The following is a 54,013-nucleotide window of genomic DNA, read 5'->3' as shown; positions in this document are numbered from 1 at the left end:
CAGCCGGGCCGGCGGCTGCGCCGGGTCCAGCGGCAGGTAGGCGGCCCCGGACTTCCACACCCCGAGCAGCGCGACGACCAGGTCGGCGCCGCGTTCCAGGCCGACCCCGACGACGGAGTCCGGCCCGGCCCCCAGCCCCCGCAGGAAGTGCCCCATGCGGTTCGCCGCGCGGTCCAGCTCCGCGTACGTCACCGTGCGCGCGCCGTCGACGACGGCGACGGCGTGCGGCGTGCGCAGGGCCTGGGCGGCGAACCTCTCGTGCAGAAGAGGGGTGCCTCCGGCCGCCGACGGCCGGGGACGGATGTCGGGGACGTCACCCGACCGCTGTTCGGCGTTCACGGGATCTCCTGTTCCGAATCGCGAAAGAGAGAAGGTGCGGAGGAAGGGTGTGGGGGCGGGGCGGGGGCGGGTCAGGCCGCGTCGGCCTCCATGCGCTCACGCAGGCTGCGCGGGCGCATGTCCGTCCAGACCTCGGCGATCCGGGCGAGGCACTGCTCGCGGGTGCCCTCGGTGCCCTCGGCGCTCCAGCCGGCGGGCAGGTCGCGCTCGGCCCACCAGATCGAGTACTGGTCCTCGTCGTTGCGGACGACGCGGTAGGTGCGGTCGTCGGTCGGCTCGGTCGCCATGTCTGCTCCTCATGAGGGTGGTCGGGCGGTCGCCCGGTGGTGGGTGGTGCGTGGGTGTGGTCAGGCGGCGGGCGGCGGCAGGAAGCCGTCGACCCGTACCCCAAGGCCCTTGGCGGCCGCCGTGTCGTACACGGCGGCGGCGAGGGCCAGGTCGAGGACCCCGAGCCCGAACGGCGAGAAGACCGTCGTCCGGCCCGGGACGCGGACGAACTCCCGCTCGCCGTTGAGCAGCTCGCCGATCGAGGCGTCGATGAAGTCCCGGTCGCCGGTGAGCTGTTCGGCCAGGTGCGGCGAGGTGCGCTCGCGGCACACGTGGTCGGCGTCGTCGACGATGTTGTGGGCGCCGAGCAGCGCCTCGGGGTGCAGGTCGCGCAGCGAGACGTGCAGCACCAGCGAGCCCGGCCGCACCGCGTCGAGGCCGGTGTGCGGCACTCCCGCCGTGGTCGCGAAGGAGATCAGCGGGTGCGCGCCGAGTGCCTCGTCGAGCGAGTCGGCGTACGCGACGCGCAGTCCGGGCGCGTCGGCGGCGAGCCGGCCGGCGAACTCCTCGGCGCGGGGCCGCGCCCGGTCGAACAGCGTGACCTCGGACAGCTCCGGGAGCACCGCGCGCAGATGGCGCAGGATCTCCTGGTTGATGACGCCGCAGCCGACCAGCGCGACACCGGTCGGGCGGGCGTCGCGGGTCAGCAGCTCGGCGGCGAGCGCGGCACTGGCCGCGGTGCGCATGGCGGAGATCACCGAGCCCTCGACCAGCGCCTCGGGGTGGCCCGTGGCCAGCGAGTTGAGCAGGATCGCGGCACTGGCGCGCTGCAGCCCCGACTCGATGTTCGCCGGGAACGACGAGATCCACTTCATTCCGGCCACCGGACGGTCGCCGCCGCGGTAGGCCGGCAGGCCGATGATGCGGTCCCGGTCGTGCCCGGGGAAGCGCAGGAAGACGGAGTGCGGGACCGCGGTCTGCCCGGAGGCGTGCAGCCGGTATGCCTCGGCGACGGTACGGACGTTGTCCGCCTCGCGGCCGTTGAGGATGCTCTCCACATCGGCGTGCCGGATGACAATCATGGGAAGTCAGTCCTTCCAGAGATGGGAGACCTCGCCGAAATTGCGGTGCACCCAGTCGTCGGAGTAGATGGTGTCGAGGTAGCGGTCGCCGCCGTCCGGGAAAATGAGCACGCAATTCGACCCGTCCGGAATGTGTTCCGCGTATTTCCGCAGGGCCGCGACCGTCGCCCCGGACGAGCCGCCGGCCAGGATCGCCTCGCGGGCGACGAGCCTGCGGCAGGCGGCGACGCATTCGAGGTCGGAGATGTGGACCACCTCGTCGGCGGCCTGGGGGTCCATCAGCGGCGGCACCACGGAGGCGCCGTGCCCGGGGATGAGCCGTACCGTCGACTCCAGTCCGAAGATCGCGCTGCCCAGGGCGTCGACGGCGACGACCGTGGTGCCGAGACCCGCGTCGCGGATGTGGTCGGCGCAGCCCTTGAGGGTGCCGAAGGTCGAGACCGAGGCGAAGAGGTAGTCGACCCGGCCGTCCAGGGCCCGGGCTATCTCCCGCATGGTGACCTCGTGGGCGCGCGGGTTCAGGGGGTTGGCGTACTGGTTGGGCCAGAACGCGTGGGCGGTGCTCGCGACCAGCTCGCGCACCCTGCGCAGGCGGGACGGCAGATACTCGCCGGTGGCCGCGTCGCGCTCGGTGACGACCTCGATCTCGGCGCCGAAGGCTTTGAGGATGGCGAGGTTCTGCGTGGTGGTCTTGCCGTCGACCACGCAGATGAAGCGCAGTCCCAAGTAGCGGCAGATCTGTGCGAGTCCGACCGCGAGATTGCCGGAACTGGACTCGACGACGACGGACTCGCCCGGCCGCAGTCCGCCACTGCGCACTGCGTCGACGAGCATTCTCAGCGCCGACCGGTCCTTGATGCTGCCGCCCGGGTTGAAGCGCTCGACCTTGGCGTAGACCTGGGACCCGAAGCCGGGCAGCAGGTTTTCCATGTGGACCAGAGGGGTGTTCCCGATGGTCGACAGAATTCCTGAGTACGGTTTCTCGGGCACGGTTGTCCCTTCGTGGCAGGCACTGTTGAAAACCTCTGACCTGACCCTCGAATTCTGTGCGGGACCGCTATACAGCCCCTATACGGCGCGGGTCGGCACGCGAAAGGAGCCGGGGTACGCCGGTCGTGGCGTATCCCGGCTCCTTCAGGTGCCGGATGTGTGCGGCTCTTGCGGACTCCTGCGGGCTCTTCCGAGGAGGGAGGGGCCGTCAGCGCGTGGCGGCCGTCTGTCCGGCCGGCTCCTGGAGGGGAGCCGTCGGCAGCGGCTCGGCGTCCGGGGCGGCCGCCGGCGCGGGGGCGGGGACGGGATCGTCGTCGCTGCCCTCCAGGCTGACGCCGGGCAGCCAGCGCAGGGCGCGCGGCATCTTCCAGGTCGCGCTCGTGGAACCCAGGCCCGCACCGATCGCGATGATGAGGACAACCAGACCCAGCCAGCCGAAGGCTGCCCGTTTCCGGTTTCGGACACTCCAGTGGGTGATCCGTTCGACCAACGGCCGTCGGCCGGCCCCGGTTGCCTGATTCATGATGGTGACCTCGTCGGTAGGGGTGGTGGGTTCACGCTGGCACCGCCTTCTCATAAACGGCCTATATCCCGAGGCCCCGGGGGGTGGGGGGTGCCGCGCTCACCAGTCGTCGTACTGGCCGTCGCCCAGGCTCAGCAGTTCCGCGAGCTGGTCGCCCGCGGTCAGCGGAATGCGCGAGACGACCGCCGTGGGCTCGTCCACCGCCGCCTCGATCATGCGGGTGCACACCGCGGCGAACCGCTCGACGGTCTCCCGGTCGAACAGCTCGTCGGCGTAGCGCAGGACGACCGTCAGCCCGTCCGCGCTGCTGCGCAGTTCGACGTTGACGTCGAACTGGCCCTCCATGTGCGGGAGATCGATGAGCGACAGCCGCAGTCCCCCGTAGGTGGTCGGTTCCGCCGCGCCGACCAGTCCGGGGACCGGCAGCCGGTCGGTCGCGAGCAGTGTCACGGCCATCGCGAACCTGGGTACGGGAACGGGGTGACGCAGCCGCCCGAGACCGGCGAGCAGACCCAGGTGGGCCTCGCTCACGGTGTCGCCGATGGTGGTGTCGGCGGCGAAGCGGGCGCGCAGGGCGAGGGAGCTGACGAGATAGCCGACCATGTCGGCGGTGCCCTTGCCGATCCTGCTGGACGCGGGGCAGCCGATGAGGAAGTCGTCGAGCCCGGTGGAGCGGTGCACGGCGGCCTGGAAGGCGCCGAGCAGCAGCGCGAAGGGGGTCACCCCGGCGTGCGCGGCCGCGTCGGGCAGCCGGGCGGCGAGATCCGGGGCGAGCGGGTGGACGTAGGTCGTGCCGCGCAGCGCCGCGGGTCCGGTGGCGGGCCGGTCGGGGGTCAGGGTAGCGGCGGTGGTGCCCTGGCCGAGCCCGGCCCAGTACCGCTCGGCGCGGGCGCGGGCGGGGCTGCCGGCGAGCGCCCGTTCCTGGTCGACGTACCGGCTGTACGGAACGGTGGGGGCGGGCAGCGGCCCGCCGCCGAGGGCGTACGCGTCGAGGAGGTCGCGCAGCATCAGCCACTGGCTGGTGGCGTCGCTCGCGATGTGGTGGGCGGCGACCACGAGCGCCGCGTCGGCGGGTCCGCGGCGCAGCAGTACGACCCGGAACGGCCAGGCGTCGCGGAGCGCGAAGGGCCGGGCGCCGGCCTCGCGGGCGAGCGCGGTCACTTCCTCGTCCGTGCCGCCGGGCACCTCGCGCACCTCGAACGGCACGGGCAGGCCGGGCGCGGGCCGGCGTACCGGCTGCCCGTCCTCCTCCTCGTACACGGAGCTCAGCAGCTCGTGGCGGCCGGCGAGGGCGGCCACCGCGCGGCGCAGCCGCTCCGCGTCGAGCGGGCTGTGCACGCGCACGCCGAGGACCACGTTGTACGCGGCGCTGGCGGGGGCGAGCCGGTGCAGGAACCACATGGCTTCCTGGCCCGCGGAGAGCGGGAGCGCGGCGGTCACCGCCTGGCCAGCTCTTCCGTGAGGTGGGCGGTGATCGCGCCGACGGTCGGGTGGTCCCAGGCCATGGTCGGTTCGACGGTGAGCCCGAAGCGGTCCTCGACGTCGCCGCACAGGGTGAGCGAGTAGACCGAGTCGAGGCCGATGTCGACCAGCGGCGCGTCCTCGGCGATCTCCTCGGTGGAGCACTCCAGGTAGAAGGCGATCCGTTCGACGAGCCAGCCGCGGATGTCGGCGGCGGGGACGGTGTCGGGCGCGGTGGGCCCGGTGGACGCGATGGACATGGCTGAACTCCCGTGGGACGGCGCCCCGCTCAGGCGAGCGGAGCGCGGATGAGGTCGAAGGAGAGGTGCTCTTCGTGACGGTGGAGCAGCTCCGTGTGGAGCTCCTCGGCCGCGTCCCGGGGCGGCGGCCCCGGCTTCAGGCCGAGACGGTCGGCGAGCCGGTGCAGGGCGCAGATCACCCAGGCCGGATCGCGCGGCGGGCCGTCGCCGTGCTGCCACACGCCGAGACAGGCCGCGGCGGCGAGCACGTGCGCGTAGCGGTCGGCGAGCAGGAACCCGCGGCGCGAGGCGAGCACCGTGCGGTCCCGGGCCGGCAGTTCGGCGGCGCGCCGCGCGATGCCCCGCAGTTCGCCGGCGAACAGCCGGGCCAGGGCGTTCACGCGGGGGTCGTCGTACTCGGTGTCGGTGACGGCCCGGCTGAGGGTGTCCCGGCCGCGCGCGTTGAGTTCCAGCAGCGCGAGGTCCAGGGGCGGCAGCGGGTCGCCGGGGCGGAACAGCGCCGCGGGGGGCGCGGCCCCGGGCCGGAACCAGCCGCGCTCCGCGAGCCGCGGCAGCTGCGGCACGATCGTGGCCTGGCAGACGGCGCTGCCGGCATGGGCGAGCGCCACCACGGGCAGGTCGCGGGCGGCCTTCTGGAAGACGGCGTACGGGCCGGTGCGCACGTAGCTGCGGGCGCCCAGCAGCACCGAGAGGCGGTACGAGGACTCCTGGAGCAGCTTGGGAACCAGGTACTTCACGGCGGCGGACTGCACGCTGGTCTCGCCCGGCAGCAGGTGCAGCGAGCGGGCGCCGACCGTGGCCAGGGCGTCGCACACCAGCAGGTCGGCGAAGGCCCCCACCAGCGTGGCGCGCGGGTACGGGAGCCCGGCGACGGGCCGGCCGTACAGGCGCCGTCCGAGCCCGAAGCCGAGCGCGGCCCGCAACTGCGTGTCACCGATGCCGACGACCATGCCGGGCAGCACGCTGCGGGTCACCTGGAAGGCGCGCAGCACGGTCTCCATGGCGCCGCCGGGTGTGCCGAGCACGGAGTCGGCGGGCACCGGGCAGTCGTCGAACTCGATGCCGCCGAGCAGGCAGCCGCGGACGCCCGACGTCGGGTAGCGGATGTCGCGGCGCACCGCGTCGGCGGGCAGCCGGTCGAGGTCGACCAGGAGGTGGGAGTGGCTGCGGCTGCCCGGTCGGTCGCTGGTGCGGGCGAACACCACGGCGGCCTCGGCCCGCGAGACGTTGTTCACGAGCTGCTTGCCGCCCCGCAGCCGCAGGCCCTCGGGCGCGGGGGTGGCGGTGAGGCCGACGCGGGAGAAGTCGCTGCCGTGGGCGAGTTCGGTGTACGCGGCGACGACGCGGCCGCCGGACAGCAGGATGTCGGCGGCCCGCCGCTGCTGCGCGGCGGAGCCCGACGCCCAGATGGGCAGGCCGGCGATGAAGCTGGTGACGCCGTAGCCGATGCCGAGGGAGCAGTCGCGCCGGAAGACGGTGCGCATGAGGTGCGCGAACCCGTCGGCCTGGGTGAAGCGGCCGCCCAGGGCGCGGGGCACGAACTCGGCGTTGAGGCCGTATCCGGTGAGCAGCCGCTCGCCCTCGGCGGACAGTTCGCCCTGTTCGTCCGCGGCGAGCACGGCGGCGGTGCCCAGCGGGTTGCCGGGATCACCGGCGGGCCCGACGAGGCGTTCGAGGGCGGCGGTGCGCACCCGGTGGTCCGGGTCGGCCGCGGTCGCCGCGGGCACCGGCCCGGGTGCGTGCGTGATCGTCTCGCTCATGACCCCTCCTGGGCCGGACGGCCCGCGGCCTCGGCCAGTTCGCAGTGCAACAGCGAGAACAGCAGCCCTTCGCGGTGCTGTCGGCGCAGGGTCGGCAGCAGCCGGTCCAGGGCCGGTCCGTCCACGTCGTCGAGATCGGGCTCACCGCTCAGCTGCCGCAGCAGCCGGGTGAGTACGGCTTCCAGCCAGCCGGTGTCGGACCAGCGTCCGGCGGGGTTCTCCAGCCACAGGTGCAGGGCGGCCGAGGCCGCGTAGAGCAGCGTGTAGTCGCGAGCGAGGGCGAAGGCCCGTTCGGGCACGTCGCGGGCGGAGGGCCGGTGGGCGGCGAGTTCGTCGTGCAGTTCCCCGGCCAGCACGAGCAGCCGCCCGGCCTGCGCGGCCACCGCGCTGTCCGGTTCCCGGTCACGGACCCGGCCGACGGCGGCCGGCAGCGCCTGTACGACGCTGCAGCCGGACCGGGCGTACAGGGTCAGGGCGCCCGGGTCGAGCGCGGGGGGCGGTGCGTCGAGCCGGGCGGAGGCGGCGACGCCGGCCGGGTCGGTGTGCCCGCCGCGCCAGCCGCGGACGAGGACCGGGAACTGGTTGATGAGGTAGTTGAGGTTGACGACGGTGCTGCCGTCGAAGATGCCGACGATCCTGTGATCGCGTTCGATCTTCTGGAACGTGCCCTCGGCGTGGTCCGCGACGAGCATGGCGCGCGCCCCGAGGACCTGCCGCAGGCCGGCGATCAGCTGGTCGCCGACGGTCGGCACCAGGTACTTCACGACGGCCGACACGGCGCTCTGCTCCCCGGTGAGGGTGTGGATGCCGCGGGTGGCGACCAGGCTGACGGCCTCTACGGCGAGCAGGTCGGCGTAGGCCTCGGCGAGGGTGCGGCCGGCCTGCGGAAGATCGGCGAGCCGCCGCCCGTACAGCTCGTGCCGCTCGGCGAAGGCGACCGCGACGCCCAGGGCCTGTCCGGCCATGCCCAGCGTCATCGCGGAGCAGAGCGTGCGGGTGATCTGGAAGCCCTTGAGGATGATCTCGAGTCCCGCGCCCTCGGCGCCGATCCGCGCCGACGCGGGGATCTCGGCGCCCGAGAAGGCGATCCCGCTGATGTCGGCGCCGCGCACCCCGTGGGTGGGCAGCGCCGGTACCGGGCGCCAACTCCCCTCGGTCATCCGGGCCTTGTCGACGAGGAAGAGGCTGAAGCCGCGGGCGCCGCCGGCCGGGTCGGTACGGGCGAGAACGGTCACCAGGTCGGCCCGGGTGGCGTTGTTGATCAGCCACTTCTCGCCGTCGAGCCGGTAGCCGCCCGTCCGGGTGCGCTCGGCGGTCAGTTCGCCGGCCAGCAGGTCGCTGCCGTGCGACTGCTCCGTCAGCGCGAGCGAGACCACCGCGCCGCCCATGACCCGCCCGGCCAGCCATGCCGCCTGCTCGGCGGTGCCGCCCACCCAGACCGAGACCGCGCCGAGATACGTCTTGGTGTGCGCGAGCGCGACGGTGAAGTCGCGACGGCCCAGCGTGCGGATGATTTGCAGCAGTTCCTCGCTGGAGCGCAGTTCTCCGCCCAGGTGCGCGGGCACGAACCACTTCGGCAGGCCGAGCGCGTCGAGCTGCCGGCACACCTCGGCCGGGAACGCCTCCGCCCGGTCCAGCGCGCCGAGCCGGGCGAAGGAGAACTCCAGGGCCGCGTCGTGGGGGTCGCCGAACCGGCCCTCCAGCTCCTCGGTGAGCCCGTAGGGGGTCCACTCCCCGGCCGTGGTCGCTGTCGTGGCCGCCGTGGTCACCGGCTGTCCGCCTTCCGGGTCCGGGGCGCCCCGGCGTGCGCCAGCGCGTCCTTGAGGTAGAGCTCCCGCATGAGGGTGCGCCGGATCTTGCCGCTGGTCGTGCGACGCACCTCGCCGACCCGCACCAGGGCGACGGCGCCGACCCTGACCCCGAGGCGCCGGCCCAGCCGGGTCCGCGCACTGGTCGCCAGGTGGCGCAGCTCGTCCTCGCCGCGCCGGCCCGCCCGTACCTCCTGGGTGACGACGATCTCCTCGTGCGGGCCCTGCGGGACGGCGAAGGCGGCGGCCGGGAGATTCCCGAACTCCTCCTCCAGGGCGCCGATCTCCCGCTCGATGTCGTGCGGATAGAGGTTCCGTCCGTGCACGATGATCATTTCCTTGATGCGGCCGGTGACGTACAGTTCGCCGCCGAAGAGGGCCCCGAGGTCGCCGGTGCGCAGGAAGCCGCCGCCCAGCCCGGCGGCGGTGGCGTCGAAGGTGCGCCGGGTCTCCTCCTCGCGCGCCCAGTAGCCCAGCGCGAGGCTCTCGCCGCGGATCCAGATCTCGCCGATCTCCCCGTCCGGGAGGACCCGGGCCGTCGCGGGATCGACGATCCGCACCTCCAGGCCGCGCACGATGCCGCTGCTCACCAGTTCCTGTCCGGCCGCGTCCGCGCGGGCCCCGGTGAGGCGTCCGGCGGCGAGGGCGGCGCCGTCCACCGTGGTGACCACCGGGGGTGTCTCCACCCGGGTACCGGTCACGAACAGCGTCGACTCGGCCAGTCCGTAGCCGGGCAGCAGCGCCTCGGGGCGCAGCCCGGCCGGTGCGAAACGGGCGGCGAAGCGGGCCAGGGTCGCGGCGTCGACCGGCTCGGCGCCGTTGCAGGCGTGCGTCCAGCGCGACAGGTCGAGGCCGGCGACCTGGTCGTCGGTCAGCCGCCGCGCGCACAGGTCGTACGCGAAGTTCGGGGCGCAGCTGATGGCGGCGCCGGTCCGGTCGATCAGCCGCAGCCAGGAGACGGGCCGTTTGAGGAAGTCGGTGGGCGGCATCAGGACCGCGGTGCCGCCGAGGTAGAGGGGTGTGAGCATCATCGCGATGAGCCCCATGTCGTGGTACGCGGGCAGCCAGCTGCACCAGGTCTGCCCGCCGTGCCAGCCGTGACTGGTGCGCATCAGCTCGATGTTGTGGACCAGGGCGGCGTGGGAGACCACCACTCCCTTGGGCTCACTGGTCGAGCCGGAGGTGTACTGGAGGAAGGCGGGCAGCCGCGGCAGTACGGCGGGCGGCGTCCAGCCGAGCACATCGGTGGCCACGGCCTGTTCGAGCGTCGCGTCGTCGAGGATCAGGCTCGCGCCGCTGTCCGCCTCGATGCCGTGGATGCGGGCCTCCTGCGTGCTGTGCCCGCCCTGCGCCGGTACGGGCACCGGGATCACTCCCGCGTACAGGCACCCGAGGAAGGCCCGGATGAATCCGGTACCGGGGTGGAAGGCGAGCAGCACCCGCTGGCCGGGGGAGGTGCGGGAGGCGAGCCACTGGGCCACCGACCGGGCGTCGACGTCCAGCCGGGCGTAGCTGACCCGTTCGTCCGTGGCGGTGTCCGCGGAGGCGAAGCGGACGGCGGTGCGGTCCGGATGCTCCGCGACCCGGCGCCGGAATCCGCTCACGTACCCGTCGAAGCAGATCACGTGCCACTCCTCCTGCGTTCGAAGCCGACTGGTGGGCCCACCCTCGTCGGCACGGCTATCCCGGCCCTATAAATGCGGGGCCGGCCGCGATCCGGTACCGCAGCCGCAGATCGGCGACCCGGCCACGGTTGGTGGTCACGGTGCCCTTGACCTGCAAACCCTCCGTCGTCTCGGTGACCTCGGCGGCGGCGAACACCCGGTCGCCCGGGTGGACGGGGTGGCGGAAGCGGCACCGGTCCATGGCGACCAGGCCGGCCTCGCGGGCGGGTCCCGCCCACTCCTGGACGGCGCGGTCGACCGCCTCGACGAGATAGAGGCCGGGCAGCACCGGAAAGCCCGGGTAGTGGCCGGCGACGGCGGGGTCGGCGGCGGCCTCGGCGACGGTGAAGGCGACGGCGACGGAGTGCGCGTTGCGGCGCATGACGTCGAAGTCGGCGGCGTTGGCGACGGCCGGCGTACCGGTGGCGGTGGCGGTCATTGGCGTTCCCTCCTGTAGAAGTCCGCATGGGAGTCCACGTGGCAGTCCGCATGGCAGGCCGCATGGCAGTCCACGTGGCAGTCCACGTGGACGTCGCGGGAGGCCGCCGTACGGCAGGGGGGTGCCGGACGGCGGCCTGGTGGCTGCGGGGCGCGCCCCCGGCCCGCAAGGGGGGGTGCCGGCCGTGCGTGGGGCCCGGGACGCCGGGTGGTCCCGGCGCCCGGTGTCAGCCGCAGCCGCCCGCGTGGCCGTCGTCGAACGACGGTCCGTGCGGGAGCTTCCGGTTCTCGTCGGGGCGGTCGGTGTCCCCGGCTTCCAGGGCCTCGCGGGCGGCGGCCGCCGCCACGAAGTCCCTCAGCCGGTCGACGCCCCAGAACTTGTCGTAGTGGACGGTGAAGAACGGCACCCCGAACACCCCGTCGCGGTGCACCGCGAGCAGCGCCTCAAGGCCCTCCTCACGCAGCTGGGGGTCGTCGGACGCGCCCGCCAACTCGGCGCCGTCGATGCCGAGTTCCGGACCGAACGAGCCGATGGTGGCCGGGTCGCAGATGTCCCGGCCCTCCTCCCAGCGGGCCCGCGCGGCGAGCGCGACGAACCGCGCGCCCTCGCCGTGCCGCCGGGCGGCGAGGTAGCCGAGGTGCGGCACCTCCCACACCGGGTCCCGGTCGACGGGCCACCGGAAGCCCAGTCCGCGCGCGGCGGCGAGACGCCGTACGTCCTGGAGGATGTAGCGGTGCTTGGCCGCCGACATCGGGGCGTAGGGGAACTCCCCGCCCGCCGCCTCCAGCATCTTGCGGCTCAGCCCGTCGGGCTCGCAGAACGGGATCCATTCGATGCGCGCGGCCAGCTCCGGGTGCTCGTCGACGAGTTCGCGGTAGGCGAGCCAGGAGTACGGGCTGCGCAGCGAGAAGTAGAACCGCGGCACCACCCGCTTGCGCTTCCCGGTGCTCACAGCGCGATGCCGCCGTCCACCTGGAACACCTGTCCGGTGACGTAGGAGGCCTGGTCGGAGACGAGGAAGGAGACGAGCGCGGCGACGTCGTCGGCCGTGCCGAAGCGGCGCAGCGGGATCCGCCCGAGCATCTCCTTGGTGACCTTCTCCGTGAGGGCCGACGTCATGTCGGTCTCGATGAAGCCCGGGGCGACCGTGTTGGCGCGGATGGCGTACCTGCCGCCCTCCTTGGCGAGGGAGCGGGTGAAGCCGATGATGCCGGCCTTGGACGCCGCGTAGTTGGTCTGTGCGGCGTTGCCCGCGACACCGGCGACGGACGACATGGTCACCACCGCGCCGCCGCGCCGTTTGATCATCGGGTAGATCACCGAGCGGCAGACGTTGTACGTGCCGTCCAGGTTGGTCCGTATCACCGCGTCCCAGTCGTCGTCCGGCATCAGGACCAGGGGGTTGTCCCGGGTGATCCCGGCCGAGGTGACCGCGGCGGCGACCGGCCCGAACTCGTCCTCGACGCTCGTGACGAACGCCTTGACCTGCTCGCGGTCGGCGACGTCCACCTTGCGGGCGAACACCCCGCGGCCCAGGGCCGCGACCTCCTTCGCCACCAGGTCGGCGGCGGACTCGTCGGAGCGGTAGCAGAACGCGATGTCGTAGCCGTCGCTCGCGAGCCGGCTCACGACGGCGCGGCCGATGCCGCGCGAACCGCCGGTGACCAGGGCGACCTTCGCTTCCGAGGTCTCAGCAGTCATGGTTGACGTCCTCCTTTCACACGGGCAGGCCCGCGGGCGCGGGCAGCAGTTCGGTGACGTCCTTCAGGGCGACGACGAAGGCGCCGACGCTCAGCAGCCGCCGGCCGCCGACGTGGGTCTCCCCGGTGAGGATCGCGGTGTCCCCTGCCTGCTTGAGCAGGCGTACGGAGTGTTCGAGGACCTCCCCCGGGTACGCCTGGCCGTCGAAGGCCACGTCGTTGATGGCACCGGCCAGTTCGACCTTGCCCGCGAGCACGTCCGGGTTGGGCTGCTCCCAGGTGGACAGGAGCACGGCGGACTGCGCCCACGACTCGATGACGAAGGCGGTCGGATACGCGTAGTCGGCGGGTCCCGCGTGCTGTCCGAGCTGCGCGTAGCAGGGCTCGTTGCCGGAGATCGCCTTGTACGTCGTCATGCGCACGCCTGGAACGACCTCGCCGACACGGTCGACCAACAGGATGGGGACGCGGTGCGGGATGGTGTTCTTGATCCGGTGGATACCGTGGAATCCGCCGGTCCCGTCGTTCCCGTGACGTACATCCTCGGGTGCGGGCGCGTTCACTGGGCCTCTCCTTCGGGTGTCGGCGTCGCCGCCGCGGAGGTGCGGCGGTAGCGCAGTCTGATGTCGGCGACGGCTCCGGACACGGTGAGCGCGGACGCCTTGGCGGTCAGCAGCCCGCCGTCCTCGCCGGCGTCGACCGTCACCTCGGTGGAGACCCGGTCGCCGGGGAAGACCGGGCGGCGGAAGCGGCAGCGGTCCATGGCGACCAGTTCGAGGCCCGCGCCGAGTCCGGCGCCGTCCGCCCACAGCCGGACGGTGCGGTCGGCGGCCTCGACCAGGAACACGCCCGGCTGCACCGGGAAGCCCGGGTAGTGACCGATGAGCACCGGGTCGTCCGGCTCGGCGACGAAGGCGGTGGTGGCGCCGGACGGCTCGTTGCGCAGCAACTCCAGGCCGTCCGCGCCGAGCGCGCTCGCGCGGCTCACGCGGCCTGCCCCTTCTCCTTCAGCTTCCTCTCCAGCAGGTCGTAGGTGCCCTGGAGTGAGGTGATGGCGACGAGCTCGGACTCGGCCATCCTCACCGCGTACTCCCGCTCCAGGCGCACGGTTATCTCCAGGGCCATCAGCGAGTCCACGTCGAGGTCGTCGACGAAGTGGGCGTCGTCGGTGACCTCCGCGACGTCCAGGTCGAGGATCTCCGCGACGAGGACGCGCAGGCCCTCCTTGTCGAGGGACGGGGTTCCGGTGGCGGGGTTGCTGACGGTGGTCTCGGTCATGGTCGTCTTCCGTTCGAGGATGGGTCGCACTGGTGCGACTGGTGCGACTGGTGCGACTGGGGCGGCTGGTGCGACTGGGGCGGCGTACAGGGCCCGGACGAGCAGGCGGCGGGTGCGGTGGGCGCGGCGGCGGGCGATCGGCAGCACGGGGTCAGACCCGCAGCAGCGTGCAGCCCACCTGGCCGTCCGGGTCGACGGAGGTGACCAGGGCCGCCTCGCCGGGGCCGGTGACGCTGAGCGCGGCGGCCAGCTGGAAGGCGGCGGACGCGGCGGAGGCGTCGCCGATGAGCCGGCGCAGGCGCAGCCGGCGGGGCCGGTGCGGGCCGAACACCTCGTTGAGGGCGGCCTCCTCGCGTCCGCCGAGGGCGCCGCCGGTGTCGCTCGGCACGATCAGCGAGATGTCCTCGGGCTCCGCTCCGGCCTCCTTGAGCGCCTCGGTGACGGCCCGTACGACGGCCTGCTGGGCGCCCTCCGGCTCCGGGAAGCCGAGGAAGCGGCTGCCGAGCAGGGTGGCCAGCGGGCGGCGCCCGTACGACTCGGCGCGGCCGCGCGGTTCGAGGAGGAACAGCGCGCAGCCCTCGCCGAGCGGCCCCGCCGAGCGCCGGGCGGCGTCCTGCCTGCCCCGGTACTCCAGCCAGGCGCGGTCGGCCGAGTACTCCTCGACGGCGCCGCACAGCACGGCCTCGCAGTGACTGCGCCGCAGCAGCCGCGATGCGTAGTTGAGGGCCAGCAGCCCGGTCAGCGCGCCGCCGGCCACGGTGGCGTTGGGGCCGCGCAGTGTGTGCCAGATGGCGCTCTGCCCGGCCGCCCGGTTCATCACCGTGTTGGGGAAGCGGGCCGGGTCCACGTGGAAGGGCTTCTCCCCGGTGAGGGAGTCTCGGGTGAAGTCCATGATGCTCTGCACGCTGCCGTGGCCGGTACCGAGCACCATGCCGACGTCGTCGGGAAGGTCCTCGGCGAGGCCGCCGCCGGCGGTCTCCAGGAGCATGCCGGTGGTGGCGACGGCGATGGCGGTGGCCCGGTCCATGGAGCGGGTGCCCTTGCGGCCGAGGATCGCGCGCACGTCGAAATCGGGTATCTCACCGGCGCGCCGGTACGGCCCCTGCCCCGACGCGGTCGTGGCGTCCCGGCCCGCGCGCACTCCGTCGGCGAACGCCTCGGCGCCGAGCCCGTAGGGCGATCCCGTGGACCACCCGGACACGACAAGACTGTCTGCGGTCATCGTCCCTCGCCCTTCAGTTCGTTGCCGGTGGTGCCGGCGGTGCCGGTGGGGGCGGGGCCCCAGGCCCCTGCCGCGGCGTGCAGTTCGGCGCCGTCCACGCCGATGGTGTTGCCGCTGATCCAGGACGAGTCGGTGCGCGAGAGCACCGCGACCGCCTCGGCGACGTCGTCGGGCCTGGTCAGCCGGGAGTGCGGATTGTTCACCGCGGCGCGCGCGACGTAGTCGGCGTGCTCGGGGATGGCCTGCAGCGCGGGCGTCAGCGTGACGCCGGCCCGCAGGGCGTTGACGGCGATGCCCTGCGGCGCCAGCTCACAGGCGAGCTGCCGGACGTGGGCCTCCAGGGCGCTCTTGGCCGCGGAGACCGCGCCGTAGCTGGGCAGCGCCTGGACGACACCCGCGCTGGTCATCGCGTAGATCTTGGAACCGCTGCGCAGCAGTCCGGCCCGGTGCAGGTCCTGCGTCCAGTAGACGAGGCTGTGCGCCATGACGTCGAGGGTCATCTCCAGCTGCCGGGAGGTGATCGGCCGCTCCCAGCCCTCGCGGGGCAGGAACGGCACGAGCGTGCCGAACGCGAGGGAGTGCACCAGGATGCCGATGCCGCCGGTGGAGCCGGTCAGTTCGGCGATCTCCGGAACGAGCCGGTCGCGGGTGGCGCGGCTCGCGGCGTTCGCGTTGTGGAACGACGCCTGGACGCCGTACCCGCGGATCTCGTCGACGAGTGCCGCGACCTCCTCGTCCCGGGCCGCGGTGTCGAAGTGCACTCCGACGACGTTGACCCCCTCGCGGGCCAGGCCGAGGCTGATGGCCCGGCCGATTCCGCTGGAGGCTCCGAGTACCAGGCACCAGCTGCCTTCAAGGGATTTCAGCATCAGTGGGTCCCCCGCTTCTGGGAAGTGTGCGACGTCCCGGGACCCCGGTACGGGTCCGGTCCGGTACGGACGAGTGCCAGCGCGGCGTGTCCCTCACGCGTGACGGTGGTCAGCAGCCGGGTGCCGGGCGGCCCGGTGAGCGACCCGGCCAGCGCCTGGGCCGCGGCCAGACAGCCGGCCCCGGCGGGGGTCACGCGTCCGGTCGCGCCGGCCGCGCGGTCCACGGCGGCGGCCACCGTCGCGGCGAACGGGGAGCCGTCCAGGACGTGGTGGACCTCCACGGTGGTGTCCAGGTCCGACAGCAGCCGGCGTACGGCCCCGGAGACCAGCCCGGCGGGCAGCTCCCGGCCCGGCGGGACGAACAGCGAGCGTGCGGCGACGGTGCCCCGGACGCGGGCGCCGCGCGCCTCGGCGGCCGACCGCGGCTCCAGGGTCAGTGCGACGGCGCCCTGTTCGCCTTCACCGGCCGGGAAGCCGTCACCCGCCGGGAAGCCGTCACCGGACGGGGACTCGGGCAGCCGGTGCTCGGCCGCGCCGACCAGGAGCGTGTCGCAGCGGCCGGCCGCGAGGGCACGCCCGCCGGCCTCCACCGCCTCCAGGGCCGCGACCTTCGGGCTCGCCAGTGTCAGCGCGAAGGCCTTCAGGCTCAGCTCGGAGGTGAGGCGGGAGCCGAGCAGGCTCACCGCGAAGAAGGGCGCCGTCGCGGGCGACAGTCCGGCCGCGCCGCCCTCCAGCGCGATCCGGCGGTCCATGCTGTCGAAGAGTCCGGCGAATCCGCCGTTGAGCGCGAGCGCGGCGCCTCTGCGGTCGGCGGGCACCGCGTCGGTGCGGCCGCCGTCGGCGAGCGCGGCGCGGGCGGCGGCGAGGAGGTACTGGGCGGCGGCGGGCAGGTACTTGTAGCCGCGCGGCCCGAGCCGGACCCGGTGGTCGAACCAGTCGCCGTCCCCGGCGCCGGGCTCGGGGGCGACACCCCCGACCCCCGTGACGGCCCACATGGTCCCGCCGGTCCCGTTGGTCCCGCTCATGCCGCCGCTCCTTCCAGGACCAGTGAGGAATTGCTGCCGCCGAACCCGTAGGCGTTCACCAGGACCCGCCGTCGGTCGCGCGGCAGCGGGACCGGGGCGCGCTGCGGCAGCCACACGTCGCACCCGGGGTCCTGCTCGCGCAGCGGCACGTTGCGCGGGACGTGCCCGTCGCGCAGGATCAGCGCGCCGGCGACCGCGCCGAGGGCGGCCGAGGCCCCGCCCGCGTGCCCGAGCAGCGCCTTGAGGCTGTAGAGCGGCACATCGGGCGTCCGCTCGCCGAAGACGCGGTGCAGCGCCTGGCTCTCCACCTCGTCGCCGAGCCGCGTCCCGGTGCCGTGCGGGATCACGCAGCCGATGGCCGTGGCACCGCCCGCCGGTCCGACGGCCTCGCGCATGGCCCGTACGATCTGCTCGCCGTCCGCGTGCGGCGCCGTCACATGGCCCGCGTCGCAGCTCCAGCCGGAGCCCGCCAGGGTCAGCGGGGCCGTGGCGCCGCGGGCCGCGGCGTGCGCGGCGGACTCGACGACGAGGATGCCCGCGCCCTCGGCGAAGACCGTGCCGGACCGGTCGGTCTCGAAGGGCCGGCACCGGTCCGGGTCGACCGCGCCGAGCCGGTTGAAGCAGCCGAGCGCGACCCGCGAGTAGGCGTCGGACCCGCCGGCGAGCACCACGTCGGCCTCGCCCGCGCGCACCATGTCGTACGCCATGCCGAGCGCGTAGCCGCCGGCCGAGCAGGCGTTGCCGACGTCGTGGGCGACGCCCGCCAGGCCGAGTCGCGTGGCGGTCGCGGAGGCCAGCCGGAACGGCGCGGTCCATCGGTCGCCGCCCCGTTCGCGCTCGTTGGGACCGGGCTCGCCCATACAGCTGCCGAGGACGACCGCCGCTTCGGACAGCCCGGTCAGGCCCGCGTCGGCGAGCGCTTCCCGGGCCGCTGCGACGGCGAACCGGGTGGCGCGCGCCGCCCGCAGGTCGGGGTCGGGCACCAGGTTGATCCGCGGCAGGTCCATCACGGCGAGCGGGTCGGCCGGCTCGTCCGGCCGGCGGATCCGCGCCGCCGTCATGGCACGCCACAGCGTGTCCGTACCCCCGCCGTGGCAGGTGACGGCACCGATCCCGGTGACCACGACCTCGCCGGTCATGCCGACTTGCCCTCCAGCGCCGCGTTCATGCGGTCGTCGAAGGAGACCAGGCTCCAGTCGCGGCGGTTCTCGATCACCGCGTAACCGTGGGTGATCCGCCCGGTCGCGGTGTGCACCAGCGCCCCGTCACGGACGACGTAGGTGTCCATCCGGGAGGTGTAGGTGAAGCCCTTGAAGATCTCCTCGACGGTGAGGACCACGTACAGGTCCTCCTCCATGCGCGCCTCGTCGAGGACGGTGACGCGCGAGTGCGGGACGACGGGGATCCAGTTCCGCTCGTCGAGCAGGGTCTTGATGGAGACGCCGCGGTCGGCGACGAGCTGGTCCTTGGCCTCCTCCATCAGCCGCAGGTAGCCCGACATCTGGATGCGCTCGGTGAAGTGGCAGTACCAGTACGGGATCCGGAACTTCCAGGCGAAGGAGTTGGTGCCCGCCGTCAGCTCCTTGACCAGGTCCGCGGATTCCGGGTTCACCTCGGGCGCGACCACGTCCCAGGCGGGGGCCGCGGCCAGCCGCTCGACGGCGTACGGGGCGAGGGACGCGGGCACCGGCTCGTTGCCCCCGCCGCGCGGGTCGAGGCGCAGCTGGACGCGGACGGTGGAGGTCACGGCCTTGAGGAGGGTCTCGCGCTGGACGTGCAGCACCACCGACAGCAGCAGTTCGCCGTCCTTGGCCCTGCGGTGCGGCCTGACCTCGGCGCGTGCCACGTCGTCGATGTGGAAGGCGTGCAGGATGCGGGTGTCGATGTCGACGATGTCGGTGCACAGGCCGTACGTCTCGTACACCGTGCCCGGCAGGAGGCCGTGCTGCCGCAGATGGTTCAGCACGGCCTCCTCGACGAGGTAGTTGACGTGCTTGAAGCCGATCCAGGTGCAGATGTTGGACCCCTCGTATCGGGGCCGTATCTCCAGGGAGCTCGGCTCCTGGAAGGTGAGAGCGGTGCTGTTCGCGGTCACGTCAACTCCGGTACTTCGGTGAGGAGGCGGGAGGGATGAGAGGAAGAGGTGGGCGTCAGGGAGGACAGGAAGCCGTGCACCGCCCCGACGAACAGCTCGGGCTGCTCGGCCATCGGGAAGTGCCCGGACCGTTCGAAGATCCGCAGCCGCGCGTCCGGCAGCGCCCCGGCGAGGGCGCGGGCGTCCGCCGGCCGGGCCGCGAAGTCGTGCTCGCCGGCCACGACGAGGGTGGGCAGGCCGATGGCCGCGGTGTCGAGGAAGGGACTGCGCAGGTAGGCGTCGAAGAACCGCATCCAGCCGTACGGGCCGATCCGGTCCCGCACCCGCAGGGCCATCGCCTCGCGCAGCTCGACGGGGATCCGGCCGTCCGACCCGACCCGCAGCCCCTCGTCGAGGATGCGCTGGAAGCCGTGCAGGTAGTAGACGGCGGTGTCCCACTCGAACTCCTCGGGCGTACCCCGGTGGAACGGGGACACGAGGACGCAGGCGCCCGGCCGTCCGGCGGGACGGGAGACCAGGAGTTCCAGTACGGCGTTGGCGGCGAAGGAGTGCGCGATCAGCAGGTCGACCCGCCCCGGCACGGCGTCCAGCGCCCTGGCCACCCAGGGCACCGGGTCCGGGTCGTGGCTCCACCGGGTGTCGCCGTGGGCGGCCCAGGGAAGTTCGGCCTCCCACAGCTCCAGCTCACCCCCGGCCAGCTCCGTGAACCGCCGCCATACGGCGGTCGATCCGGCGAGGCCGTGCAGGAGCAGTACCCGCACGGGCCGCCGGGCGTCGTCGTGCGGCGCCCGGCGCAGCCGTACCCGTACGCTGCCCTCGAGGTCCTCGTCGGCCAACATCACGCGCTCCTGGCCGGGGTGAGGATGAGGGCCGCCGCCGCGTCGTCCCGGCCGGTGTCCCCGGTGCCCGCGCTGGCGAGCACCACGTCGTCGGCCCCGTCCGGCGCGGCACCGGCCAGCCAGGCCGTGCCGGCCACGCACTGGAGCACACCGAGCGCCCCCGAGCTGGGCCCGAGCAGTTCGGACAGATCGCGTACGCCGCCGACCGGCCCCGGCCCGAGGGAGGCGCCGGGGGCCCGGATGCCCTCCGGGTGTTCGGGCACGCACCACAGGCCGACGGCGCGCGGTTCACGTTCGCGTACGTCCGCGACGGCCCTGGTGTGCTCGGCCCGGCGCGCGTAGGGACCGAGTTCGGCCAGGGGCCGCACCCCCCGCGCGGCCGCGGAGGCGGCCGACTCGAGCACCAGGGCGGCCGCCCCGTCGAAGAACTCGTCCTGCTCCGGCGCCAGATGGCGGACGGCCGGGTTGTCCGGCTCCACCCCCACCACGAGCACCCGCTCGACCCGGCCCGAACCGACCAGCAGACGGGCCCAGTTGACCGCGTCGAGACCGGAGGTACGGCCGTTGCACAGGGTCAGGTTGGCGCCGCGCAGGCCGTGCGTGATGGCCAGCCAGGAGGCGACCACGTTGCTGGAGGTCGCGGGCAGCAGCATGGGACTGGTGCCGAGGTAGGTGTCGCGGGCGATGGTCGCGACCGTCTCGCAGACGGTGTCGACGTTGCCGAAGTTGGTGCTGACGACGGTGCCGACGGACTCGCCGGGAACGGTCGGCGCGCCGTCCGCCCCGATCAGCCCGGCCGCGGCGAGCGCCTCCTCGCCCGCGACCATGGCGAGCTTGGTGGCCCGGTCCTTGTAGCGCAGGCCCCGGCCGGTCAGCCGCTCCACCGGGTCGGCCGGCACACCGCCGGGCCGCCGGTCGCCGAGCAGTTCCCCGGGGTTGCCGAGACCGCGGACCGCCGTGCCGAGTCCGGTGACCACGACGTGCATCCGGCTCACCGCCCCTCCTCCCGCACCGCGGCGGCGCCGTCGCCGCCGGCCGTCTCGTCTCCCGCGTACCGCTCGACGATCGCGACGGCGTTGAGTCCGCCGAAGCCGAAGGAGTCGATCTGGGCGATCCGCAGCTCCTCCTCGGGGCGCACCGCCTGCCCGCGCACCATCCGGAACCCGGCCACCGACTCCACCGGGTCGTCGAGTCCGACGATCGGCGGCACACTCCCGCGCCGCATCACGTCGACCGCCGCGACCAGGCTGTGCAGCCCGGACGCCCCGGCGGTGTGCCCGGTCATCGACTTGATCGCGGTCATGTAGGGGGAGGGCTCGACGCCGGCGAAGACCGAGCCGAGGGCCGCGGACTCCGCCTCGTCGTTGAGCGGGGTGCCCGTGCCGTGCAGCATCACCAGGTCGATGTCGGCGGAGCCGACCCCCGCCCGGCGGTGTGCCTCCCGCACGGCCGCGGCGATGTTCTTCGCCTCGGGCGCCGAGGGGTGGTAGGCGTCGCAGTTGACCGCGACACCTCGCACCCGTGCCTGCACGGTGGCCCCCGGGCCGGGCCCGTCGGCCTCCCTGCGCAGCACGACGGCGACCGCGCCCTCGCCCTGCAGCATGCCGCGCCGGGCCCGGTCGAACGGCCGGACCCGGTCCGGGGCTTCGGGGTAGCAGCGGTCGAGCAGCCCGTACGTGCTCTCCGAGATGGTGTCCACGCCGGCCACCACCACCGTGTCGGCCTGCCCGAGGTCGAGCAGGTCGGTGGCGAGGGCCAGGGCGTAGAGCGACGCGGAGCAGGCGTTGGCGACGGTGTGGGTGTCGGCGGCGCCGAAGCGTCTGCGCAGCATGGTGCCGAAGTGCAGGTCCGCCACCTCCACCGGCGTCCCGTCCCGCCAGGACAGTTCGACCGAGCGCAGCTCGCGCAGGGTCGTCCCGACCAGGACCGGCACCGACGACAGGTCGTCACCGAGGCCGGCTTCCCGCGCGGCGGCCTCGACGGCCCGCTCCAGCCAGCGGGTGGCCCGCAGGGGTTCGTCGACGCCGGGGGCCGGCCGGTCGTCGATCTCGTAGGCGACCTGGGCGCGGAACTTGCCGCGGTCGTAGCCGCGCAGTCCGGCGAGGCCGCTGCGGCCGGCCACCAGCGACTCGTAGATCTCGTCGGTGTCGGAGCCGATGCTGGCGACGGCGCCCGACCCGGTCACGATCCAGCTCATGCCGCGCTCCGGTACTTGCCGAGGATGACCACCGCGTTGTTCCCGCCGAAGGCGAGCGCGTTGTTCTGCACGATGTTCAGCTCGGCCGCACGGGCCTCGTTGGGTACGCAGTCGACACCGCACTCGGGGTCCGTCTCGTTGTGGTTGACGGTCGGCGGGATGAAGCCCTGCGTGAGGGCCACGGCACAGGCCGCGGCGGCGACCGCGCTGGCCGCCCCCATGCTGTGGCCGATCATCGACTTGATGGAGACCGTCCGCGGCATGGCGTCGGCGCCGAAGATCTGCCGGATCGCGCCGACCTCGGTGATGTCGTTGGCCCTGGTGCCCGTACCGTGCGCGGAGACGAAGTCGATCTGGTCGGGCGTCACCCCCGCGTTGCGGTGGGCGATGTCGATCGTGCGGGCGATGCTGTCCCGGTCGGGTGCGACCGGGTGCAGGGCGTCGCAGGCGAGCCCGTAGCCGAGCACTTCCGCGTAGATCCGGGCGCCCCGGGCGAGCGCGGAGTCCAGGCTCTCCAGCAGGAGGATCCCGGCCCCCTCACCGGTGAGGATGCCCTTGCGGTCCTTGTCGAAGGGCTGGCAGGCCTCGGGGGCGATGGTGCCGAGCCGGTAGAAGCCGGTGAAGGTCTTGCGGCACAGCGCGTCCGCCCCGCCCACCAGGGCGACGTCCACGTCGCCGCTGCGCAGTGCGTCGTAGCCGTAGCCGACCGCGTAGTTCCCCGCCGCGCAGGCGGTCGGGATCGTGACGGCCTCGACGTCCTCCAGGGCGAACTCCCGGATGATGCCGGAGGAGAGCCGGCCGGCCGGCACCCGCCGGGCGACCACCGGGTCGTACGACTCGGGACCGGTGGCGAGACCGGTCTCCACGAGCTGGTCGAGGTCGCGGGACTCGCCGTCCGTGGTGCCCACGGACACCAGGGAGCGGCGGGCCCGCACCTCGTCCACGGTCAGCCCGGCGTCCTCGATGGCCATCCGGGTGGCGGCGACGGAGAACTGGCTGGCCCGCCCGAGCTCGTCGGGGTCCACCCGGTGGATCCACTGCGCCGGGTCGAAGTCCGTGACCTCGCACCCGTTGGCGTAGTCGAACCCGGTGGTGTCGAACGCCGTGATCGGCTTGACTCCGCCGCGTCCTTCGCGGAGTCCGGTGGTGAACGCGTCGATACCGATGCCGATACTGGTGACGACGCCGAGTCCGGTGACGACCACCCTGCGGGGGGTGGCGTCCGTGCCTCGCATACCTGTGTTCATCGAAGCTCACCCTCTGGCTGACTCAGCCGGCTGATCGGGGCAGGGCCGGAGCACTGCCGGTCAGCCGCGGGCGGAGGCCTCTTCGATGACGGTGTACACGCCGACGAGGTTGACCATGCGGCTGAGCTCGGCCTGGTCGATCGTCACGTGCTGAGTGCGCTCGAGGGCGGCGAGGATCTCGATGGCGCGCAGCGAGTCGGCGTCGTGGTCCTCCTTGAAGAGGCTGACCTCGGTGACCTCGTCCTCGTCGATCTCGAGGATGTCGCAGACGACCTCCTTGATCTCCTGCTTGCGTGCGGCGTCCAGACCGGTGGTCGCGTTGCTCATGTCGACTCCCTGAGAGATCGGTGAGGATCCGGAGTCGTGCGACTCCGCCCATCCGTTCGGTGAGTCGATGTTGAGGCGGGGCGCTATGCCAGCTCTATACGGATGATCAGCCCTGTTCAGGGGCGTCGGCCGAGTTCTCGTCCCGGGGCTCGGCGGGCTCGCCCGGGTGCGCGGCCCGGTCCTCGTCACCGCCGAGCCAGCCGTACTCGACGGCGCGCATCCCGGCCTGGAAGCGGCTCTTGGCGCCGAGCCGGCCCATCAGCTCGGCGGTGATCCGGCGTCCGGTACGCACCGAGACACCCAGCCGGCGGGCGACCACCTCGTCGGTGAGTCCTTCCCCGAGCAGGCGCAGAACGGTCTGTTCCTGACCGGTGAGCTCGTTCTCCTCGGCGGGCTGCCGCGGCCGTTTCTCGCCGCTGAGCGGTACGGCCTTGTCCCACACCTGGTCGAAGAGTTCGCAGAGGTTGGCGAGGATCCCGGCGCTGCGGAACACCATGGCGCCTGCCGCGGAATCGTCCGGGTCGATGGGCACGACCGCCTGCCGGCGGTCGAAGATGAGCATCCGGGAGGGCAGCGAGGCCGTGGTGCGCACGTGGTTTCCCGAACGGAGCAGCCAGCGCGCGTAGTCGACCGACTCGGGGTCGTTGTAGATGCTGTCGAGGTAGATGGTGTGCATCACGACGCCACGGCTCTGCAGGGTCCCGCTCAGCGGCCGGCCCGCGGCCCGGCTGGCGGCCGACTGCCCGCCGCCGGGATGGAACGCCAGGAGCGAGTCGTGGCAGTTGTGGCTGAGTTCCTCGATCCGGGACCGGATCTCGTCGATTCCCTCGATGCGCTCGGTCTCCGTCTGGGACGACTCCCGTTGCACCGCGGCGTAGTCGTGGACGAGCCGCGAGACCTCGACGCGCGCGTCCGTCATCTGCCGTTGCCGCTCCAGGAATTCGGCTTCCTGTCTGGCGAGCAGCGCCTGGAGTCCGACGCTCGGCGGGACCGGTCTCAGCGTGCCCGGCGCCTCCCAGGAGGGCCTGATCAGCGACAGCCGCACGCACTCGTCGAGCGCGGAGCGCACCCGCTCGGCCGGCCACTTCAACGTGTCCACCAGGTCCTCGACCGAAATCCCCGGATGCGCCAGCACTGCCCGGTAGAGCTCTACCGAGTTCTTTCCCAGTCCAAGGAGCTCCAGCATGCGGTCCCCCCGCGTCATGAAGGCCGCTGCCCCTGCGACCTCCCCCCGGCACAGAGTAGCCCCGGCGGTGAGGTTGCTCGCTTCTTTTCCGGTGCGCCGTACGATGGGCGCCGTGGCCAGGAGCATCCGATCGAGCAGCCGCCCGGCAGGGCGGCTCTTCGTGCTGCTGGTGATGGCCGTTCTGGCCGGATTGCTGGGCATGCACGGCCTGCCCGGAGTGACGCCGACGGCGCAGGCGCACACCGGCCACGAGATGGTGGCGGCTTCGGCGGACAGCGCTCCGCACGCGAGCGGAGGATGCGCGCACCCGGAGGGCGGATCGAGTCACCTCGACCACGCCGACGCGACGTGTGCCGCCGCCGGGACCGGCTCCGCCTACTCGCCGCCGGCACTGGCCGGCGACGTGCTGGACGCGCCCACCGGATCCTCGCCCGCCGCGGCGGCCCCGGGGCCGCCCCGGCACGGCCGGGCGCCCCCCGACCTTTCCGAGCTGCAACTCCTGCGGATATAGAGCGGCCCGCACGGCTCCCGGAGACCTGAGCTGAGCCGGTCCTCCGATGACGGGTGCCGTGCTTTCGCACGCCCACATCCGCTTGAACCGCGCGCCGCGAACGGCGCGCGTGAAGGAGTTGCACGACCATGACCCGCAAGCGCTCACTCGTCCGCCGCAGTGCCGCCGTCGCCGCCGCCGGTGCGGCAGCACTCGTCCTGGCCGCCTGTGGTGGCGACGGCGACGGCTCGGCCGGACACGGCGACCACAACGCGCCCGCTTCCTCGTCGGCGTCGGGGGCGGCGGCTGCGTCCGCGTCCGCGTCGCAGGGACAGCACAACGCCGCCGACGTCGCCTTCGCGAAGGGGATGATCCCCCACCACCGCCAGGCCGTCGAGATGGCCGACCTCGCGCCCGGCCGCGCGCGGTCGGCCGAGGTGACGAAGCTCGCCGCGGACATCAAGAAGGCCCAGGACCCGGAGATCACGACGCTGTCCGGCTGGCTGACCTCCTGGGGCGAGGAGGTGCCCGCCGAGGGCTCCATGGACCATTCCTCGCACGGCATGGACGGCATGATGACGGCCGAGGAGATGAGCCGGCTCGAGGACGCCTCGGGCAAGGCGTTCGACACCGCCTTCATGGAGATGATGATCAAACACCATGAGGGCGCGGTCGAGATGGCGAGGACCGAGCAGTCCGACGGCGCCCACGGTCCGGCCAGGAAGATGGCCGGAGAGATCATCACCTCGCAGAGCGCGGAGATCGAGCAGATGGATCAGCTGCTCGGCAAGGACTGACCGGAGTCACCCCGGAGCGGAGCGGGCGCGGACGGCGCCGGCTCCGCTCCGGCCTGTCCGCCTGTCCGCCTGCCCGCCTGCCCGCCTGCCCGCCTGCCCGCCTGCCCGACGGACTGTTCCACGCCGTGGTCCACGCCTACCACTGACCTGCTCGTGCCTTGGTCCGTGCCGCTGTGCCCGGTTCCGGTTCCGGGGCGCCGTGTTCGCCGAGCCAGCGGGCGAGTCTGCCGCGTCGGCCGATGGCACGCAGGCGGCGTTCCGTGACCTCCCGGGTGTGCGGGGTGGTGATGAACAGGAGTTCGTCGCCGACGCGCAGCACGGTGTCGTGGTCGGGGACCACGGTGACGCCGTCGCGCACGATCAGGGTGAGAACGGTCGGGGGCGGCAGGCGCAGTTCGAAAACGGCGACGCCGTGCAGGCGGGAGCCCCGCGGAATGGCCACGGTGAGCAGGTCGGCGTCCAGGACGTCGAGGGGGGCGGTCTCGACCTGGATCTCGCGCAGCGCGTCGGAGCGGGTCAGCCGCAGGAGGCGGGCGGCGGCGGGCAGGGTGGGGCCCTGCACGAGGGTGAAGAGGACGACGAGGACGAAGACGATGTTCAGTACCTCGCCGGCTCCGGCGACCCCGGCGACGATGGGGAACGTGGCGAGCACGATGGGGACCGCGCCGCGCAGGCCCGCCCAGGAGATGAACGCCTGCTCACGCCAGGGGACGCGGAAGGGGAGGAGACACAGGAGGACGGAGACGGGGCGAGCGGCCAGCAGCAGGACCAGGCCGACGGCAAGGGCCGGGAGGATCGCGGAGGGCAGTTCGCTGGGGTCGACGAGCAGACCGAGCATGACGAACAGACCGATCTGGGCGAGCCAGCCGGCGCCTTCGCCGAAGGAGCGGGTGGCGGCGCGGTGGGGCAGCTCGGCATTGCCGAGGGCCAGGCCGGAGAGGTAGGCGGCGATGATGCCGCTGGCGTTGACCGCCCCGGCCGCGGCGAAGGCGACGATGCCGAACCCGACCGTGGCGAGCGGGTACAGGCCGGTCGCGGGGAGCGCGATGTGCCGGAGCGCGGCGGCGCCCAGGCGGCCGATCAGCACACCGAGGGTGCCGCCGACCACGAGCTGGTAGAGCAGGTTGCCCACGACCGGGGCGGGGCCGGGCAGGTCGCCCGCGGTGGTGGTGGAGAAGATCAGGACCAGGATGATGGTGGGGGCGTCGTTGAAGCCGGATTCCGCCTCCACCAGGCCCGTCACCTTCTGCGGCAGCGGCAGTGAGCGCAGTACCGCGAAGACAGCGGCGGCGTCGGTGGAGGAGACGATCGCACCGAGCAGCAGCGCCAGGTGCCATTCCATGCCCAGCAGCCAGTGCGCGCCGGCCGCGGTCACCGCGACGGAGACGGCCACGCCCGCGGTGGCGAGAACACCGGCGGGGGCGAGCAGACGCCTGACGTCGCTCCACCGGGTGGTCAGGCCGCCGTCGACGAGGATGACGGCCAGGGCGGCGGTGCCCAGCGCCTGGGCCAGCTGGGCGTCGTCGAACTCCAGACCCAGCCCGTCCTCTCCGGCGACGACGCCGACCGCGAGGAACAGCAACAGGCTGGGCAGGCCGACCCGGTGGGCGGCGCGGGCGGCGGCGATGCTGGCCAGCAGCACCGTGCCGCCGATCAGCAGGGTCAGGTACAGCTCGGGCAGGGTCATCGGGCCCGCCCCGAGCCGTACGGGGCCGGCCCGCGGTCAGCGGGTCCAGAAGCGGGGCGGCGGGTAGCGGTTCGCGCGCCTGTGCCGATGCGGGTCGAAGAGTTCCCCGGCCATGCCCGCGAGGACCAGGCCGGAGGCGATGAGCAGCCCGTGGGCCAGGACGGCCCCGGCTCCCAGCACCGCCAGGGCGGCGGCGAGCAGCAGCCAGGCCCGGAGGTGGCGGTACTCACGTGGCCGGCGTGGACGGCCGGTGTCGAGGGCGTGGGAGAAACGAGGGTCGTCGCGGCGCAGGCGGGACTCGATCTCACCGAGCCGCCGGTCGTCGGATCCGGGCATGGTCTACTCCTCCCGGCGCGGGGCCCTGGGCAGGCGACGCGGTCGGTCGGGCGGGCCATCTGCTCTCCTTGCGAGGTGGGAACGTCACGATCACACCAGGACGAAGTGGCGCAGCCGCGCATACGTGGCCGACCCCCCCCGGACTGTGTCCGGGAAAGGCCGGTTCGGCTACAGCTTCGCTTTCCTCGGGCCGTCGGCACCATCCGGTACGGAACCCAAAAGCGACCGCACAAGACGTGTAGGTGCCCGTTGGCCGACGACCGTCAGTCGGTGTACGACTCGAGCGTGCCGCGGCGCCGTACGTCGAGGGTCGCGCAGTGGAACGAGCCGCCGAACGGCGCGTAGTGCAGCAGCTCGCACGGGATCGGCTCGAAGCCCCAGCTCTCCAGCGCGCGCAGCATGCCGGTGTGGTGCCGTTCCGCGATGACCCGCTTGTCGTCGAGGACGAGGACGTTCATGCTGAGCCACTTGCCGCACATCGAGGTGATCTTGAGCATGCGGTCGTCGATCGGGTCGGGCTCGGGCGCGGTCAGGATGTCCCAGGAGCGCAGCACGTCCGGGAGGCGGTCGACGTCGACGTACTCCGGGTTGACCAGCGCCCTGCCGGGCGCGAGGGGGACGAACGTCGTGTCGATGTGCATGGGCGTGCGGCAGCGGCTCTCGATCTCGTGGACGCGGTAGCCGGGGCCGAGGTGGCGGCGCAGCCATTCGATGCCCATGCGGTTGGTGACGTTGCTGCGGGTGACGAAGAGGTCGCGTCCCGCGCGCACGAAGTCCGCCGCGTCGAAGACCGGCTCGAACTCGGTGAGGATGTGGCGCATCGGCTCGCCCGCCGCGGGGACGCGGAAGTCCGGCTCGAACAGCTCGTCGGTGAGCTGGGGCTTCGGCGCGGCCGTCCAGCGCGCGCCGCGCCGGAAGTAGTCCTTGAGGATCGGGCGGTAGGAATGCGTCTCGAAGTAGCGGCACGGCCAGGCCATCGGGGTCTCGATGATCTCGTCGCCGATCACGAGCAGGCAGTCGCGCGGGCAGGTGTTGCAGAAACCGCGTGACGACCAGTCGGGGGTGCTGAAGCGCTGCCGGTGGTCGACCGCGTCCGGACGCGTGACCGTGACGCCGAGCGACCGCAGGAGGGCGACGAACCCGTCGAGCTCCCGCTGCGCCCGCTCGACCAGGACGCGCGGATACCTGAAGCCTGCGGCCAGCCCCTGGAACCGGGCCGCCCACGGTGGGACGTTGCAGGTCACGACCGGGTGGTCGGAGGGAATCGTCGCGCCCTCCAGCCGGCCGACGACGACCTCCTCCAGCGGGTCCCACTCGTTGTGGGAACTGACCGGCGAGACGGCGGGTTCCGCCGCCTCCGCGATGCCGGGTTCCTGCGCCACCGCCATGACTGACCGCTCCCGATCGCTGGCTCTCCGTGTCTACGGGGTGCCCCGAACCGGACGGATGACACCGCCCTCTCATCCCGGACCTTGCTCGATCTATCGTTTTTCGATAGATTCCCATCGTGGGTCGATTGAAGTCGTTAGAAGGAGGGGCGATGGGACAGCTGACAGTGCTCGCGTTGCGAGGCGTGCTCGTCATGCTGCTCGCGGGTTCGGTGTTCATCCAGGGCGTGCTGGTCTGGTTGCTGGTGGCCGGCCCGGGTGATCCCGACGCCGCCCTGGCGTCCGTACGCACGCCGGTCTTCCTGATCGTCGTCCTGGGCGCCGCGGCAGCCGAGGTCGTGCTGGTCTGTGTCTGGCGGCTGGTGACGATGGTGCGGCGGGGCACCGTGTTCTCCCTCGACGCCTTCCGGTACGTCCATGTCGTGATCGGCGCCTTCGTCGCGGCCGCGCTCCTGGTCTTCACGCTCGGGGTCGTCCTGGCCCCGGGCGAGGCCGTCGCGCCCGGCATCGTCCTCATCCTGGGCGGGGTCGTCGTCGCGGTCCTGGGCGTGGCGCTGGTCGTGCTCGTCCTGCGGATGCTGCTCGCCCAGGCCGTCGCGCGCGACATCGAGGCGGCGCGGATGCGGGACGAGCTGGCAGAGGTGATCTGATGCCGATCGTCGTCGACATCGACGTGATGCTGGCGAAGCGCAAGATGTCCGTGGGCGATCTGGCGGAGCGCGTCGGGATCACCCCCGCCAACCTGGCCGTGCTCAAGAACGGCCGCGCCAAGGCGGTGCGCTTCACGACACTCGCCGCGCTCTGCGACGTACTCGAGTGCCAGCCGGGAGACCTGCTGCGCTGGGAAGCGGGGGGCGCGGACGCGGGCGGGTGACGCCGGCCGCCGTCGGCCGCGGTTGGCATCCGGGGTCCGTCCGGGCGCAATCTGGGAGAAGATCTGCGTGCCCTGCGCGCCCGCGGGCACCGACCCGGAAGGACCGCCCCGTGATCATCTTCGGCACCAAGGGATACCTCTACCAGCTCGCGATACTGACATTGGTGTGCGGCCAGTGCGGCAACCCCTCCGCGCACACACTCAGGAAGCGCGTCACGAAGTTCACGCTGTTCTTCGTGCCGCTGTTCCCGTTCTCCACGAAGTACCTGACGCAGTGCACCTTCTGCGGTGCCGAGCAGCAGGTGTCGAAGGAGCAGGCGGAGCAGCTCCAGACGCAGGCCGTGAGCGGCCGGGGCGGCTCCGGCGGCCAGGCGCACGGGCAGCCGCAGCAGCAGCCCTACCAGCGGCCGTGACACCCGGCATGCTTCTCCGGCGTTCCCGGGGGCTCGGTGCTGCCTATAGAAAGAGGCGGGGAATCCACAACCGGGACCGGGCGAAGCGCTGATCCGCTCCGGAGCCGTGGGCTTCACCTTCGCCGAGGTCCAGCGCCGTCAGGGCGTCCCGATCGGCGGTCACGCACCCTCCCCGGAGCCCTCGGCGGCGACGTCGCCGGCACCGCCGAGGCGCTCGGCGAGGGCGTCACCGACCTGCATCGACATCGACGCACTGTCCTCGCGCGAGACGCTGGGCGCCTCACCGACTCGGTGCGCCCCCAGGCCCCGGCGGGGCACCCCATGACCCGCATTGCCGGTTTCCGGCAGCCTTGACTACCCTCACGTTGCCGGACACCGCGCACCGGGCGTGAACGGCAGGGGAGGCGCGGGGTGACGGACCAGCAGACGGGCCGGCAGACGGACCAGCAGACGGACCAGCGGACGGATCACCGGACGGACCAGCGGACGGACCAGCGGACGGATCAGTCAGAGACGTATCTGACCGGGTACGCCGAGATCCTGGCCGGGGCGGCCGGTACGGGGCGCAGGCTGACCCGCCACGAGCTGGAGGACCGGCGGCGCTTGGGTAAGCAGGCCGCGGAGGCGGGGCACAGTCTGCGCAGTCTCGTACGACTGCACCTGGACGCCACGCGCGCCGCCTGGCCCGGCGGTTCGTCGGTCCCCGGCCCGGGCGTCACGGACACCGTGCTCGCTGCCGTCGCCCAGGCAGTCGACGCCTTCGCCGAGGGATACGAACGCGCCCAGCGTCTCGCCGTACGGCAGGAGGAGGCCGCGCGGCGGGAGTTCATCGACGACCTGCTCTACGGGCGCAGCGACCTGGGCCGGCTCGCCGAACGGGCCGAGCGATTCGGCCTGGTCCTCTCCCACGCCCACGCCGTCGCGGTGGCCGAGGGGCCCGATACGTACGACGACACCGCACCGGTCACCCGGCTCGTGGAGACGGCCCTCATCTCCCGCTTCGGCGACCGGCGCATCCTGATCACCACCAAGAACGGGCAGTTGATCTGCATCGCGCCCGGCGACCAGGACGACGTCCTCGCCTTCTTCGCCAAGCAGGCGTACGCGGCCACGGACGGCAGCCGGGTGGCCATCGGGCGTCCCCAGACCGGCGCGGGCGGCGTGGTGCACAGCTACGAGGAGGCGCTGAGCACCCTCGAACTCGCCGAGCGGCTGGAGCTGGACGACCCCGTGCTGCGCGCAGCCGACCTGCTCGTCTACCCGGTGCTCACCCGCGACCGGCAGGCCATGGCCGACCTCGTGCTGAGCGTGCTGGGTCCGCTGCGCGGGGCTCGCGGCGGTGCCGAGCCGTTGCTGCGGACCCTGGAGGTGTACTTCGACGCCGGCTGCACCGCGGCCGAGGCCGCCCGGCGCCTCGCGCTCAGTGTGCGGGCCCTCACCTACCGGCTGGAGCGCATCCACCAGCTGACCGGCGCCAACCCCGCCGACCCGGTGCACCGTTACACCCTGCAGACCGCGGTCATCGGGGCCCGGCTGCTGAGCTGGCCCGCCCAGGAGATCTGAGCGGGCCGGCCCCGGACGGTGGGGGCGGTCGTCAGCCCGTGATCTCCACCTTGCCGTTGCGCTGCGGGTCGGACTCCTCCTGCTGCTCCGGCCGGTCCGCCGTCTTCGCGTCCTGCCCGGTGATGTTCTTCAGCAGCGCGGGCAGATCCACGCCGGTGGTGGAGCCCAGCAGTTCCATGCCCTGCGCCACGTTGTCGGCGACGGTGCGCGACAGCCGGCTCGCGCCGTCCGTCGAGATGACCGTCATCTTGTCCACGGCCGCGAGCGGCTCGGCCGCCTTGGCCACCACCTGCGGCAGCACCTCGACCAGCATCTGGAGCACGGCGGCGTCGCCGTACTGCCCGAACGCGTCGGCCTTCTGCCGCATCGCCTCGGCCTCGGCCGAGCCCTTGGCGCCGATCGCGGCGGCCTCCGCCTCGCCCTCCAGCCGGACGGCCTCGGCGATCGCCGCACGCCGGGAGCGCTCGGCCTCACCCTGCTTGAGGCCCTCGACGGCCTGCGCCTCGGCCAGCGCGCCACGCCGCTGCTTCTCGCCCTCACCGGTGAGCCGGGCCCGCTCGGCCTCGGCCTGGGCGGCGGCGATCTCGGCCGACCGCTCGGCCTCCGCCTGCTTCACCCGCGCCACCCGGCGGGCCTCCGACTCCTGCTCGGCCGCGTACCGCTGGGCGTCGGCGGGCTTGCGGACCTCGGTGTCGAGCTGGCGGTCCTTCAGCGCGGCCTGCCGCTCGGCGACCTTCTCCTGCTCGGCGAGGATGTCCTGCTCCCGGGCGGCCTGTGCGAGAGGCCCGGCGGCGTTGGCGCGGGCCGACGCCTGGTCGGTCTCGGCCTTGATCTCGGCCTGCTTCAGGTAGAGGGTCCGCTGCGCGACCGCGATCTCCTCCTCGGCCTTCAGCCGCGCCTGCTCGGCGGCCCGCCGGGCCACGGCCTCGGCGATGTCGGCCTCCTGCGCGGCGCGGGCCGCCTCGGGCCGGCCGAGGTCCTCCAGGTAGGAACCCTCCGTGGTGATGTCCTGGATCTGGAAGGCGTCCAGCACCAGGCCCTGCCCGGACAGGCTCGCCTCCGCCTCCTCGGCGACCTGCCCGGCGAACGCGGCCCGGTCCCGGATGACGTCCTCCACGGACATCCGGCCGACGATGGCGCGCAGCGCGCCCGACAGCACCTCCTGGGTGAAGCCGACGATGCCGTCCTGCTGCATCAGGAACCGCTGCGCGGCGGCGCGGATCGCGTCCTCGGTGCCGCCGACCTTGACGATCGCGACGCCTTCCAGGTTGGCCTTCACACCCCGCAGCGTCACCGCGCCGCGCACGGCGACCGGGATGTGCCGCGAGGAGAGGTCGAGCGTGAACCGCTGCTGCACGAAGGGCACGACGAACACGCCGCCGCCGACCACGACCTTCTGGCCGCTGTTGTCGGTGAACACACGGCCCGTCTCCGGATCGGTGGAGCTCTTGCCGCGCCGCCCGGTGACGATGAACGCCTCGCTCGGCCCGGCCACCTTGTAGCGGCTGACCACCACCAGCGCGAGCAGCACCAGGAGTACGACGACTCCCAGCACCGCGAAAACGACAGGACTCATGGCAACGCCCCCGAATCAGGAAAGGAACAGAGAGAGAAGTGAAGGGAAGGAGGCTCAGCGCTCGACCGGGCGCACCACGACCGACGTCCCCGTCGGCACCGCCTCGACCCAGACCTCGGCGCCCCGCGCCACCGGCTCCGCGCTGCGCGCCGCGCACTTCAGCGGCTGCCCCGCGAGCCGGAGCAGCACCTCGCCGAAGCCGTCCGCGGGAATGGCGGTGACGACCTTGCCGGACGTGCCCAGGAGGTCGTCCGTGCTCGGTGTGGCGTCGGCCTGATCCCGCATCAGCGCGCGGCTGAAGCGGTACGTCAGCCAGCCGGCCCCCATACCGGCGACCGCGCCGGCCCCGGCGGCGCCCGCGGGGCCGGTCAAGCCGGCGCCGAGGGCGATGGCGCCACCGAAGCCGGTCATCGCCGTGAACCCGGCGACGACCGGCAGCGACAGCCACCCCTCCAGGACGCCGTCCAGCGCTCCCCCGAAGGCGCCTTCCAGCAGTCCGTCGAAGACCAGCGACAGGGCGAGCAGCACGACCCCCGTGATACCCAGCCCGAGAAACCAGGCCATCGTGCCGTCCCCCTCTCGCCCGTCGCTGAGCTTCGGTGAAACGAATGTTCACACGCGAAGGAGAACCGGGTCACTGCCGTGTTCCGGCAATCTTTACGCGCCTTTAATGCCGTCCTCGTCTCTTCGGGCGCCCTTGGAACCGCACCCGCGGCCGGTACTGTCCTCTCTCAAATGGGGACTCAGACGGGGAGCGTTCCGAACCAGATTCCGCCGGGCGGTGACAGGTACGCGCACATGGTGGTGTGCGGCGACGACGGGCTGGCCCACCGGCTGGCCGCCGAGCTGCGCGGTGTCTACCGCGAGCAGGTCACGCTCGTCGTCCCGCCCTCCGGGCGCCGGGTGCGTCAGCCGGTCGTCGGGCGGGCCCGCGCGGCCTCGGCCGCGTTGCTGGGCATGGTCAACGCGGCCGTCAACCGCTCGGCCAACGGCGACTCGGTGGGCGGCGAACCGGAGGGCGCCGGCCGCGAACTGGAGGCCGCCGAGCCGACCGAGGAGGTGCTGGCGGAGGCGGGCGTGGACCGGGCGGCCGCGCTGGCCCTCGTGTACGACGACGACGAGACCAACATCCGCGCCGCCCTGACCGCCCGCCGCCTCAACCCCCGGCTGCGCCTGGTCCTGCGCCTCTACAACCGCCGACTCGGCCGGCACATCGAGGAACTCCTCGACCAGAGCGCCGCGTTGGCGACCGGCGACCCACGGGACACGGGCCTCGACGGTGCCGGTACCTCGACGACCGTACTGTCCGACGCCGACACCGCCGCGCCCGCGCTGGCCGCGACCGCCCTCGTCGGCACCAGCAAGGTCGTCGAGACGGACGGGCTGCTGCTGCGCGCGGTGGAGCGGCAGCCACCGCGCCCCGGCGAGGTGGCCGACCCGGGGTTGTGCACCCTCGCGCTGCTCTCCGCGACGAGCAACGACCCGGCCGGCGCCGACGGTTCGGAGGGAAGCGGGGACCAGGGGCCGCAACTGCTGCCCGACGCGACGGCGGTGGAGGCGGCCACCGGGCGCGGCACCGTCGCCCTGGAGCAGGTGTCCTACGCCGGTCCGCCACTGCCCGCCGGGCGCGCCGGTGTGCCCCCGTTCGGCGAGCTGTTCTCGCGGCGGCTGCGCTGGTCGCTGACGGGACTGGGGGCCTGCGTGGTCGCGCTCGCCGTGGCCCTGATGGTGGTCACCGGGGACCATCCGCTGCACGCCACGTACGTGACGCTGCTCGACCTGTTCGCCATCAACGAGCCCGCGCACAAAGCCGATGCGGGACGGCAGGTGCTGCAACTGCTGTCCGGCTTCGTCGGTCTGCTGCTGCTGCCGGTGCTGCTGGCCGCCGTGCTCGAAGCCCTCGGGACCTTCCGCAACGCCTCCGCGGTACGCAAGCCCCCGCGCGGGCTCGGCGGGCACGTCGTCCTGCTCGGTCTCGGCAAGATCGGCACCCGAGTGCTGACCCGGCTGCGGGAGATGGACATCCCCGTGGTGTGCGTGGAGGCCGACCCCGAGGCTCGCGGCATGGCGACCGCACGGCGGTTGCGGGTGCCGGTGGTGCTCGGGGACGTCACCCAGGAGGGCGTCCTGGAGGCCGCCAAGATCCACCGCGCGCACTCGCTGCTCGCCCTGACCAGCGTGGACACGACCAACCTGGAGGCCGTGCTCTACGCCCGCTCCGTACGGTCCCGCCTGCGGGTGGTGCTGCGCCTGTACGACGACGACTTCGCGACCGCCGTGTACCGCACCCTGCGCGCCGCGCACCCGGGCGCGCTCACCCGGAGCCGCAGCGTGACCCACCTGTCCGCGCCCGCGTTCGCCGGGGCGATGATGGGCCGCCAGATCCTGGGGGCGATCCCCGTCGAGCGGCGGGTGCTGCTGTTCGCGGCGGTGAGGGTGGCCGGGCATCCGCAGCTGGAGGGGAAGACGGTCGGCGAGGCGTTCCGGGCGGGGGCGTGGCGGGTGCTGGCCCTGGAGGTCGCCGACGGGGAGGCCCCCGACGGGGAGCGGTCCGCCGACGCCGGTGCCGCCGGTGAGGCGGCTCGGGAGTCCAGGCTGGTGTGGGAGGTGCCCGACACCTATGTCCTGCGGAGCGAGGACCGGGTGGTGCTGGCGGCGACGCGGCGGGGACTGGCCGAGCTGCTGGGGCGGCGGGCGCGGCAAGGGGCGGGGTCGTAGGGACGCCGCCCCTACGGCCCCGCCAGGAGCCCTGCCCCCTGGCACCCCGGCCTTTGCCCACCCACCACCCGACTCGGTCGGTCAAGAAACCACCGCCCGGCTAACTGCGCGGCAAGTACCTTTCCGCGAAGTCCAGTTCCAGCCCGACCTGCTTGATGCGCTCGTCCACGACCAGTGACCCGTGTCCCGCGTCGTAGCGGTACACCTCGTGGGGCGCACCCCTCGCCTCCAGTCGCTCGACGTAGTTCTCGACCTGGCGGATCGGGCAGCGCGGGTCGTTGACGCCGGCGGAGATGTAGACCGGGGCCTTGACCTGGTCGACGTAGGTCAGTGGCGAGGACGCCTCGAAGCGGTCGGGGACCTCTTCGGGGGTGCCGCCGAGGAGGGTGCGGTCGAGCGCCTTCAGGCCCTCCATCTCGTCGTGGTACGCGGTGACGTAGTCGGCGACCGGGACGGCGGCGATGCCCAGCGTCCACGCCTCGGGCCGGGTGCCGATGCCGAGGAGGGTGAGGTAGCCGCCCCAGGAGCCGCCCGTGAGGATCAGCCGCTCGGGGTCCGCGAGGCCGGAGGTGACCGCCCACTCGCGCACCGCCTCGATGTCCTCCAGCTCGATGAGACCGACCCGGTGCTTGAGGGCGTCGGTCCAGGCCCGGCCGTATCCGGTGGAGCCGCGGTAGTTGACGCGCACCACCGCGTACCCGTGGTCGACCCAGGCGGCGGGGCCGGCGGCGAAGGCGTCGCTGTCGTGCCAGGTCGGGCCGCCGTGGATGTCGAAGACCGTCGGCAGCGGGCCGGTCGTGCCCGCCGGCTTCTGGACCAGGGCGTGGATGCGGCCGCCCGGCCCGTCCACCCACACGTCCTCCACCGGGACCGAACCGGGCGACTTCATGCCGGGCGGGTCGAGCACGACCCGGCCCGTGGTGGAGCGCACCGCCGACGGCTCGGCGGCCGACGACCACAGGTACTCCACGCTGCCGTCCGGGCGGGCCGTCGCCCCGGAGACCGTGCCGGCCGGGGTCTCGATCTCCACCAGCTCGCGCTCGGCGAAGTCGTAGCGGAACAGCTCGCTGCGGGCCTCGAAGCCGTGCACGATCAGCAGGCCGCTGCCGTCCGGGTACCACTCGGCGCTGACGTCACCGGGCAGCTCCAGGGCCAGGTCGGTCTGCTCGCCCGTCGCCACGTCCCACACCAGGGGCTCCCAGCGGCCCCGCCGCTGGTGGCCGATGAGCAGACGGGTGTCGCCGTCGACCGGCGCGAAGCCGAGGACCTCCAGGCCCAGCTCCGCCTCGCCGCCCTCCGTGTCGTCCAGCTCGGCGACCGTCGAGCCGTCGGGGCGCAGGACGCGCAGCGCCGAGTGCATGGCGTCGCCGTGCTCGGTGTGCTCGATGGCGATCAGCGTGCCGTCGTGGGAGAGGTCGCCGACGCCCGCGGACTCGCGGTGCCGGTAGATCTCCGCGGGGGGTCCGCCCGCGTACGCGAGGTGGATCGTCGTACCGTCCTCGTCGGTCGAGCGGCCGATCACCGCCGTACGCCCGTCCCGGCCGAGGGCGAGCCCCGCCGGGTAGGAGGGGTCGAGGCCCGGTACCGCGAGTTCGTCCTCGCCGCCCGGGAAGGGCTGGCGGCGCCAGACGCCGAACTCGTCGCCGTCCTTGTCGTCGAACCACCAGATCCAGTCGCCGTCCGGCGAGAGCACTCCGTCCGTCGTGCCGTTGGGCCGGTCGGTGACCTGGCGCTGCTCGCCGGTCGACCGGTCCCAGGCGTACAGCTCGTACGTCCCCGTGGCGTTCGACACGAACAGGGAGCGATCCGGTGCGTCCTCGGCCCAGTCGGGCAGCGACACCCGCGGCGCCCGGAACCGCTTCTCCCAGTCGGGCATCTCCGCGGCCTGCCGGCCTTCCTCCGCGCTGCCCCGTCCCCGCCGCTGGTCCGGTGACACGGACCCGTTGCTCTCAGTCATGGCCCCATACTGCCCCGTCCCGGGGACAAAGCGCGGATCGGATCCCCAGCCTGTGGACAACTCCGCCCGGCCCGGCTCCGTCCGGTGGTTTTCCACAGCCCCGAGGACGGGCCGCGGGGGCGCGCACCGTACCGTGGAGGGCGTGTACCGGTTTCTGCTGACGCCCCGATGGTGGGGGATCAACGTCTTCGTCGTCCTGGCCATCCCGTTCTGCATCTTCATGGGTTCCTGGCAGCTCGGCCGGTTCGAGGACCGGGTGCAGGACCACGAGACGGCCACCACCCAGGACGAGTCCGCCGGCGGGGAGGCGGCCCGCCCGCTGGCGGAGCTGCTGCCCGTGGACAAGGCGACGGTCGGCGACCAGACCAGCGTGCGCGGCCGGTACGACGACCAGCTGCTCGTCCCGGAGCGGGAGCTGGACGGCCGGGAGGGCTACTACGTCCTCACCCTGCTGCGCACCGACGCCGGCAAGGCGCTGCCCGTCGTACGCGGCTGGCTGCCCGGCGAACCCGACCCGGCGAAGGCCCCGGCCCCGCCCACCGGCGAGGTCACCGTCACCGGAGCGCTCCAGGCCGCGGAGTCGGTCGGCGCCAACGGCGTCAGCGGCCGCACCGGATGGCCGGACGGGCAGACCGGCGCGATCAGCGCGGCGACCCTGCTGAACCTCGTGCCGTACGACGTGTACGACGCGTGGGTCACGCTCAACGAGGGCGACTCCGGGATGCGCGCCGTGCCCGTGAGCGCTCCGCAGAACACCGGGCTGGACCTCAAGGCGTTCCAGAACCTCGGCTACACCGCCGAGTGGTTCGCCTTCGTGGGCTTCGTGGTCTTCATGTGGTTCCGGCTGCTGCGCCGCGAGGTCGAACTCGCCCGTGACGCGGAGCTGGGCCTGGTCCCGGAGGACGAGCCGGAGCCGCAGCCCGCCCCGTCCGGCGTCTGACGCCGGACGGTCGGGACCGTCCGGGGCACCTGGGGGCGAGCCTACGTTCCCGTCCCCGCCAGTACGCCCGTCCAGTACACCGTCCCCGCGCACGCGTCGGACACCGTGGCCGTCGCCGAACCGGCGCCGCCCTCCGGGGTGTACGTCACCGTCACGCTCCCGTCGGCCGGGCCGTCCTCGGTGACCAGCTGGGGCGTGGCGCCGGCGTCGCCGCCGCCGCTCGTGGAGGTGCCGCCCGCGGCGGTCGTGTCCTCCGTGGGCGAGGGGTCGGGCGAGGGGCCGCCGGTGCCGCCCCCCGTGGTGCCGCCGGTGGTGGGACAGGTCTCCGAGGGCACCCAGGCGAACTGCACCTCGTACGCGGAGCCGCCCGCCAGCTTCAGCGTGGGGTTCTCCAGGGACGGGTCGGGCAGTCCGACCGCGGCGTCCCCGGCCGCGTGCCGTGCCGTGCCGATCTTCGTGGCGTCCGCCGCGCCCTGCGGGGTGGTGACCACGCTGCCGGGACCGACGACGGTGCAGCCGTCCGAGGAGACGTTGGTGACGCGGAAGGAACCGTAGACCACGCCCGTGGAGTCGGGGGCGGCGCTGCTCGCGACGGCCGGGCCGAGCTGCTTCGCCGTACACGCGGGGATGTCGGCGGCGGTGCTGGCGGAGGGGTCGGTGCCCGGGGCCGAGCCCGTCGCGGCGCCACTCTCCTCGTCCTTGTCGGGCGTCTCCTTCGGGCCGGCCTTGTCCTTGCCCTCGTCCGTGCCCGCGGAACCGGCGATGCCGCTCTGGCCCCCGGCCGGGTCAACGCCCTGGGAGGCACCTCCCTGGGCCTGCGAGGCGTTGCCCGCGACGGACGGGTCGGCCCCCCGGCCGGTGGCACCCGAGACGTGCACGAGGGCCGGGACCGCCGTGCCGAGGAAGAGGGCGGCGGCCGCCACGCCGACGGCGGCCTGGCGCTTGCGGGCCCGCCGGGCGGGCACCGCGCGGCGCAGCTGGTCCAGGGTGCCGTCGCTCGGCTCCACGTCCTGGACGGCGCGGTGCAGCATCCTGCGCAGGGCCAGCTCGTCGGGGTCGAGCCCGTCGGGTCCCTGAGCGCGGAGCCCCCCGGCGTCGGGGCCCTGTTCGGCGGGGCCGTGGTTCACAGTTCCGTTCCCAGCGTGCGTGTGCTTCGGCTGCTCTTGCCCGATCAGCCCGGCCGGTCCGGTCGGCTCGGTCGGCGCGTCCCCCTCCCGGGGGCGGTGCTCGTCGCGGGCGTCGCGCCGCGCGTCGTTGCCGTCGCTCATGCGGGTGCCTCCATGGCCACCCTGAGCGCCGCGATGCCGCGCGAACCGTACGCCTTGACCGAGCCGAGGGATATGCCGAGCGTCTCGGCGACCTGCGCCTCGGTCATGTCGGCGAAGTAGCGCAGGACCAGGACCTCGCGCTGGCGGCGCTGGAGTCCCTTCATCGCCTTGATCAGGGAGTCGCGCTCCAGCTGGTCATAGGCACCCTCCTCCGCGCTCGCCATGTCCGGCATCGGCTTGGAGAGCAGCTTGAGGCCGAGGATGCGGCGGCGCAGCGCCGAACGCGAGAGATTGACCACGGTCTGACGCAGGTACGCCAGGGTCTTCTCCGGGTCACGGACGCGTTTGCGCGCCGAGTGGACGCGGATGAAGGCCTCCTGGACCACGTCCTCACAGGAGGCGGTGTCGTCGAGGAGGAGGGCGGCGAGGCCGAGCAGCGACCGGTAGTGCGCCCGGTACGTCTCGGTGAGGTGGTCGACGGTGGTACCCGCCGCCACCGCGTCCTCGTCCGCGCCGTCGCGCTGGTTCGATATGCGGGCCGGCCGCGCTGCGGGCATGGGCGCGATCACCGGCATGCCACCGGCCGGACCGGCCACACGGGGACGGACGGACCGGCCGGGCGGGCGCAGAGCCGCGCCCCGCGTTCCTGCGGTGAATTCGAGTACCTCTGCCACGCCAGTTGGACACGCTCACCCCCGTGAGGGTTGTACGTGCCGGGCGTCACGTTCCCGCGTCGGTCGGGCAGCCACCCGGCTGACGGTGCGTCATAGGCCCTCATCGTCCCGCTCTTCCCCTATGTCCCATGTGAACGAGCGTCCCCACGCCCGTCCTCGGCGTCCCCACGCCGACTCACGCGCCCCCGCGCCCTGAATGGGTGACCGCAAAGACGCCCCCCGCCCTCCGCACGGTTGCGGAGGGCGGGGAGGAAATCCTCTGATGCCACAGGTGCCGGGTACAAGTAGTCCGGACCAACTTCCGGATCACATCTCGTTCATGAAGCCTACGAACAACACCCACAGCGGTCAGGGGTCTTGCGGGCACCTGATCCCCGATCAGGCGAACTCGGCCGCCACCAGCTCCGCGATCTGCGCGGTGTTCAGCGCGGCCCCCTTGCGCAGGTTGTCTCCGCACACGAAGAGTTCGAGCGCCGTCGGGTCGTCCAGGGCCCGCCGCACCCGGCCGACCCAGGTCGGGTCGGTGCCGACCACGTCGGCGGGGGTGGGGAACTCCCCCGCGGCCGGGTTGTCGAAGAGGACGACGCCGGGCGCGGTGGCCAGGATCTCCCGGGCCCCCTCGACGGTGACCTCGCCCTCGAAACGGGCGTGCACGGTCAGCGAGTGCGTGGTGACCACGGGAACCCGTACGCACGTCACCGCCACCGGCAGCTGCGGCAGCCCGAGGATCTTGCGGGACTCGTCCCGCACCTTCATCTCCTCCGACGACCAGCCGTCGTCCTTCAGTGACCCGGCCCACGGTACGACGTTCAGCGCGACCGGCTCCGGGAACGGCCCGGTGTCGTCGCCGACGGCCCGCCGCACGTCACCGGGGTTGGTCCCCAGCTCGGTCCCGGCCACCAGGGACAGCTGCCGGCGCAGCGTCTCCACGCCGTCCCGTCCCGCCCCGCTCACCGCCTGGTACGAGGAGACGACCAGCTCACGCAGCCCGAACTCGGCGTGCAGCGCGCCCAGTGCCACGATCATGGACAGCGTCGTGCAGTTCGGATTGGCGACGATCCCGCGCGGCCGCATCCGCACCGCGTGCGGGTTGACCTCGGGCACGACGAGCGGAACGTCCGGGTCCATCCGGAACGCCCCGGAGTTGTCGACCACCACCACGCCCTTCGCGGCGGCGACCGGCGCCCACTGGGCGGAGACCTCGTCGGGTACGTCGAACATGGCGACGTCGACCCCGTCGAAGGCCTCCTCGGTGAGCGCCACCACCTCGACCTCCTCACCACGTACGGCCAGCTTGCGGCCGGCCGAACGCGGCGAGGCGATCAGGCGGATGTCGCCCCAGACGTCCGCGTGCTGGGACAGGATCTGGAGCATGACCGCACCGACGGCGCCGGTCGCTCCGACGACGGCCAGGGTCGGCCGCCCGGTGCGCCCGGCACCCGCGATGTCGACCATCAGCGCCCGGTGCCCCCGTAGACGACGGCCTCGTCGCTGTCGGAGTCCAGCCCGAAGGCGGTGTGCACGGCGCGGACGGCCTCGTTCACGTCGTCCTTGCGGGTGACGACCGAGATACGGATCTCGGAGGTCGAGATCAGCTCGATGTTCACCCCGGCGTCGGACAGCGCGGTGAAGAAGTCGGCGGTGACGCCCGGGTTGCTCTTCATCCCCGCGCCGACCAGGGAGATCTTGCCGATCTGGTCGTCGTAGCGCAGCGAGTCGAAGCCGATGCCGGCCCGGCTCTTCTCCAGCGCGTCGATGGCCTTGCGGCCCTCCGTCTTCGGCAGGGTGAAGGAGATGTCCGTCAGGCCCGTGGAGGCGGCGGACACGTTCTGCACGACCATGTCGATGTTGACCTGGGCGTCGGCGATCGCGCGGAAGATCGCGGCCGCCTCGCCCGGCTTGTCCGGCACACCGACGACCGTGACCTTGGCCTCCGAGGTGTCGTGCGCGACACCGGAGATGAGGGCCTGCTCCACCTGCTTCTCCCCTTGCTTGATCGGCTCGCTGCTGACCCACGTGCCCTGGAGTCCGCTGAAGCTGGACCGGACGTGGATCGGGATGTTGTACCGGCGGGCGTACTCCACACAGCGGTGGAGGAGCACCTTGGAACCGGAGGCCGCGAGCTCCAGCATGTCCTCGAAGGAGATCCAGTCGATCTTCTTCGCCTTCTTCACCACGCGCGGGTCGGCGGTGAACACGCCGTCGACGTCGGTGTAGATCTCACAGACGTCCGCGTCGAGCGCGGCGGCGAGAGCGACGGCCGTGGTGTCGGACCCGCCGCGCCCCAGCGTGGTGATGTCCTTGCTGTCCTGGCTGACGCCCTGGAAGCCGGCCACGATGGCGACGTTGCCCTCGTCCACCGACGTCTTGATGCGCCCCGGCGTCACGTCGATGATCCGGGCCTTGTTGTGGACCGAGTCGGTGATGACTCCGGCCTGGCTGCCGGTGAACGACTGGGCCTCGTGGCCCAGGTTTTTGATCGCCATGGCCAGCAGCGCCATGGAGATGCGCTCCCCGGCGGTCAGCAGCATGTCGAGTTCGCGCCCGGCAGGGATCGGGGATACCTGCTCGGCGAGATCGATCAGCTCGTCCGTCGTGTCGCCCATCGCGGAAACGACGGCGACCACTTGGTTGCCGTTCTTCTTCGCTTCCACGATCCGCTTGGCGACGCGCTTGATGCCTTCGGCATCGGCTACGGAGGAGCCTCCGTACTTCTGCACGACAAGGCCCACGTGCGCTCCTCGCTCAATCCGTCTCTTTCCGCACGTACGTATATGTACTGCGGTCGGCTCATTTTACCGAGCGTCCGGATTCCGCCACTGCGGTATCGCATGATGAGACCCGGGTACTCGCTCAGGCTGGCTCATGCCCAGGAGGGCGCGGGTCACTCGGGAAAGTGCCGTGAGTCACACGTTCACAAGGCCTCTCGCCTACAACCTCCGTGAACGACGGTGAGTCTGATCTTCCGCCGCGACGCGTGGTGCGCCGCGCCCTGGGAGGATCACCGCCTTGTCTCACGCAAGTCCGGCGCGCCGACGGCTCGCCGTCACCGCCACCGTCGTTCTCGCCGCCACCATCGGCGCCACCGTTGTGGCCCTCCCGGCCGGGGCCGCCCCGCCGACGCGGGGGGCGGTGTCGGCGGCCGACGCGGCCGCGGTCGCCTTCCCGGTCGGCCACAAGATCGTGGCAGTGACCGCTTCGGGCTACCTGACCTGGAACAACACCAAAGGCGACCGGGCCTGGGTCCGGGCCTCGGACGGCGCGGTGACCGATCTGGTGGACAGTCTGCCCATGCAGGCCACCGGTTACGGCGACCTCGTGGCCGTACTGCCCCGCCGCGACACGGCGGAGCTGCGGGATCTGGCCACCGGACGCAAGGTCTTCGACGTCTTCGCCCAGCCGGCGGCCGGACTCGACTACGCCGGCGCCGCCGGCCAGGCCCTGTTCATCACGGACAAGAGCGCGCCGGCGGGCGCCGACCTGCTCATGCACACCAGGGGCGGCGGGCGTGTCCCGGTCACCGGCCTTCCGGCCGACGCGACACTCCGCCGGGTCACGGCCGGCACATCGGCGCACGGCCTGGTCACCTACACCAGCGGCGACAAGAAGTACTGGGGCCTGATCGACCTCGCCACCGGGGCCGTGACGGAGACCGGCCTGCGGGACGAAACACGCGGCAACGGCGACATCGCCGTCTCACCGGAATACGTGGCGTGGGTCGAGTACCGCTCGGAGGGGCCCCGCATCGTGGTCCGCACGCGCGCCACGGGCGAGACGCGGCGGATCGCACTGGTGGCCGGAGCGATAGCCCGCGACATCGAGGTGGGTCTCCAGGGCGACCACCTGGTGTACGGCGACCCCGGTGGCCTGACCGCCACCAACAAGAGTTCCATGCACCCCCTGACCGCCCACAACCTGGAGACCGGGGCCGACACCAGGCTGCTGGACCACCTCACGTCCGCCGCGACCTCCCCCGACGGCGTCCTCCACGTCCGCGGCGGCACCGTCGCCGACGGCGAGGGGCTCTTCCGCATCGCCCCCGGCGCCGACGGCACCCCGGCCGCCACCATGGTCGCGAGCACCGGCGAACCCACCGCACTCACCCTCGTCGGCCACGACGTCCCCGCGGTGATCGACCTCGACCGCGACGGCGGCCGGGTCAAGCTGCGCTGGACGCTGTCGCGGGACAACGCGGAACTGTGGGTGACTCTGCGTCACAAGCGCACCGGGAAGATCGCGCAGGGGGTCTTCTACGGGCCCGAGGCGACGAACTTCACCTTCGAGTGGAGGGGCGACGTGGACCAGGCAACGGCCGGCGCGCCCAACGGCGACTACACCTGGGAGATCTCCGCCCGCCCGCGCAACGGCATCGGCCCGACCCTGACCTCGTCCGGCGCCTTCGAGGTGGTCCGCGAGGCCGCTCCGCACGACTACACGGACAACGGCAGCCCGGATCTCCTGGCCCGGGACCCGTCGGGCCGCCTGTGGCGCACCGACTCCCACTTCTACTCGTACGACAAGAACCTGACCCGGGCGGAGAACAAGCTCGTCGGCGGTGGGTGGAACACCTACGACCGGATCGAGGCGGGCGGCAACCTGGGCGGCGCCGCGCACGGAGACCTCGTCGCGCGCGACAAGGCGGGCGTCCTGTGGCTCTACCTGAGCAAGGGCGACGGAACCTTCGCCACCCGCAGCCGGATCGGCGGCGGCTGGGGCGTCTACGACGAGGTCGCCGCGGGCAGCGACCTCACCAACGACGGCAGGGCCGACCTCCTGGCCACCGACAAGAGCGGCGTCCTGTGGCTCTACAAGGGCACCGGCGACTGGCGCGCGCCCTTCGGCAAGCGCACCAGGGTCGGCGGCGGCTGGGGCGTCTACAACGAGCTGACGGCCACGGGTGACATCGGCGGCGCCGCGACCGGCGACCTGGTCGCCCGCGACAAGGCCGGTGTCCTCTGGCTCTACCTCGGCAAGGGCGACGGCACCTTCGCCCCCCGCACGCGGATCGGCGGCGGCTGGAACGCCTACCGGTACACCGTCGGCATCGGCGACGCCGACCGCGACGGCCGTCCCGACCTGTACGCCTACGGCGCGGACCACACGTACTACTACCCGGGTACCGGCAACTGGCGCGCGCCCTTCGGCGCCCGGAAGGCCGACGCCGTCCTCGACACGTACCCGGACCACACGGCGGTCTCCTGACCGACGGCGAGACACCGGCCCGGGGTGGGGCGCCCCGAGCCGGTCTCAGTCCGCCAGCTCCTTGAGGGGCTCGGTTTCGAGGGTGATGTCGACGGGGGAGGGGAGCTACACGGTCGCGCCGAAGGGCAGCTTCTCCGTGTGCCGGTAGTGGCCGTCTTCCGGTTGGTTGAACACGACGACCGAGCAGTCGTCCCGGTCGATCAGCAGGTACACGGGGATCCCTGCGGCGGCGTACCCGTCCGGCGCCTCGATCCGGTCGCGCTGGTTGGTGTCGGGATCGTGGGACGTGATCTCGACGGCCATCAGCACTGTCTCAGCGTCCGACCACTCTCCGTGGCCAATGAGTCCGCCTTTCGGCACCAGGACTGCGTCCGCGCGAGCACGCCCTTTGCGGTAGGTCTCCGTCTTGAGTCCCCGCTCCGGATGCAGCCGAAGATCGGGCCGCAGGCTCATGCAGCGTTCAAGCAGCCACATGTAGATCTCGCTGTGATTGCCGTCGGGCACCGGCTTGACCTCGACCTTCCCACATACGAACTCAAGCCACGCGCTCTCCGGGGCATGGCGTTCGAGCTCCTCGAACTCCTCGACGGACATCTGGGGCCGGTGCTCGGTCCTGGGGGTCATGGCGTCGCCTCCTCGACACCATGGTGCCCCCACCGGCGCCTCCTGCACGCTCAAAGCGCCCTCTCCGTCCTCGGCCGCAGGCCGCCCGCCGCGCGTACCTCCGCCGCGCGGCGGGGGACGTCGACCCACGAGTACACGGCGTGGGCGTCGGGGTCGGCCAGGAACGTGTCCGGCACGTACCCGGCGTCCAGCTGCCCGGCCTCCTCGGCGGCCACGGCCGCCTCGTACTCCGCGCGGCAGTCCGGGCACATGCCGCCCTTGATCGTCGTCGTCAGCTCGTCCGCGTCGCAGGACATGCAGCACATCACCGCGCGGGTCACGCGGGCCCGGCGCGGGGCGGCCTTCTGGCGGATCTTCGCCTTCTTCGGGGGCATCTTGTTCTCCAGTCGGTTGCGGGCGAGGCCGCCCGGGTTGTTCACGGTCGTGGGAAGGCCCTCGGTCACCGCGCGGGTGATGTCCTGGGGCGTCGCCCCGCGCGACAGCCACTCCCCCGCCAGCGAGGCGAGGGACCGGCAGTCGGATTCGGACAGGCGCATGCGGGGGTCCGCTTCGCGGATTCCGGCGAGGGTGCGGTACGAGGTTCCGGACTCGGGCTGCGGGGCGGACTCCGACTGCGGGTCGGGCTCCGGTTCGGGCAGCTCGGGCTCGTCGGTGCGGGCCAGGCCGGGTCGGAGGTCACCGGGCACGATCCGGCCCTTCCGCTCCCGCGCAAACTCCTCCCACCAGGCTTCCGACCTGCGCGTACGCGACCAGTAGGTCCGCGTGACCCACCTCATGGTGTTGTCCTCGACGGTGATGTGTTCCCTGATCCAGCGCAGGTGGCCGGCCTCGGCGAGGCGACTGAGAGACGTACGCATCGCCTGCTGGCCGTAGCGGGGGTGCTGTGCCGCGAGCACCTTGTGGCCCATCGCGTGGCCGTCGTCGAGGTGGTCGACGAAGACGGCGATCTCCGCCTCGCGCGGGCTCAGGTGTGCGAAGTCCGGGTCCGCGTGCGGGTCTTCGTCACCTGCGGGGCGTTTTCCGTAGCCCGGATTGGCCATGGGGTGGGACGGGGACGGCAGGGCGGGACTAGGGTTGGCGTAAGCCACCATCGAACCTCTGGCTTTCTTCGATGCGTCGGCCAGGTCCCGGATTGGTGTTGGCGCACCGCCGGGGCCGACTCATTTGCCGGTCATATGCCGCGAACCTAGAGCGGCTTTACACAGCGACGCAAGCCGATCACGGATCGTCACCCTTACGAGGTACGACGCGTCAACTCGCGTACAGACTTGGTTGGTTGGGTATTTCAACCAGATCAGAAAACCAAGGGAAGAGCTCGGATCCCGGGGCTCAAGCTCCGGGCTGAACTGCGGCGATGAAGGCCGACCAGGCCGGGGCGGAGACCCGGAGTTCGGGGGCGCCGGGGGCCGTCTTGGAGTCGCGGATGTGGATGGTGGGGGCGAGGGCGACTTCGACGCAGGCGCCGCCTTCGTCGTCGCTATAGCTGGACTTGGACCACTTCAACTGGTCACTCACGGCTGATTCACCATCCCCTTGATGAAGCGGGCCGACTCAACAGGGCTGAGAGCCTCGGTGCGCATCATGCTAAGCCGCTCCGACACACGGTTGACAACCCCCGGATTGGCCGACAGCTCGCTGGCGATGGGCCCTTCAGAGAAGGCGAACCGTTCGTACGCCTGTGTTTCCAGGAGCACCGTGGACCCCAGGAGCCCAGCCGGAATGGCTCGCTCGAACGTGAGTACCTGCAACGCGACGTTCCGAAGCAGCGAGGCCTCCAGGAGACGGTTCAGTTGCTCGTCGTCCACCAGTGGGCTTGGCAGCACCGCTTCGTACAGGACGAAACTCAAGCCGACCGGCGGCTTGCGCTCCGTCAGGATCGCCTGCCGCTCCATGCGAGCCGCGATCCGCTCCTCGATGGTCTCCTCGTCCAGCGGTGGATTGCGGTGCTCAATCAGCGTGCGCGCGTACTTCTCCGTCTGCAACAAGCCCGGGACCAGAGTGTCCTCGTACCACCAGAGGCTGATCGCCTCCCTCTCCCGCTCCATGAACTCCTGGGCCCTTGCCGGGAACTTCTCTCGGCTCAAGTAGTCCTTCGCCGCACTCAGTAATCCCTCCGCGCGGCACAACTCGTCTGCCACGTCGAGGACTCGGGGCGTCGGCATGCGCGCTCCCTGTTCCATCGCCTTGATGGTGTCCGGGGAGTAGTTCGAAGCGGCCGCAAGCTGCTCACGACTGATGTTGGCCTTGGTGCGCCAGCGTTTCATCTGGTTGCCACTGAAGCGCCACATGACAGGCGACTGGGGCACAGCACGCACCTCCGATGGATACACCCCGGCGTGTATCACGTCAGTCGCTACCGAGCGTAGCGTCGCGCACGCCAGCGTGTGACCATGACGGAAACAATTCACCGACCCTCCTGGGTCCCGCTCGCCGGGCATCAACTGCACCTCGCGGGCGTGCACTTCGACGCCGTACGGATCGACGGCATCCGGGGGGAGCTGGTCGCCGACTGGCTCGTCGAGGCGTCGGGTGACGACGCGGGGCCCATCGTGTGTGAGGCGGGCGGTGGGCGGTGGGTTTACTTCCTGCTGGCACCCGGGGAGGTCGCCGCGTACGACTGGCCGCTCGGCGTGCAGCGGCACAGCGGCGGGGCCCGGAGCGTCACCTACGTCGGCATTCCGGCGCTGGAGGGAAACACCTGGCCGCTGCGCTGGTACAGCGTGCCGACGGTGACCGCGCCGTACGTGTGCCCGGTTCGGCTGCGGGACGCCCTGGAATGATGCGCAGGTGAAGAGATCGTACGAACTGACGCGGGCTGCGGAGGACGGGGACGTGGCGACGGTGGCCCGGCTGCTGGGCGCCGGCGCGGCGGTGGACGCTCTCGGTGAGGACGCGCGGACGGCGCTGGACCTGGCGGCGCAGGAGAACCACGCCGACGTCGTCCGGGTACTGCTCGGGGCCGGCGCGGACGCGGCGGCGCACGCCGGGCCGTACCACGACCTGACTCCCCTCACCTGCGCGGCGATGTTCGGGAGTAGGGACGCCGTCGCGGCGCTGCTCGACGCCGGGGTGTCCATGGCGGCGCAGGACCGCATCCCGTACACGCCGCTCGTCGTGGCGGCGAGCAACAACCACGCCGAGACCGTCGCCCTGCTGCTCGACCGCGGGGCGGCCGTCGAGGACCGGGCCATGAAGAACCGGACGGCCCTCGAATGGGCCGCCTGTTTCGGTCGCGTCGAATCGGTGCTGCTGCTGCTCGACCGGGGGGCTGAGGCCACGGGTACGGCCCTGAGCTGCGCGGAGCGCCACGCGCAGCGGGGCGAGGAGGAGCGGGGCCGCTACGGACGGATGGCCGAGGCCCTGCGCGCGGCGCTCGGACGCGATGCCGCATGAGTACCGGCTGGGCTGCTGCCGGGGCCCCTCCACCTCAAAAGCGTGAACACTCCGCCTCCCACTGTCCTTACGGCGCTCATCCGAGCACTGAAATGACACTCGACGACCATCTGCTCACCCCTTTTTCAGCACAGCGCCCGCCCCCAGCCCGCTGAAGCGGCCCGCGTCACGTGACCGGGCGCAGGCCCAGCGGGCCCGCGATCTCCTCCACCATGACCCGGCCGGCCTCCGTCTCCAGGGTGTCGTCGCCGAGGCCCTGGTCGGTGTCGAGGCCGTCCAGCTCCTCCAGGGGCTGGTTCAGCCTCACGTGCGCCACCACGGACTGCAGCGCCCGCAGGGTCGCCGAGGCCGTGGAGCCCCAGTTGGAGAAGTAGGAGAACTGCCACCACCACAGGGCCTCCGTGGTGCGGCCGGCCTTGTAGTGGACCATGCCGTGGCGCAGGTCGGTGATGACGTCGGTGAGGTCGTCGGAGATGCGGGCCGGGACCGGGGCCTTGCGCGGTTCGTAGGGGTCGAAGACCTCGGAGTAGACGTCGATCGGGTCGAGGAGGCGGGCGAGGTTCTCGCGGAGTTCGTCCACGTCGAGTTCCGGGCCCGGGTCGGGCTCGTAGCGCTCGTCGGGGACGATGTCCTCGTGGGCGCCCAGGCGGCCGCCGGCCAGCATGAGCTGGGAGACCTCCAGGAGGAGGAAGGGGACGGCGGAGTCGGGCTCGTCGCCCTTGGCCACCTCGGTGACGGCGACCAGGAAGCTCTCGATCTGGTCGGCGATCTGGACGGCGAAGTCGTCGGGGTTCTGGTTGGTCGCGTGCAGCGTGGCGTCAGACATCTAGGAGTCGTCTCCCCTCGAAGGCGCGGCCGAGGGTCACCTCGTCCGCGTATTCCAGGTCGCCGCCCACCGGGAGGCCGCTGGCCAGGCGGGTGACCTTGAGGCCCATGGGCTTGATCATGCGGGCGAGGTACGTGGCCGTGGCCTCGCCCTCCAGATTCGGGTCCGTGGCCAGGATCAGTTCCGTGACGGTGCCGTCCGCGAGGCGGGCGAGCAGTTCACGGATGCGGAGGTCGTCGGGGCCGACCCCGTCGATCGGGCTGATCGCGCCGCCGAGCACGTGGTAGCGCCCGCGGAACTCGCGGGTGCGCTCGATGGCCACGACGTCCTTCGGTTCCTCCACCACGCAGATGACGGAGGGGTCGCGCCGGGTGTCGCGGCAGATGTTGCACTGCTCCTCCTGCGCGACGTTCCCGCAGGTCGCGCAGAAGCGGACTTTGGCCTTCACTTCCATGAGGGCCTGGGCGAGCCGCCGTACGTCGGTCGGTTCCGCCTGGAGGATGTGGAAGGCGATCCGCTGCGCGCTCTTGGGACCGACGCCGGGCAGCCGCCCGAGTTCGTCGATGAGGTCCTGGACCACGCCTTCGTACAACGGACTGCCGTCCTTCCTGATGTTCCTGCACTACGTACGGTAGAGGGCTCGGGCCGGTCTGAGAAAGCCGAACGGGGGACGCTGACTCAGAAAGGCAGACCCGGGATGCCGCTGCCGCCGCCCATGCCCTGGGCGAGCGGGCCGAGCTTCTGCTGCTGGAGGGCCTGCGCGTTCTCGTTGGCCGCCTGGACCGCGGCCACGACCAGGTCGGCGAGGGTCTCCGTGTCCTCCGGGTCCACCGCCTTCGGGTCGATCACGAGGCCGCGCAGCTCGCCGGAGCCGGTGACGGTGGCCTTCACCAGGCCCCCGCCCGCCTGCCCGTCGACCTCGGTCCTCGCCAGTTCCTCCTGGGCCTGGGCGAGGTCCTGCTGCATCTTCTGGGCCTGCTGAAGCAGCTGCTGCATGTTGGGCTGGCCACCACCGGGGATCACGTTCAGCTCCTGTCGCCGCTGTCGCCGCGGGGTCACCGCGGGTTTTTGCCGTTCGGCACGAGCCTACGTGGTCCGCGCGGCCCTCGCTCCAGCACTCTTTCGAGTGATGCCGAGGGGGCCCTATACCTGATCAACACCCCCTTCCGGGCGGAAAAGCGGCGGAACCCCGGGCTCCGCCACCCATTGGGCGGTAGTAAGGGTGCCGGCGCATGAGGTCTTCAGGTCTTCAGGGTCTTCACGGACGGCGAGCAGTAGGGAGTGCCGGGTGGGTCAGCCGGAGATGCAGCCCGAGGGGCCGCCGCACGACGGGCGGGGCGGTGAGGGGGCGGCCGGGCCGCGACCGGGCGACCTCACCGGGCGGGCGTTTCCGCTCGGGGACTGGGCGCTGCCCGCGGAGCGCCTGGACGAGCTCTACCGGTGGGTGGAGCGGGGCGCGCTGGACACGGCGGCCTGGTACCTGACGGACCGGGTGTGGAAGCGACGGGGCGCCATGATGCTGCGGGGCGGGGCGGCGGCGGGGGCGGTCGCCGGGGCGGCGCTCCCGCTGCTGGACATGTCCAAGGTGGTGGGCGGGGTCGCTCCCTGGGGGTATCTGGCGCTGCTGTTCGGGGTGGCGTGCGTGGCCGGGGACCGGTACTTCGGAGTCACGTCCGGGTGGATGCGGGACGTCGCCACGGCGCAGGCCGTGCAGCGGCGGCTGCAGGTGCTCCAGTTCGACTGGGCGTCGGAGAGCGTGCGGGAGGTGCTGGGGCCGGCGGACGGGACGGCGAGTGAGGCGGCCGAGCGGTGTCTGCTGGTGCTGCGGCGGTTCTCGGAGGACGTGACGGAGCTGGTGCGGACGGAGACGGCGGACTGGATGGTGGATTTCCGGACCGGGTCGGCGCCGCTGGGGTTGCAGGCGGTGTCCGCGGGCGGGGCGCGGTCCGAAGGGGCGGTGGGGGTGTCGGGCCGGTTTTCGGCACCGGCGAACGGGGCTCGGCCGAACATGCCCCGGCAGCGGCCGCCGGAGCCGCGATGACTGCTCCGGCGTTTCGCCGCCGCGCTACCGGCGTCGGTACGTCAGCGTTTCGCCGGTGCTCGTGCTGGTGCGTTCCAGGGTGCCGTTCGGCAGGAGGGTGACCTGGGTGGGTTCGCCCGGGGTGCAGGTGGCGGCGGGGCCCACCGTCACCGTGGAGGGGCCGAGGTCCAGCGGGCCGTCGGAGCCCGGGGCATTGCTCAGGTCGGCCTCGAAGACACAGTGGTACGTGCCGTTGCCCGCGGGGCCGTCCGCGGTGAGTGAGAGGACCGTGTCGCCCACGTCACCCTGCTGGATGGTCAGCCGCCTGGTGTGAACGCCGGAGGCGTTGTCGATGGTCGTGGCCCACGTGCCCAGGTACGCCGTCGGGATAGTGCCGTCCTGGGGCGGCGACGACGTGGGCGTGGCCGGCTGGCCGGCCTCGGTCGTCGGAGCCGAGCCGTCCGTACTGGGGTCCGGGTCCCGGGGTGCGCCGGCCGTCGCGGTGTTCGTGGGGTCGTCACCGGCCCGGTTGTCGCCGTCGTCCCCGCTCATCAGGGCGTAGACCGAGCCTCCGGCGCCCAGCGCGACGACCAGGGCGACCACGATCAGCAGGGCGGTGGAGCGGCCTCTTCGGGGCGGCGCATGCGGCGGGCCGTACGGCGGAGGCCCGTAGGGCGGGGTCGAGGCGA

General features: G+C 72.6%; 57 protein-coding genes and 1 pseudogene. 12 read left to right on the top strand and 46 right to left on the bottom strand.

Going from position 1 to position 54,013, the window contains the following annotated elements:
• The 27 genes from EBH09_RS19445 to EBH09_RS19315 all read right to left on the bottom strand — a co-directional run.
• On the bottom strand, positions 1-339 hold a 339-nt coding region (locus EBH09_RS19445), incomplete at its 3' end, for an AMP-binding protein (protein WP_193776405.1).
• Between the two features lie 71 nt (positions 340-410).
• On the bottom strand, positions 411-626 hold the full coding sequence (locus EBH09_RS19440; RefSeq protein WP_121748250.1) for an MbtH family NRPS accessory protein: 216 nt from the start codon (positions 624-626) through the stop codon (positions 411-413).
• A 60-nt stretch (positions 627-686) separates the two neighbouring features.
• The gene (sbnB, locus tag EBH09_RS19435; RefSeq protein ID WP_121748249.1) at positions 687-1,688 is read right to left on the bottom strand and encodes a 2,3-diaminopropionate biosynthesis protein SbnB; all 1,002 of its coding nucleotides are present in this window, start codon (positions 1,686-1,688) and stop codon (positions 687-689) included.
• A gap of 6 nt (positions 1,689-1,694) precedes the next feature.
• Positions 1,695-2,678, bottom strand: a complete 984-nt coding sequence (gene sbnA / locus EBH09_RS19430; protein WP_121748248.1) for a 2,3-diaminopropionate biosynthesis protein SbnA — start codon at positions 2,676-2,678, stop codon at positions 1,695-1,697.
• Positions 2,679-2,886: 208 nt separating this feature from the next.
• Positions 2,887-3,201: a hypothetical protein gene (locus EBH09_RS19425; RefSeq protein WP_153182682.1), complete on the bottom strand. Its 315-nt coding sequence runs from the start codon at positions 3,199-3,201 to the stop codon at positions 2,887-2,889.
• A 99-nt stretch (positions 3,202-3,300) separates the two neighbouring features.
• On the bottom strand, positions 3,301-4,641 hold the full coding sequence (locus EBH09_RS19420; protein WP_121748246.1) for a condensation domain-containing protein: 1,341 nt from the start codon (positions 4,639-4,641) through the stop codon (positions 3,301-3,303).
• Positions 4,638-4,922, bottom strand: a complete 285-nt coding sequence (locus tag EBH09_RS19415; RefSeq protein WP_121748245.1) for an acyl carrier protein — start codon at positions 4,920-4,922, stop codon at positions 4,638-4,640. The genes EBH09_RS19420 and EBH09_RS19415 overlap by 4 nt, the downstream gene beginning before the upstream one ends.
• A gap of 29 nt (positions 4,923-4,951) precedes the next feature.
• Positions 4,952-6,682 carry an acyl-CoA dehydrogenase gene (locus EBH09_RS19410; RefSeq protein WP_121748244.1) on the bottom strand — a complete coding sequence of 577 codons (1,731 nt, stop codon included), beginning with the start codon at positions 6,680-6,682 and terminating at the stop codon, positions 4,952-4,954.
• Positions 6,679-8,451 carry an acyl-CoA dehydrogenase family protein gene (locus tag EBH09_RS19405; RefSeq protein ID WP_121748243.1) on the bottom strand — a complete coding sequence of 591 codons (1,773 nt, stop codon included), beginning with the start codon at positions 8,449-8,451 and terminating at the stop codon, positions 6,679-6,681. The genes EBH09_RS19410 and EBH09_RS19405 overlap by 4 nt, the downstream gene beginning before the upstream one ends.
• Positions 8,448-10,115, bottom strand: coding sequence for a fatty acyl-AMP ligase (locus tag EBH09_RS19400; protein WP_121748242.1), 1,668 nt, complete (start codon positions 10,113-10,115; stop codon positions 8,448-8,450). Before EBH09_RS19400 ends, EBH09_RS19405 begins: the two co-directional genes overlap by 4 nt.
• Positions 10,116-10,170: 55 nt before the next feature.
• The gene (locus tag EBH09_RS19395; protein ID WP_121748241.1) at positions 10,171-10,593 is read right to left on the bottom strand and encodes a MaoC/PaaZ C-terminal domain-containing protein; all 423 of its coding nucleotides are present in this window, start codon (positions 10,591-10,593) and stop codon (positions 10,171-10,173) included.
• Positions 10,594-10,819: 226 nt separating this feature from the next.
• A complete protein-coding gene (locus EBH09_RS19390; RefSeq protein WP_121748240.1) occupies positions 10,820-11,545 on the bottom strand; it encodes a DsbA family protein in 726 nt (241 codons plus the stop codon).
• Complete coding sequence (gene fabG / locus EBH09_RS19385) at positions 11,542-12,294, bottom strand: 3-oxoacyl-[acyl-carrier-protein] reductase (protein ID WP_121748239.1); 753 nt, start codon at positions 12,292-12,294, stop codon at positions 11,542-11,544. The genes EBH09_RS19390 and fabG overlap by 4 nt, the downstream gene beginning before the upstream one ends.
• A 16-nt stretch (positions 12,295-12,310) precedes the next feature.
• Positions 12,311-12,856 carry a 3-hydroxyacyl-ACP dehydratase gene (locus EBH09_RS19380; RefSeq protein WP_121748238.1) on the bottom strand — a complete coding sequence of 182 codons (546 nt, stop codon included), beginning with the start codon at positions 12,854-12,856 and terminating at the stop codon, positions 12,311-12,313.
• Complete coding sequence (locus tag EBH09_RS19375; protein WP_121748237.1) at positions 12,853-13,281, bottom strand: MaoC/PaaZ C-terminal domain-containing protein; 429 nt, start codon at positions 13,279-13,281, stop codon at positions 12,853-12,855. The genes EBH09_RS19380 and EBH09_RS19375 overlap by 4 nt, the downstream gene beginning before the upstream one ends.
• Positions 13,278-13,571 (bottom strand): acyl carrier protein, encoded by a 294-nt coding sequence (locus tag EBH09_RS19370; RefSeq protein ID WP_121748236.1) that lies wholly within the window; start codon positions 13,569-13,571, stop codon positions 13,278-13,280. The genes EBH09_RS19375 and EBH09_RS19370 overlap by 4 nt, the downstream gene beginning before the upstream one ends.
• Before the next feature lie 151 nt (positions 13,572-13,722).
• Positions 13,723-14,772, bottom strand: coding sequence for a beta-ketoacyl synthase N-terminal-like domain-containing protein (locus tag EBH09_RS19365; RefSeq protein ID WP_345940945.1), 1,050 nt, complete (start codon positions 14,770-14,772; stop codon positions 13,723-13,725).
• A 17-nt stretch (positions 14,773-14,789) separates the two neighbouring features.
• Entirely contained in the window at positions 14,790-15,662 is an 873-nt protein-coding gene (locus tag EBH09_RS19360) for an SDR family oxidoreductase (RefSeq protein WP_121748234.1), read from the bottom strand.
• Positions 15,662-16,687, bottom strand: a complete 1,026-nt coding sequence (locus tag EBH09_RS19355) for a beta-ketoacyl synthase N-terminal-like domain-containing protein (RefSeq protein ID WP_121748233.1) — start codon at positions 16,685-16,687, stop codon at positions 15,662-15,664. Before EBH09_RS19355 ends, EBH09_RS19360 begins: the two co-directional genes overlap by 1 nt.
• Entirely contained in the window at positions 16,684-17,826 is a 1,143-nt protein-coding gene (locus EBH09_RS19350; RefSeq protein WP_121748232.1) for a beta-ketoacyl synthase N-terminal-like domain-containing protein, read from the bottom strand. The genes EBH09_RS19355 and EBH09_RS19350 overlap by 4 nt, the downstream gene beginning before the upstream one ends.
• Positions 17,823-18,782 (bottom strand): hypothetical protein, encoded by a 960-nt coding sequence (locus EBH09_RS19345; RefSeq protein ID WP_121748231.1) that lies wholly within the window; start codon positions 18,780-18,782, stop codon positions 17,823-17,825. The genes EBH09_RS19350 and EBH09_RS19345 overlap by 4 nt, the downstream gene beginning before the upstream one ends.
• Positions 18,779-19,621 (bottom strand): alpha/beta fold hydrolase, encoded by an 843-nt coding sequence (locus EBH09_RS19340; RefSeq protein ID WP_121748230.1) that lies wholly within the window; start codon positions 19,619-19,621, stop codon positions 18,779-18,781. Before EBH09_RS19340 ends, EBH09_RS19345 begins: the two co-directional genes overlap by 4 nt.
• Positions 19,621-20,607 carry a beta-ketoacyl synthase N-terminal-like domain-containing protein gene (locus EBH09_RS19335; protein ID WP_121748229.1) on the bottom strand — a complete coding sequence of 329 codons (987 nt, stop codon included), beginning with the start codon at positions 20,605-20,607 and terminating at the stop codon, positions 19,621-19,623. Before EBH09_RS19335 ends, EBH09_RS19340 begins: the two co-directional genes overlap by 1 nt.
• 5 nt (positions 20,608-20,612) lie before the next feature.
• Positions 20,613-21,818 carry a beta-ketoacyl synthase N-terminal-like domain-containing protein gene (locus EBH09_RS19330; RefSeq protein ID WP_121748228.1) on the bottom strand — a complete coding sequence of 402 codons (1,206 nt, stop codon included), beginning with the start codon at positions 21,816-21,818 and terminating at the stop codon, positions 20,613-20,615.
• Complete coding sequence (locus EBH09_RS19325) at positions 21,815-23,065, bottom strand: beta-ketoacyl-[acyl-carrier-protein] synthase family protein (protein WP_238697366.1); 1,251 nt, start codon at positions 23,063-23,065, stop codon at positions 21,815-21,817. The genes EBH09_RS19330 and EBH09_RS19325 overlap by 4 nt, the downstream gene beginning before the upstream one ends.
• A gap of 60 nt (positions 23,066-23,125) precedes the next feature.
• A complete protein-coding gene (locus EBH09_RS19320) occupies positions 23,126-23,392 on the bottom strand; it encodes an acyl carrier protein (protein WP_121748226.1) in 267 nt (88 codons plus the stop codon).
• A gap of 106 nt (positions 23,393-23,498) precedes the next feature.
• On the bottom strand, positions 23,499-24,578 hold the full coding sequence (locus tag EBH09_RS19315) for a LuxR C-terminal-related transcriptional regulator (protein WP_121748435.1): 1,080 nt from the start codon (positions 24,576-24,578) through the stop codon (positions 23,499-23,501).
• A gap of 112 nt (positions 24,579-24,690) precedes the next feature.
• On the opposite strand from EBH09_RS19315, the gene EBH09_RS19310 reads away from it, so the two are divergent.
• Together EBH09_RS19310 and EBH09_RS19305 are read left to right on the top strand one after the other, a co-directional pair.
• Positions 24,691-25,089, top strand: a complete 399-nt coding sequence (locus tag EBH09_RS19310; protein WP_121748434.1) for a DUF6153 family protein — start codon at positions 24,691-24,693, stop codon at positions 25,087-25,089.
• 128 nt (positions 25,090-25,217) lie between these two features.
• The gene (locus tag EBH09_RS19305; RefSeq protein ID WP_121748225.1) at positions 25,218-25,865 is read left to right on the top strand and encodes a DUF305 domain-containing protein; all 648 of its coding nucleotides are present in this window, start codon (positions 25,218-25,220) and stop codon (positions 25,863-25,865) included.
• 136 nt (positions 25,866-26,001) lie between these two features.
• On the opposite strand, the gene EBH09_RS19300 is transcribed toward EBH09_RS19305, so the two are convergent.
• From EBH09_RS19300 to EBH09_RS19290, 3 genes are all read right to left on the bottom strand, one after another.
• On the bottom strand, positions 26,002-27,552 hold the full coding sequence (locus EBH09_RS19300; RefSeq protein WP_121748224.1) for a potassium/proton antiporter: 1,551 nt from the start codon (positions 27,550-27,552) through the stop codon (positions 26,002-26,004).
• Positions 27,553-27,588: 36 nt separating this feature from the next.
• The gene (locus EBH09_RS19295; RefSeq protein ID WP_121748223.1) at positions 27,589-27,888 is read right to left on the bottom strand and encodes a DUF3040 domain-containing protein; all 300 of its coding nucleotides are present in this window, start codon (positions 27,886-27,888) and stop codon (positions 27,589-27,591) included.
• A gap of 263 nt (positions 27,889-28,151) precedes the next feature.
• Positions 28,152-29,276 carry an amidinotransferase gene (locus EBH09_RS19290; RefSeq protein ID WP_121748222.1) on the bottom strand — a complete coding sequence of 375 codons (1,125 nt, stop codon included), beginning with the start codon at positions 29,274-29,276 and terminating at the stop codon, positions 28,152-28,154.
• Between the two features lie 152 nt (positions 29,277-29,428).
• Here EBH09_RS19290 and EBH09_RS19285 point away from each other — a divergent pair, with 152 nt between their 5' ends.
• The 3 genes from EBH09_RS19285 to EBH09_RS19275 all read left to right on the top strand — a co-directional run bounded on the left by EBH09_RS19285 (position 29,429) and on the right by EBH09_RS19275 (position 30,563).
• The gene (locus EBH09_RS19285) at positions 29,429-29,926 is read left to right on the top strand and encodes a DUF2975 domain-containing protein (RefSeq protein ID WP_121748221.1); all 498 of its coding nucleotides are present in this window, start codon (positions 29,429-29,431) and stop codon (positions 29,924-29,926) included.
• Positions 29,926-30,150 carry a helix-turn-helix transcriptional regulator gene (locus tag EBH09_RS19280; protein ID WP_121748220.1) on the top strand — a complete coding sequence of 75 codons (225 nt, stop codon included), beginning with the start codon at positions 29,926-29,928 and terminating at the stop codon, positions 30,148-30,150. The genes EBH09_RS19285 and EBH09_RS19280 overlap by 1 nt, the downstream gene beginning before the upstream one ends.
• Positions 30,151-30,260: 110 nt before the next feature.
• Entirely contained in the window at positions 30,261-30,563 is a 303-nt protein-coding gene (locus EBH09_RS19275; RefSeq protein ID WP_121748219.1) for a zinc-ribbon domain-containing protein, read from the top strand.
• A gap of 159 nt (positions 30,564-30,722) precedes the next feature.
• On the opposite strand, the gene EBH09_RS37900 is transcribed toward EBH09_RS19275, so the two are convergent.
• On the bottom strand, positions 30,723-30,881 hold the full coding sequence (locus EBH09_RS37900) for a hypothetical protein (protein WP_193776404.1): 159 nt from the start codon (positions 30,879-30,881) through the stop codon (positions 30,723-30,725).
• Positions 30,882-31,082: 201 nt separating this feature from the next.
• Here EBH09_RS37900 and EBH09_RS19270 point away from each other — a divergent pair, with 201 nt between their 5' ends.
• Positions 31,083-32,126, top strand: coding sequence for a helix-turn-helix domain-containing protein (locus EBH09_RS19270; RefSeq protein ID WP_121748433.1), 1,044 nt, complete (start codon positions 31,083-31,085; stop codon positions 32,124-32,126).
• Positions 32,127-32,157: 31 nt separating this feature from the next.
• Here EBH09_RS19270 and EBH09_RS19265 read toward each other — a convergent pair whose 3' ends face one another.
• Together EBH09_RS19265 and EBH09_RS19260 are read right to left on the bottom strand one after the other, a co-directional pair.
• The gene (locus EBH09_RS19265) at positions 32,158-33,702 is read right to left on the bottom strand and encodes a flotillin family protein (RefSeq protein WP_121748218.1); all 1,545 of its coding nucleotides are present in this window, start codon (positions 33,700-33,702) and stop codon (positions 32,158-32,160) included.
• 54 nt (positions 33,703-33,756) lie between these two features.
• On the bottom strand, positions 33,757-34,266 hold the full coding sequence (locus EBH09_RS19260) for a hypothetical protein (RefSeq protein ID WP_121748217.1): 510 nt from the start codon (positions 34,264-34,266) through the stop codon (positions 33,757-33,759).
• A gap of 234 nt (positions 34,267-34,500) precedes the next feature.
• On the opposite strand from EBH09_RS19260, the gene EBH09_RS19255 reads away from it, so the two are divergent.
• Positions 34,501-36,420 (top strand): NAD(P)-binding protein, encoded by a 1,920-nt coding sequence (locus tag EBH09_RS19255; RefSeq protein WP_121748216.1) that lies wholly within the window; start codon positions 34,501-34,503, stop codon positions 36,418-36,420.
• A gap of 100 nt (positions 36,421-36,520) precedes the next feature.
• On the opposite strand, the gene EBH09_RS19250 is transcribed toward EBH09_RS19255, so the two are convergent.
• On the bottom strand, positions 36,521-38,377 hold the full coding sequence (locus EBH09_RS19250; RefSeq protein WP_193776403.1) for a prolyl oligopeptidase family serine peptidase: 1,857 nt from the start codon (positions 38,375-38,377) through the stop codon (positions 36,521-36,523).
• A 133-nt stretch (positions 38,378-38,510) separates the two neighbouring features.
• Here EBH09_RS19250 and EBH09_RS19245 point away from each other — a divergent pair, with 133 nt between their 5' ends.
• On the top strand, positions 38,511-39,317 hold the full coding sequence (locus EBH09_RS19245; protein ID WP_121748214.1) for an SURF1 family protein: 807 nt from the start codon (positions 38,511-38,513) through the stop codon (positions 39,315-39,317).
• Positions 39,318-39,358: 41 nt separating this feature from the next.
• On the opposite strand, the gene EBH09_RS19240 is transcribed toward EBH09_RS19245, so the two are convergent.
• The 4 genes from EBH09_RS19240 to EBH09_RS19225 all read right to left on the bottom strand — a co-directional run bounded on the left by EBH09_RS19240 (position 39,359) and on the right by EBH09_RS19225 (position 43,991).
• The gene (locus EBH09_RS19240; protein ID WP_238697365.1) at positions 39,359-40,585 is read right to left on the bottom strand and encodes a hypothetical protein; all 1,227 of its coding nucleotides are present in this window, start codon (positions 40,583-40,585) and stop codon (positions 39,359-39,361) included.
• Entirely contained in the window at positions 40,582-41,160 is a 579-nt protein-coding gene (locus EBH09_RS19235; RefSeq protein WP_121748213.1) for a SigE family RNA polymerase sigma factor, read from the bottom strand. Before EBH09_RS19235 ends, EBH09_RS19240 begins: the two co-directional genes overlap by 4 nt.
• A 477-nt stretch (positions 41,161-41,637) precedes the next feature.
• On the bottom strand, positions 41,638-42,714 hold the full coding sequence (locus EBH09_RS19230) for an aspartate-semialdehyde dehydrogenase (RefSeq protein ID WP_121748212.1): 1,077 nt from the start codon (positions 42,712-42,714) through the stop codon (positions 41,638-41,640).
• Positions 42,714-43,991, bottom strand: coding sequence for an aspartate kinase (locus EBH09_RS19225; protein ID WP_121748211.1), 1,278 nt, complete (start codon positions 43,989-43,991; stop codon positions 42,714-42,716). The genes EBH09_RS19230 and EBH09_RS19225 overlap by 1 nt, the downstream gene beginning before the upstream one ends.
• 277 nt (positions 43,992-44,268) lie before the next feature.
• Between EBH09_RS19225 and EBH09_RS19220 the strand changes: the two genes are divergently transcribed.
• Positions 44,269-46,461 carry a VCBS repeat-containing protein gene (locus EBH09_RS19220; protein WP_121748210.1) on the top strand — a complete coding sequence of 731 codons (2,193 nt, stop codon included), beginning with the start codon at positions 44,269-44,271 and terminating at the stop codon, positions 46,459-46,461.
• A 105-nt stretch (positions 46,462-46,566) separates the two neighbouring features.
• Here EBH09_RS19220 and EBH09_RS19215 read toward each other — a convergent pair whose 3' ends face one another.
• The 4 genes from EBH09_RS19215 to EBH09_RS19200 all read right to left on the bottom strand — a co-directional run bounded on the left by EBH09_RS19215 (position 46,567) and on the right by EBH09_RS19200 (position 49,400).
• The gene (locus EBH09_RS19215; protein ID WP_121748209.1) at positions 46,567-47,085 is read right to left on the bottom strand and encodes a Uma2 family endonuclease; all 519 of its coding nucleotides are present in this window, start codon (positions 47,083-47,085) and stop codon (positions 46,567-46,569) included.
• Positions 47,086-47,135: 50 nt separating this feature from the next.
• Positions 47,136-48,125, bottom strand: coding sequence for a hypothetical protein (locus tag EBH09_RS19210; protein WP_193776402.1), 990 nt, complete (start codon positions 48,123-48,125; stop codon positions 47,136-47,138).
• A 289-nt stretch (positions 48,126-48,414) separates the two neighbouring features.
• On the bottom strand, positions 48,415-48,600 hold the full coding sequence (locus tag EBH09_RS19205) for a DUF397 domain-containing protein (protein ID WP_121748207.1): 186 nt from the start codon (positions 48,598-48,600) through the stop codon (positions 48,415-48,417).
• The gene (locus tag EBH09_RS19200; protein ID WP_345940944.1) at positions 48,597-49,400 is read right to left on the bottom strand and encodes a helix-turn-helix transcriptional regulator; all 804 of its coding nucleotides are present in this window, start codon (positions 49,398-49,400) and stop codon (positions 48,597-48,599) included. Before EBH09_RS19200 ends, EBH09_RS19205 begins: the two co-directional genes overlap by 4 nt.
• 75 nt (positions 49,401-49,475) lie before the next feature.
• Between EBH09_RS19200 and EBH09_RS19195 the strand changes: the two genes are divergently transcribed.
• Positions 49,476-49,865: a hypothetical protein gene (locus EBH09_RS19195; RefSeq protein WP_345940943.1), complete on the top strand. Its 390-nt coding sequence runs from the start codon at positions 49,476-49,478 to the stop codon at positions 49,863-49,865.
• Positions 49,866-49,872: 7 nt separating this feature from the next.
• Positions 49,873-50,478 (top strand): ankyrin repeat domain-containing protein, encoded by a 606-nt coding sequence (locus EBH09_RS19190; RefSeq protein ID WP_121748205.1) that lies wholly within the window; start codon positions 49,873-49,875, stop codon positions 50,476-50,478.
• A gap of 166 nt (positions 50,479-50,644) precedes the next feature.
• On the opposite strand, the gene EBH09_RS19185 is transcribed toward EBH09_RS19190, so the two are convergent.
• The 3 genes from EBH09_RS19185 to EBH09_RS19175 form a co-directional block, all read right to left on the bottom strand.
• Positions 50,645-51,304 (bottom strand): DUF5063 domain-containing protein, encoded by a 660-nt coding sequence (locus EBH09_RS19185; RefSeq protein ID WP_121748204.1) that lies wholly within the window; start codon positions 51,302-51,304, stop codon positions 50,645-50,647.
• A complete protein-coding gene (gene recR / locus EBH09_RS19180; protein WP_007451877.1) occupies positions 51,297-51,896 on the bottom strand; it encodes a recombination mediator RecR in 600 nt (199 codons plus the stop codon). The genes EBH09_RS19185 and recR overlap by 8 nt, the downstream gene beginning before the upstream one ends.
• 86 nt (positions 51,897-51,982) lie before the next feature.
• Positions 51,983-52,327, bottom strand: coding sequence for a YbaB/EbfC family nucleoid-associated protein (locus tag EBH09_RS19175; RefSeq protein ID WP_121748203.1), 345 nt, complete (start codon positions 52,325-52,327; stop codon positions 51,983-51,985).
• A 265-nt stretch (positions 52,328-52,592) separates the two neighbouring features.
• On the opposite strand from EBH09_RS19175, the gene EBH09_RS19170 reads away from it, so the two are divergent.
• Positions 52,593-53,345: an SLATT domain-containing protein gene (locus EBH09_RS19170; RefSeq protein ID WP_121748202.1), complete on the top strand. Its 753-nt coding sequence runs from the start codon at positions 52,593-52,595 to the stop codon at positions 53,343-53,345.
• Between the two features lie 24 nt (positions 53,346-53,369).
• On the opposite strand, the pseudogene EBH09_RS19165 reads toward EBH09_RS19170, so the two are convergent.
• A pseudogene (locus EBH09_RS19165) lies at positions 53,370-54,013 on the bottom strand (serine/threonine protein kinase); the annotation flags it as partial.

Source organism: Streptomyces sp. E2N166 (assembly GCF_003671715.1).
Taxonomy (GTDB): Bacteria; Actinomycetota; Actinomycetes; order Streptomycetales; family Streptomycetaceae; genus Streptomyces; species Streptomyces thinghirensis.
The sequence above is the reverse complement of the archived record's forward strand: the minus strand, read 5'-3'. Positions and strand labels throughout refer to the sequence as shown.

Coding starts and splice junctions, on each gene's coding strand:
- EBH09_RS19440 (WP_121748250.1), bottom strand. CDS start 626: ATGGCGACCGAGCCGACCGACGACCGCACCTACCGCGTCGTCCGCAAC.
- sbnB (WP_121748249.1), bottom strand. CDS start 1,688: ATGATTGTCATCCGGCACGCCGATGTGGAGAGCATCCTCAACGGCCGC.
- EBH09_RS19425 (WP_153182682.1), bottom strand. CDS start 3,201: ATGAATCAGGCAACCGGGGCCGGCCGACGGCCGTTGGTCGAACGGATC.
- EBH09_RS19415 (WP_121748245.1), bottom strand. CDS start 4,922: ATGTCCATCGCGTCCACCGGGCCCACCGCGCCCGACACCGTCCCCGCC.
- EBH09_RS19410 (WP_121748244.1), bottom strand. CDS start 6,682: ATGAGCGAGACGATCACGCACGCACCCGGGCCGGTGCCCGCGGCGACC.
- EBH09_RS19395 (WP_121748241.1), bottom strand. CDS start 10,593: ATGACCGCCACCGCCACCGGTACGCCGGCCGTCGCCAACGCCGCCGAC.
- fabG (WP_121748239.1), bottom strand. CDS start 12,294: ATGACTGCTGAGACCTCGGAAGCGAAGGTCGCCCTGGTCACCGGCGGT.
- EBH09_RS19370 (WP_121748236.1), bottom strand. CDS start 13,571: ATGACCGAGACCACCGTCAGCAACCCCGCCACCGGAACCCCGTCCCTC.
- EBH09_RS19360 (WP_121748234.1), bottom strand. CDS start 15,662: ATGCTGAAATCCCTTGAAGGCAGCTGGTGCCTGGTACTCGGAGCCTCC.
- EBH09_RS19355 (WP_121748233.1), bottom strand. CDS start 16,687: ATGAGCGGGACCAACGGGACCGGCGGGACCATGTGGGCCGTCACGGGG.
- EBH09_RS19350 (WP_121748232.1), bottom strand. CDS start 17,826: ATGACCGGCGAGGTCGTGGTCACCGGGATCGGTGCCGTCACCTGCCAC.
- EBH09_RS19340 (WP_121748230.1), bottom strand. CDS start 19,621: ATGTTGGCCGACGAGGACCTCGAGGGCAGCGTACGGGTACGGCTGCGC.
- EBH09_RS19335 (WP_121748229.1), bottom strand. CDS start 20,607: ATGCACGTCGTGGTCACCGGACTCGGCACGGCGGTCCGCGGTCTCGGC.
- EBH09_RS19330 (WP_121748228.1), bottom strand. CDS start 21,818: ATGAGCTGGATCGTGACCGGGTCGGGCGCCGTCGCCAGCATCGGCTCC.
- EBH09_RS19325 (WP_238697366.1), bottom strand. CDS start 23,065: ATGAACACAGGTATGCGAGGCACGGACGCCACCCCCCGCAGGGTGGTC.
- EBH09_RS19320 (WP_121748226.1), bottom strand. CDS start 23,392: ATGAGCAACGCGACCACCGGTCTGGACGCCGCACGCAAGCAGGAGATC.
- EBH09_RS19315 (WP_121748435.1), bottom strand. CDS start 24,578: ATGCTGGAGCTCCTTGGACTGGGAAAGAACTCGGTAGAGCTCTACCGG.
- EBH09_RS19305 (WP_121748225.1), top strand. CDS start 25,218: ATGACCCGCAAGCGCTCACTCGTCCGCCGCAGTGCCGCCGTCGCCGCC.
- EBH09_RS19300 (WP_121748224.1), bottom strand. CDS start 27,552: ATGACCCTGCCCGAGCTGTACCTGACCCTGCTGATCGGCGGCACGGTG.
- EBH09_RS19295 (WP_121748223.1), bottom strand. CDS start 27,888: ATGCCCGGATCCGACGACCGGCGGCTCGGTGAGATCGAGTCCCGCCTG.
- EBH09_RS19290 (WP_121748222.1), bottom strand. CDS start 29,276: ATGGCGGTGGCGCAGGAACCCGGCATCGCGGAGGCGGCGGAACCCGCC.
- EBH09_RS19285 (WP_121748221.1), top strand. CDS start 29,429: ATGGGACAGCTGACAGTGCTCGCGTTGCGAGGCGTGCTCGTCATGCTG.
- EBH09_RS19280 (WP_121748220.1), top strand. CDS start 29,926: ATGCCGATCGTCGTCGACATCGACGTGATGCTGGCGAAGCGCAAGATG.
- EBH09_RS19265 (WP_121748218.1), bottom strand. CDS start 33,702: ATGAGTCCTGTCGTTTTCGCGGTGCTGGGAGTCGTCGTACTCCTGGTG.
- EBH09_RS19260 (WP_121748217.1), bottom strand. CDS start 34,266: ATGGCCTGGTTTCTCGGGCTGGGTATCACGGGGGTCGTGCTGCTCGCC.
- EBH09_RS19255 (WP_121748216.1), top strand. CDS start 34,501: ATGGTGGTGTGCGGCGACGACGGGCTGGCCCACCGGCTGGCCGCCGAG.
- EBH09_RS19250 (WP_193776403.1), bottom strand. CDS start 38,377: ATGACTGAGAGCAACGGGTCCGTGTCACCGGACCAGCGGCGGGGACGG.
- EBH09_RS19240 (WP_238697365.1), bottom strand. CDS start 40,585: ATGAGCGACGGCAACGACGCGCGGCGCGACGCCCGCGACGAGCACCGC.
- EBH09_RS19235 (WP_121748213.1), bottom strand. CDS start 41,160: ATGCCGGTGATCGCGCCCATGCCCGCAGCGCGGCCGGCCCGCATATCG.
- EBH09_RS19230 (WP_121748212.1), bottom strand. CDS start 42,714: ATGGTCGACATCGCGGGTGCCGGGCGCACCGGGCGGCCGACCCTGGCC.
- EBH09_RS19215 (WP_121748209.1), bottom strand. CDS start 47,085: ATGACCCCCAGGACCGAGCACCGGCCCCAGATGTCCGTCGAGGAGTTC.
- EBH09_RS19210 (WP_193776402.1), bottom strand. CDS start 48,125: ATGGCCAATCCGGGCTACGGAAAACGCCCCGCAGGTGACGAAGACCCG.
- EBH09_RS19195 (WP_345940943.1), top strand. CDS start 49,476: ATGACGGAAACAATTCACCGACCCTCCTGGGTCCCGCTCGCCGGGCAT.
- EBH09_RS19185 (WP_121748204.1), bottom strand. CDS start 51,304: ATGTCTGACGCCACGCTGCACGCGACCAACCAGAACCCCGACGACTTC.